The organism is Paraburkholderia ultramafica, from assembly GCF_902859915.1.
GTDB classification, from domain to species: Bacteria; Pseudomonadota; Gammaproteobacteria; order Burkholderiales; family Burkholderiaceae; genus Paraburkholderia; species Paraburkholderia ultramafica.
Genome location: NZ_CADIKK010000034.1, coordinates 1 through 57,355 on the forward strand (window position 1 = coordinate 1; position 57,355 = coordinate 57,355).

General features: G+C 59.7%; 54 protein-coding genes, 1 tRNA gene and 6 pseudogenes (1 of these 61 cut by a window edge). 26 read left to right on the top strand and 35 right to left on the bottom strand.

The annotated features are described in order from the left end of the window. Positions 1–316: ATP-binding protein (locus tag HV744_RS28455; protein WP_175152701.1), on the top strand; the 316-nt coding region annotated here is incomplete at its 5' end. Between the two features lie 246 nt (positions 317–562). On the opposite strand, the pseudogene HV744_RS28460 reads toward HV744_RS28455, so the two are convergent. The 3 genes and pseudogenes from HV744_RS28460 to HV744_RS28470 all read right to left on the bottom strand — a co-directional run. Next, positions 563–727, bottom strand: a pseudogene (locus HV744_RS28460) (IS5/IS1182 family transposase); the annotation flags it as partial. A 69-nt stretch (positions 728–796) separates the two neighbouring features. Further along, positions 797–1,279 (bottom strand): DUF3331 domain-containing protein, encoded by a 483-nt coding sequence (locus tag HV744_RS38560; protein WP_175152702.1) that lies wholly within the window; start codon positions 1,277–1,279, stop codon positions 797–799. Between the two features lie 1,508 nt (positions 1,280–2,787). Continuing rightward, the gene (locus HV744_RS28470) at positions 2,788–3,078 is read right to left on the bottom strand and encodes a XapX domain-containing protein (RefSeq protein WP_175152703.1); all 291 of its coding nucleotides are present in this window, start codon (positions 3,076–3,078) and stop codon (positions 2,788–2,790) included. A gap of 668 nt (positions 3,079–3,746) precedes the next feature. On the opposite strand from HV744_RS28470, the gene HV744_RS28475 reads away from it, so the two are divergent. The 8 genes and pseudogenes from HV744_RS28475 to HV744_RS28510 all read left to right on the top strand — a co-directional run. Then, the gene (locus tag HV744_RS28475) at positions 3,747–5,624 is read left to right on the top strand and encodes an amidohydrolase (RefSeq protein ID WP_175152768.1); all 1,878 of its coding nucleotides are present in this window, start codon (positions 3,747–3,749) and stop codon (positions 5,622–5,624) included. Positions 5,625–5,934: 310 nt separating this feature from the next. Next, positions 5,935–6,588, top strand: coding sequence for a hydrolase (locus HV744_RS28480; protein WP_175152704.1), 654 nt, complete (start codon positions 5,935–5,937; stop codon positions 6,586–6,588). A gap of 414 nt (positions 6,589–7,002) precedes the next feature. Then, a complete protein-coding gene (locus HV744_RS28485; RefSeq protein ID WP_175152705.1) occupies positions 7,003–7,527 on the top strand; it encodes a hypothetical protein in 525 nt (174 codons plus the stop codon). A gap of 1 nt (position 7,528) precedes the next feature. After that, positions 7,529–7,984 carry a DoxX family protein gene (locus tag HV744_RS28490; protein WP_246279231.1) on the top strand — a complete coding sequence of 152 codons (456 nt, stop codon included), beginning with the start codon at positions 7,529–7,531 and terminating at the stop codon, positions 7,982–7,984. Between the two features lie 25 nt (positions 7,985–8,009). Further along, positions 8,010–8,909 (top strand): glyoxalase, encoded by a 900-nt coding sequence (locus tag HV744_RS28495; RefSeq protein ID WP_175152707.1) that lies wholly within the window; start codon positions 8,010–8,012, stop codon positions 8,907–8,909. A gap of 75 nt (positions 8,910–8,984) precedes the next feature. Next, positions 8,985–9,698, top strand: a complete 714-nt coding sequence (locus tag HV744_RS28500) for a YoaK family protein (RefSeq protein ID WP_175152708.1) — start codon at positions 8,985–8,987, stop codon at positions 9,696–9,698. 195 nt (positions 9,699–9,893) lie between these two features. Continuing rightward, positions 9,894–11,345 (top strand): alginate export family protein, encoded by a 1,452-nt coding sequence (locus HV744_RS28505; RefSeq protein ID WP_175152769.1) that lies wholly within the window; start codon positions 9,894–9,896, stop codon positions 11,343–11,345. A gap of 136 nt (positions 11,346–11,481) precedes the next feature. Further along, positions 11,482–11,778: pseudogene (locus HV744_RS28510) on the top strand (DUF4158 domain-containing protein); the annotation flags it as partial. 97 nt (positions 11,779–11,875) lie between these two features. On the opposite strand, the gene HV744_RS36860 reads toward HV744_RS28510, so the two are convergent. Further along, positions 11,876–13,975 (bottom strand): porin, encoded by a 2,100-nt coding sequence (locus tag HV744_RS36860; RefSeq protein ID WP_217469166.1) that lies wholly within the window; start codon positions 13,973–13,975, stop codon positions 11,876–11,878. Between the two features lie 625 nt (positions 13,976–14,600). Here HV744_RS36860 and HV744_RS28525 point away from each other — a divergent pair. From HV744_RS28525 to HV744_RS28550, 6 genes are all read left to right on the top strand, one after another. After that, positions 14,601–15,227, top strand: a complete 627-nt coding sequence (locus HV744_RS28525) for an isochorismatase family protein (protein ID WP_175152709.1) — start codon at positions 14,601–14,603, stop codon at positions 15,225–15,227. Positions 15,228–15,390: 163 nt separating this feature from the next. After that, positions 15,391–16,071, top strand: a complete 681-nt coding sequence (locus HV744_RS28530; protein ID WP_175152710.1) for an isochorismatase family protein — start codon at positions 15,391–15,393, stop codon at positions 16,069–16,071. A gap of 97 nt (positions 16,072–16,168) precedes the next feature. After that, a complete protein-coding gene (locus tag HV744_RS28535) occupies positions 16,169–18,364 on the top strand; it encodes an FUSC family protein (protein ID WP_175152711.1) in 2,196 nt (731 codons plus the stop codon). Between the two features lie 15 nt (positions 18,365–18,379). After that, positions 18,380–19,855, top strand: coding sequence for an efflux transporter outer membrane subunit (locus HV744_RS28540; protein ID WP_217469167.1), 1,476 nt, complete (start codon positions 18,380–18,382; stop codon positions 19,853–19,855). Then, positions 19,845–20,045, top strand: coding sequence for a DUF1656 domain-containing protein (locus HV744_RS28545; protein ID WP_175152712.1), 201 nt, complete (start codon positions 19,845–19,847; stop codon positions 20,043–20,045). Before HV744_RS28540 ends, HV744_RS28545 begins: the two co-directional genes overlap by 11 nt. A 30-nt stretch (positions 20,046–20,075) precedes the next feature. Beyond that, positions 20,076–21,017 carry an efflux RND transporter periplasmic adaptor subunit gene (locus HV744_RS28550; RefSeq protein WP_175152713.1) on the top strand — a complete coding sequence of 314 codons (942 nt, stop codon included), beginning with the start codon at positions 20,076–20,078 and terminating at the stop codon, positions 21,015–21,017. 178 nt (positions 21,018–21,195) lie between these two features. On the opposite strand, the gene HV744_RS28555 is transcribed toward HV744_RS28550, so the two are convergent. The 6 genes from HV744_RS28555 to HV744_RS38085 all read right to left on the bottom strand — a co-directional run bounded on the left by HV744_RS28555 (position 21,196) and on the right by HV744_RS38085 (position 24,053). Further along, positions 21,196–21,570 (bottom strand): hypothetical protein, encoded by a 375-nt coding sequence (locus HV744_RS28555; protein WP_175152714.1) that lies wholly within the window; start codon positions 21,568–21,570, stop codon positions 21,196–21,198. Positions 21,571–21,575: 5 nt separating this feature from the next. Beyond that, entirely contained in the window at positions 21,576–22,001 is a 426-nt protein-coding gene (locus HV744_RS28560; protein WP_175152715.1) for a hypothetical protein, read from the bottom strand. A gap of 427 nt (positions 22,002–22,428) precedes the next feature. Then, positions 22,429–22,551, bottom strand: a complete 123-nt coding sequence (locus HV744_RS38080) for a hypothetical protein (RefSeq protein WP_281363677.1) — start codon at positions 22,549–22,551, stop codon at positions 22,429–22,431. A gap of 679 nt (positions 22,552–23,230) precedes the next feature. Further along, a complete protein-coding gene (locus tag HV744_RS28565; RefSeq protein WP_175152716.1) occupies positions 23,231–23,584 on the bottom strand; it encodes a hypothetical protein in 354 nt (117 codons plus the stop codon). 135 nt (positions 23,585–23,719) lie between these two features. Further along, positions 23,720–23,929, bottom strand: a complete 210-nt coding sequence (locus HV744_RS28570; RefSeq protein WP_175152717.1) for a hypothetical protein — start codon at positions 23,927–23,929, stop codon at positions 23,720–23,722. Between the two features lies 1 nt (position 23,930). Further along, positions 23,931–24,053, bottom strand: a complete 123-nt coding sequence (locus HV744_RS38085; protein WP_281363678.1) for a hypothetical protein — start codon at positions 24,051–24,053, stop codon at positions 23,931–23,933. Positions 24,054–24,427: 374 nt separating this feature from the next. Between HV744_RS38085 and HV744_RS28575 the strand changes: the two genes are divergently transcribed. The 3 genes and pseudogenes from HV744_RS28575 (at position 24,428) to HV744_RS38565 (ending at position 26,040) form a co-directional block, all read left to right on the top strand. Beyond that, a complete protein-coding gene (locus tag HV744_RS28575; RefSeq protein ID WP_175152718.1) occupies positions 24,428–24,772 on the top strand; it encodes a hypothetical protein in 345 nt (114 codons plus the stop codon). A gap of 146 nt (positions 24,773–24,918) precedes the next feature. Then, positions 24,919–25,242, top strand: a pseudogene (gene hpf / locus HV744_RS28580) (ribosome hibernation-promoting factor, HPF/YfiA family); the annotation flags it as partial. A gap of 387 nt (positions 25,243–25,629) precedes the next feature. After that, a complete protein-coding gene (locus HV744_RS38565; protein ID WP_425497869.1) occupies positions 25,630–26,040 on the top strand; it encodes a DUF3331 domain-containing protein in 411 nt (136 codons plus the stop codon). Positions 26,041–26,394: 354 nt separating this feature from the next. Here the strand turns inward: HV744_RS38565 and HV744_RS28595 are convergent, their stop codons facing one another. The 5 genes from HV744_RS28595 to HV744_RS28615 all read right to left on the bottom strand — a co-directional run bounded on the left by HV744_RS28595 (position 26,395) and on the right by HV744_RS28615 (position 29,618). Beyond that, the gene (locus HV744_RS28595) at positions 26,395–26,991 is read right to left on the bottom strand and encodes an FMN-dependent NADH-azoreductase (protein ID WP_175152721.1); all 597 of its coding nucleotides are present in this window, start codon (positions 26,989–26,991) and stop codon (positions 26,395–26,397) included. Between the two features lie 165 nt (positions 26,992–27,156). Then, the gene (locus HV744_RS28600; RefSeq protein WP_175152722.1) at positions 27,157–27,312 is read right to left on the bottom strand and encodes a hypothetical protein; all 156 of its coding nucleotides are present in this window, start codon (positions 27,310–27,312) and stop codon (positions 27,157–27,159) included. Positions 27,313–27,439: 127 nt separating this feature from the next. After that, on the bottom strand, positions 27,440–27,778 hold the full coding sequence (locus tag HV744_RS28605) for a hypothetical protein (RefSeq protein WP_175152723.1): 339 nt from the start codon (positions 27,776–27,778) through the stop codon (positions 27,440–27,442). Positions 27,779–28,109: 331 nt separating this feature from the next. Next, positions 28,110–28,436 (bottom strand): LysR family transcriptional regulator, encoded by a 327-nt coding sequence (locus HV744_RS28610; protein WP_175152724.1) that lies wholly within the window; start codon positions 28,434–28,436, stop codon positions 28,110–28,112. Between the two features lie 87 nt (positions 28,437–28,523). Then, entirely contained in the window at positions 28,524–29,618 is a 1,095-nt protein-coding gene (locus HV744_RS28615; RefSeq protein WP_175152725.1) for an alkene reductase, read from the bottom strand. Positions 29,619–30,004: 386 nt separating this feature from the next. On the opposite strand from HV744_RS28615, the gene HV744_RS28620 reads away from it, so the two are divergent. The 3 genes from HV744_RS28620 to HV744_RS28630 all read left to right on the top strand — a co-directional run bounded on the left by HV744_RS28620 (position 30,005) and on the right by HV744_RS28630 (position 32,301). Continuing rightward, entirely contained in the window at positions 30,005–30,631 is a 627-nt protein-coding gene (locus tag HV744_RS28620; protein ID WP_175152726.1) for an isochorismatase family protein, read from the top strand. 109 nt (positions 30,632–30,740) lie between these two features. Continuing rightward, positions 30,741–31,571, top strand: coding sequence for a pirin family protein (locus HV744_RS28625; protein WP_246279235.1), 831 nt, complete (start codon positions 30,741–30,743; stop codon positions 31,569–31,571). A 151-nt stretch (positions 31,572–31,722) separates the two neighbouring features. Then, positions 31,723–32,301: a TetR/AcrR family transcriptional regulator gene (locus HV744_RS28630; protein ID WP_175152728.1), complete on the top strand. Its 579-nt coding sequence runs from the start codon at positions 31,723–31,725 to the stop codon at positions 32,299–32,301. A gap of 265 nt (positions 32,302–32,566) precedes the next feature. Here HV744_RS28630 and HV744_RS28635 read toward each other — a convergent pair whose 3' ends face one another. The 8 genes and pseudogenes from HV744_RS28635 to HV744_RS28670 all read right to left on the bottom strand — a co-directional run. Next, positions 32,567–32,806 carry a hypothetical protein gene (locus HV744_RS28635; RefSeq protein ID WP_175152729.1) on the bottom strand — a complete coding sequence of 80 codons (240 nt, stop codon included), beginning with the start codon at positions 32,804–32,806 and terminating at the stop codon, positions 32,567–32,569. Positions 32,807–32,870: 64 nt separating this feature from the next. Next, positions 32,871–33,305: a DoxX family protein gene (locus HV744_RS28640; protein WP_175152730.1), complete on the bottom strand. Its 435-nt coding sequence runs from the start codon at positions 33,303–33,305 to the stop codon at positions 32,871–32,873. Positions 33,306–33,625: 320 nt separating this feature from the next. Further along, a complete protein-coding gene (locus HV744_RS28645; protein WP_217469168.1) occupies positions 33,626–34,990 on the bottom strand; it encodes an amidohydrolase family protein in 1,365 nt (454 codons plus the stop codon). 706 nt (positions 34,991–35,696) lie between these two features. Next, positions 35,697–37,253 carry a DHA2 family efflux MFS transporter permease subunit gene (locus tag HV744_RS28650; protein ID WP_175152732.1) on the bottom strand — a complete coding sequence of 519 codons (1,557 nt, stop codon included), beginning with the start codon at positions 37,251–37,253 and terminating at the stop codon, positions 35,697–35,699. Positions 37,254–37,397: 144 nt separating this feature from the next. Continuing rightward, a complete protein-coding gene (locus HV744_RS28655) occupies positions 37,398–38,690 on the bottom strand; it encodes an HlyD/EmrA/EmrK family protein (protein WP_175152733.1) in 1,293 nt (430 codons plus the stop codon). Between the two features lie 33 nt (positions 38,691–38,723). Beyond that, positions 38,724–40,247, bottom strand: coding sequence for an efflux transporter outer membrane subunit (locus HV744_RS28660; RefSeq protein ID WP_175152734.1), 1,524 nt, complete (start codon positions 40,245–40,247; stop codon positions 38,724–38,726). Positions 40,248–40,274: 27 nt separating this feature from the next. Then, positions 40,275–40,555, bottom strand: a pseudogene (locus HV744_RS28665) (MarR family winged helix-turn-helix transcriptional regulator); the annotation flags it as partial. Positions 40,556–40,822: 267 nt separating this feature from the next. Further along, positions 40,823–41,246 (bottom strand): annotated as a pseudogene (locus tag HV744_RS28670) (MarR family transcriptional regulator); the annotation flags it as partial. A 567-nt stretch (positions 41,247–41,813) separates the two neighbouring features. Here HV744_RS28670 and HV744_RS28675 point away from each other — a divergent pair. Then, positions 41,814–42,536, top strand: coding sequence for a TetR/AcrR family transcriptional regulator (locus HV744_RS28675; RefSeq protein ID WP_175152735.1), 723 nt, complete (start codon positions 41,814–41,816; stop codon positions 42,534–42,536). Here HV744_RS28675 and HV744_RS38570 read toward each other — a convergent pair. Beyond that, the gene (locus HV744_RS38570) at positions 42,515–42,898 is read right to left on the bottom strand and encodes a hypothetical protein (RefSeq protein WP_175152736.1); all 384 of its coding nucleotides are present in this window, start codon (positions 42,896–42,898) and stop codon (positions 42,515–42,517) included. The two genes, HV744_RS28675 and HV744_RS38570, sit on opposite strands and share 22 nt — an antisense overlap. A gap of 417 nt (positions 42,899–43,315) precedes the next feature. Between HV744_RS38570 and HV744_RS28685 the strand changes: the two genes are divergently transcribed. Further along, positions 43,316–43,618 carry a DUF4148 domain-containing protein gene (locus HV744_RS28685; RefSeq protein ID WP_175152737.1) on the top strand — a complete coding sequence of 101 codons (303 nt, stop codon included), beginning with the start codon at positions 43,316–43,318 and terminating at the stop codon, positions 43,616–43,618. A gap of 198 nt (positions 43,619–43,816) precedes the next feature. Here the strand turns inward: HV744_RS28685 and HV744_RS28690 are convergent, their stop codons facing one another. Then, positions 43,817–44,977: a C1 family peptidase gene (locus HV744_RS28690; RefSeq protein ID WP_175152738.1), complete on the bottom strand. Its 1,161-nt coding sequence runs from the start codon at positions 44,975–44,977 to the stop codon at positions 43,817–43,819. Positions 44,978–45,921: 944 nt separating this feature from the next. Here HV744_RS28690 and HV744_RS28695 point away from each other — a divergent pair. Continuing rightward, on the top strand, positions 45,922–46,224 hold the full coding sequence (locus HV744_RS28695) for a DUF4148 domain-containing protein (RefSeq protein ID WP_175152737.1): 303 nt from the start codon (positions 45,922–45,924) through the stop codon (positions 46,222–46,224). Positions 46,225–46,834: 610 nt separating this feature from the next. Further along, entirely contained in the window at positions 46,835–47,080 is a 246-nt protein-coding gene (locus HV744_RS36865) for a TIGR02391 family protein (protein WP_217469169.1), read from the top strand. Here the strand turns inward: HV744_RS36865 and HV744_RS28700 are convergent. Then, positions 47,053–48,030, bottom strand: coding sequence for a LysR family transcriptional regulator (locus HV744_RS28700; protein ID WP_343056472.1), 978 nt, complete (start codon positions 48,028–48,030; stop codon positions 47,053–47,055). The genes HV744_RS36865 and HV744_RS28700 overlap by 28 nt on opposite strands. A gap of 73 nt (positions 48,031–48,103) precedes the next feature. Between HV744_RS28700 and HV744_RS28705 the strand changes: the two genes are divergently transcribed. Next, positions 48,104–49,558 carry an amidase gene (locus HV744_RS28705; protein ID WP_175152739.1) on the top strand — a complete coding sequence of 485 codons (1,455 nt, stop codon included), beginning with the start codon at positions 48,104–48,106 and terminating at the stop codon, positions 49,556–49,558. A 277-nt stretch (positions 49,559–49,835) separates the two neighbouring features. Here the strand turns inward: HV744_RS28705 and HV744_RS28710 are convergent. From HV744_RS28710 to HV744_RS28750, 9 genes and pseudogenes are all read right to left on the bottom strand, one after another. Next, positions 49,836–50,174 (bottom strand): annotated as a pseudogene (locus HV744_RS28710) (hemagglutinin repeat-containing protein); the annotation flags it as partial. 1 nt (position 50,175) lies between these two features. After that, positions 50,176–50,418 (bottom strand): hypothetical protein, encoded by a 243-nt coding sequence (locus HV744_RS28715; RefSeq protein WP_175152741.1) that lies wholly within the window; start codon positions 50,416–50,418, stop codon positions 50,176–50,178. Beyond that, entirely contained in the window at positions 50,405–50,716 is a 312-nt protein-coding gene (locus HV744_RS28720; protein WP_246279234.1) for a helix-turn-helix transcriptional regulator, read from the bottom strand. Before HV744_RS28720 ends, HV744_RS28715 begins: the two co-directional genes overlap by 14 nt. A 60-nt stretch (positions 50,717–50,776) precedes the next feature. Continuing rightward, a complete protein-coding gene (locus HV744_RS28725; protein ID WP_175152742.1) occupies positions 50,777–51,586 on the bottom strand; it encodes a hypothetical protein in 810 nt (269 codons plus the stop codon). 190 nt (positions 51,587–51,776) lie between these two features. Next, positions 51,777–51,870: transfer RNA gene (locus HV744_RS28730), tRNA-Ser, on the bottom strand. 181 nt (positions 51,871–52,051) lie between these two features. Then, on the bottom strand, positions 52,052–53,302 hold the full coding sequence (locus HV744_RS28735; RefSeq protein WP_175152743.1) for an aspartate kinase: 1,251 nt from the start codon (positions 53,300–53,302) through the stop codon (positions 52,052–52,054). 372 nt (positions 53,303–53,674) lie between these two features. Continuing rightward, on the bottom strand, positions 53,675–55,159 hold the full coding sequence (gene tilS, locus HV744_RS28740; protein ID WP_175152744.1) for a tRNA lysidine(34) synthetase TilS: 1,485 nt from the start codon (positions 55,157–55,159) through the stop codon (positions 53,675–53,677). Between the two features lie 48 nt (positions 55,160–55,207). After that, on the bottom strand, positions 55,208–56,179 hold the full coding sequence (locus tag HV744_RS28745; protein WP_007181378.1) for an acetyl-CoA carboxylase carboxyltransferase subunit alpha: 972 nt from the start codon (positions 56,177–56,179) through the stop codon (positions 55,208–55,210). A 124-nt stretch (positions 56,180–56,303) separates the two neighbouring features. After that, a protein-coding gene (locus HV744_RS28750) for a DNA-3-methyladenine glycosylase family protein (RefSeq protein ID WP_175152745.1) crosses the window boundary here: on the bottom strand, positions 56,304–57,355 show its 3' portion. The gene runs 1 nt beyond the window's last position; only the last 1,052 of its 1,053 coding nucleotides appear in the window; the start codon is cut by the window's right edge — 2 of its three bases fall inside, at positions 57,354–57,355; the stop codon is at positions 56,304–56,306.

Below are 57,355 nucleotides of genomic sequence, written 5' to 3' on the forward strand. Positions count from 1 at the left end.
TCTGGTCATCAACGCGATCGAGGCCATGAGCGGCGTCAGCGATGGCACGCGAGAACTGTTAGTCACCACCGGGAGAGCCGACGCTGGTTGCGTGCTCGTGGCGGTACGCGATTCGGGGCCCGGCTTTGCCCCGAAGGACGTCGAGCACATCTTTGCCCCCTTTTACACAACGAAACCTGCTGGTCTGGGGATGGGGCTGTCAATCTGCCGTTCGATCATCGAGGCCCATGGCGGACGACTTTGGGCGAGCGCAAACTTGCCCCGGGGCGCGGCGTTTCAATTCATAGTCCCAGCCCATCGAGACGTTTCGTCGTGATTGTGCGCGTCTCTCATCCAGATTGACGCGCGGCAGCATAACCGTTCCTCATTTTATCGCTAGCCTTGGCGGCGTGATCGGTCAGGACAAGCATCAAAACCGCGCCAGCAGGCTGTTGAAAATCCATTCGTGGGTGCATGCCATCCCGTTGAGAATGGCCGTCGCAGCGAATTGCTCATGCCGATTTGATGCCGAACTTCCTTGATTCAGGTGCAGCCAATGTCGTCTTCTCGCCTGCTTGCACTATCACACCGCTCGCGTGGCAAGCGTTCGCATGCGCGTCAGGTTGTGGACCGCCTGAGTCAGCAGGAAGAGTTGGTCGACTCGCTGGAGACCTCGATAAATCGCCTGCCGAATCCTGCCGACAGTCTTGCTCCAGCCAAAGACCTGCTGGAAGCATTTGCGCTTGCGAGCTGGCCACTTCGCATAGTCGCCGCTTGGAGCGAATGCCGACGCACTAGTCCGCAATCAGCGCGCGAATCATGCCCTTTCGATTGACGGCCGCGGGGGTATGAGGTGAGCGCAATCGATGTAGACAGCCAAAATCATTGCCGATGCATTCGTCGGCCGCGTGCCTCGCAGAGCCGGCCGAAAGATCGCATCACCGCGGCGTACCGACCCGCCGCTCAATGCACAGACGCCCTCGTGCCTAGCGACCGTCCTCCGCCACGCCTGATATCCGTAATTGCAACACGTGGGATCTCGCCACGAGAGAACCGCCGACATGGAAGTTGAGCGATCAACGATCTCGATTGTGACATGGCCCGCATTGCCTCTACGGTCCCACGACGACAGCGCCCAACTGTCAACGCATTTGCTCTCATCGCCGTGCGCGCCTGGCGAACTGGCAATGCGGTACCACCGCGACACGAGCTCGTTGTCCAGGGTGACATCACAAGGCGCGTCCTGAAAACCTGAATCAAGGGGACCTGCCACCGATTTAGGTCGACCATCGGAGCTCACGGTGTATCCGAGTGCGTGGTCATTGCGTCCTCAGTTGGGCTGAAAACCTAAAAAAGCTCGCCCCCCGTCGCTTGCTTCGCTGTCGCGCGGGGTCACTCAAGTTGCATTGCGCTACGGTCCTTCTCCATGGAAGCTATTCGCCGGATTGTTGCCGGTCGATTATCGACAGATTCATCCTGCACCGTCTTGCAGCGAGTGACGCTTCACTCGTTGCCCAAGCGACAACATCCGCCTCTGATCACAGCCAGCTTGTCTATCGATGGAACCAAGATAGGCGGAACATCCACACAAAACCATTGTATAAACGGTTGATCAAATTCTCCGTCAGCGTCGTGGCCATATACCCAAGCATGTCTCAACAGGCGGTAGGCGCGTGTTTTAATCCTGAGGACCTCCCGAAACTCCGTTACCGATCAACTTGTTATACGAAGGTATGACGAAGATCGGAGAGCGGGCGTTTCGCTGCAGTTAAAATCATCGTTGAGCATGACCCCCATGAACTGGTGCCTGGCGCGCGATAGAACAACATGGCGCGGCACTCCACGTGCTGACACAAAGCCGGGCAGCGCAGGGACTTCGCCAGGCGCCTCGCGCAGCACGCTACTTAAAACGCATGCGCGCCGTGTGCGCCTACCAACAAATGCAAGAGTAGCACCTCAGCGAACACGGACACGCGATGCCCCCCAACATCCCCTGCAACCTGTCTCGAATGGGCCTAGACGGAGGGCTCGACAAGGCCGCCTGATACGAAGGTATGAGCCAGCCAATCGTAAGCCGCCGATCGGACGATAGACCAGTTTCTCTTGCTCGCCTAGCCTTCGTTGTGACCGGTGGATTCGCATGATATGCCTGTCGGCCTCTATCAGTCAGAACAGTAGCATCACGAATGCACAGGCCACGGAAACTTTGGCGGCAAGGTTCATCCTTGTCATATCCAGTTTTCTGAGTTTGGTTACCCTCTCTTTAATCAGATCGTCCTTGACGTTTCGAGGAAAAATTTCCCGGGTTGCAGTTGATATCGGGGAATGCGTAGTAGGCTCGCCTGATCGCGCAGTCGAATGACCGGTCCTGAACGGCACAAGCCCCATCAATCTCGATCATCCAGCCACGGATTGTCTTCGTACATCTAAGGCGATTGTCCTCCATCAGATCTGCATACCATCGCCAAACGCCCGCATCGGCGGAGTTCGCGGTTACCGCAGCTCGCAGCCGCATGAGTTCCAGGTCCAGACAGTCCATCAAAGTCATCCTCCCAGCGAACGCACCTCACCTGCTCGTTCGATTTCACAATGGGGTAAAGGAGAGACCCGGCTGTGTGCTTCCCCTTCAACTGACCTCTGCTATCCGTCCGTCGAGCACCGGACGACGGCGCTTAACCAGACACCCTGAGACGCGCCCGCAACGCGCACCGGGATTGAGCGCGTTCCCGACATGCCGATTTGAAACGACTCTCGCGCGCCTGGCGGTGACCTGAGAATCGATAACACGTGATGCCCTTTACGCGACGCTCATGTGCGTTCGTCGTGCTGATTTTCTGAGGCGACACGAACTGTATCGGCAGTGTTGCCCCCCGGTAGTCGTCCAAACATATGCTGGTTGCACTTTGACTGCTGCCATGCCACATGAAAGGCCGTTCCCGCAACCATCTGCTTTGCGACCGGGACAACCTGCTCGCCGGCAAGGATGCCGAGGAGTCCGACAAGCGCGATGAGCGGCGGCGCCGGCGAGCGCACCTGGATCAGACTGTAGATCACCCCAACCAGAACACCCGCAAGCAAGGAGTAGATGTAGAGTTTCATTGACTTAATCTCCTGAAGTTTACTCAGAAAGTTACACAACAACATCACGCGATCGATCTGAATGAAAAGCAGTTTTCGAGCCTCCGCAATCAGTGACCTGTAGATGGAGTTGCCGCGTGACAAGACGCAAGGTCCGTGTTGGCACAACAGAAGAGGCCATCAGAAATAAATCCGCAACCCCTAAGTATGGTTGCGCGGTCTGTCAACGGTAACCGCGTCCGGAACGCTGTTTTCGGCGGTTCGTTGCCTCCCTTCGATTACGGCTCGTCTCAGCAAGCATGCCTCCAGAGTAGAAGGAGGAGTCTGAAAATGTCCTTAAAGAGTCGTGAAATGCTCACCCACGGGAGCCGCGGCCAATAGACGTCGTGAAGTGGAGGCAATGACGGAGTCGGACGCATCTTCCGGACTTGGCGCCCGCTCCTGCCAGCACATCACCACCCAGCGATCCCTGGTCCCCTTTTGAAGCAAGGATCGCCGCGCGCACGACTGCAACCCTCTCAGCAAAGCTGCGATTGCCCGCGAATGTTTGAGAAAGTTTTAGAGCAGTTTCATAACTTTCAGCGCTCGATTTGCGTAGCATCATTTCCAACCTGGACACACAGCGCGAATCATTGACCCTCATTGCACGCATACGAACGAGCCAGCACGATTCAATAGGAGTCTTGATGATGAATACTTTATCGAAGAGCGTCGCGATTGCGGACACCATCTTCTTTAATGGAAAGATTGCGACGCAAGACGATAAACGGTCTTTCGTCACGGCTCTGGCTGTCGCCAACGGCCGGATCCTCGCCACGGGCAGCGATGCCGACGTGATGGCCCGCGCCGGCTCGTCTACGCAACGCATCGATCTGCAGGGCCGGACCGTCATCCCGGGTTTGAACGACTCGCATCTGCACGTGATTCGCGGGGGCCTGAACTTCAATATGGAGTTGCGCTGGGACGGCGTCCCATCGCTTGCCGACGCACTCGATATGCTGCGCCGACAGGTGGCGCGCACGCCAGCACCGCAGTGGGTACGGGTAGTGGGTGGGTGGAACGAGCATCAGTTCGCAGAGCGGCGCGGACCCACGATCGAAGAAATCAACGCGATCGCCCCGGACACCCCCGTCTTTCTGCTTCATCTGTATGACAGCGCGTTGCTAAACGCCGCCGCCCTGCGTGCGGTAGGTTACAGCAAAGACACGCCCAACCCTCCAGGGGGTGAAATCCAGCGGGACCGGCACGGCAACCCAACCGGCATGCTGATCGCACGGCCTAACGCCGGCCTGCTCTATGCGACCCTTGCCAAAGGCCCCAAGCTTGGCTACGAAGACCAGATCAACTCGACCCGTCACTTCATGCGTGAACTGAATCGTCTCGGCGTGACGAGCGCCATCGACGCAGGCGGCGGCTTTCAGGCTTATCCCGATGACTATGCGGTCATCATGGACCTGGCGAAACGCGGCGAGTTGACCATGCGTATTTCTTATAACCTGTTCACTCAGAACGCCAGAAAGGAAATCGACGACTTTGCCAAGTGGGTCAAGATGACGAAGCCCGGCGACGGCGACGAGTTCTTCCATATGAACGGCGCCGGCGAGATGCTCGTCTTCTCGGCAGCCGATTTCGAGGACTTTCTTGAGCCACGTCCCGACCTGCCGGAGACGATGGAGGCGGACCTGACCGCCGTCGTGCGGCTACTCGTACAGAACCGCTGGCCGTTCCGCTTGCATGCGACCTACGACGAGTCGATCAGCCGCTTCCTCAATGTTTTCGAACAGGTGAACCGCGAGATCCCTTTCGATGGTCTGCGCTGGTTTTTCGACCACTGCGAAACCATATCCGAAGCGAATATTGCCCGCATCGCCGCGCTCGGCGGCGGCATCGCCGTGCAACATCGGATGGCCTATCAGGGCGAATACTTCATGCAACGCTACGGCGCCGAAGCCGTCGCACGCACCCCGCCGATCCGGGCGATGTTGGCCGCTGGGCTGCCGGTCGGCGCAGGGACCGACGCGACGCGGGTCGCCAGCTTCAACCCGTTTGTCTCGCTGTACTGGATGGTCTCAGGACGCACGGTGGGCGGCACAGCGATGTATCCCGAGCAAAACCGGCTGGACCGCATGGAAGCACTTCGCCGCTACACCGTCGGTAGCAGCTGGTTCTCGGGAGAGGAGGACTGCAAAGGGGCCTTGACGCCGGGAAAGTTCGCGGACTTCGTCGCGCTCACCGACGACTACTTCTCGATCAACGAACCGCTGATCAAATACCTCTCGTCCGTACTGACGGTCGTAAACGGCAAGGTCGTCTACGCCGACGACGAGTTCAGCCCGCTCGCCCCGCCGCCGTTGCCCGTCAGCCCGTCGTGGTCGCCGGTTGCCGAGTTTGGTGGATACAGCCGCTACCGGCCGGCGGCAGGTTCGCTGAACGCCTGCGTCGACAGTTGTGCGAATCTGTGCGGCGTACACGGTCACGGGCATATGTGGGCGTGGCGCAGCAATGTTCCGACGAACGATGCCAATGGTTTCTGGGGCGCACTCGGGTGTAGCTGTTTCGCGTTTTGACACAGATCGTGAGGCGGCCGACCGGGGAGTAACTTTGGGCAAACTCAGGATGGTTCATATGATGCAGCAGCAGGACTTTTTCAGCATGCCACGAGAAACGGAACCACTGGTACATCGCGCGTCGGCAGAAGCGCATCTGCAAAGGGGCCACTACGTCAAGCAGGTTTGCTTTGGTTTGCCGTGCTGGAGTGCCCAACTCGCCGATTCGCCGAAAGGACACGACTCATCACACAAAGAGTCTGGGCAAAAAGCCCGACATTAGCCCGGTTTCGGGAAACCTGATTATTCACAGCCCCCTAAGGAGGCCACTATGCCTGTCGCAAAAGCACAGCCCGGAAAGACCCTGGTTGATCCAGTCAATCATACGTTGATCATGATCGACCACCAGTCGCAGATGGCCTTCGCGACCAAGTCTATCGACGCAGTCACACTGAGAAACAATGCGGCCATGGTCGCCAAGGCCGCGAAGGAATTCAAGGTTTCGACAATCCTCACTACAGTCGCAGAAAAGTCATTTTCTGGTCCCATCTTCAATGAGATCCGGTCGGTCTTTCCCGAAGAGCAAGTCATTGACCGTACGACCATGAACACATGGGAAGATCCCCGTATCGCCGAGCGCGTCAATGCAATCGGCAAGGACAAGATCGCGCTCGCTGGTCTGTGGACCTCTGTTTGCATCGTGGGTCCGGCGTTGTCGGCGCTCGACCAGGGGTTCGAAGTCTATGTGATCGCGGACGCTTGCGGTGACGTGTCCGACGAAGCACACGAGCGCGCGATGGAGCGAATGATCCAACTAGGCGCACGCCCCATGACCTCGCTGCAGTATCTGCTCGAACTGCAACGCGACTGGGCGCGCGGTGAAACCTACAACCAGACCGTCGCCACGTCCATAGCTCATGGCGGAGGCTATGGCCTCGGCCTGATTTACGCCAAGACAATGTTTGGTGCCAGCGAAGGTCACTAGTAGCTTTCGATGTCGATATGGCCGGCGATCGGGCCGGCCTGTTCGGCGCCACTGCCCCCCAGTGGTCTCCACTGGGCCTGCGTGGCAGCGTCGAAGACTGCTCCGCAGCGAAGGACCGCAAGCGAACCGGTACGCTTGGGGAAACATGCCGAGAACCGACAAGCGCGATTCTTACGCTGCAGGGCTTTTTGCTTATAGCTCCATAAATATGAGCTCATCAATCTCGTCGCTTATCACCCTCATTGGTCTGCTTGTGAGCGCGGTGAGCTGGCTTCCCGCTAACCAGAAAGCTTTTGTCACCTGTCGCCGGTTGCTCACGCGGTGCCTGTCGCACTGGTACGGGACACGTGGTCATGGGTCTGCCGGGAAAGCCTCCTGTGAAGCATGACACTGTGAAAACCAAGAACCCCGCTCATGAATGATTCAGCAACCCTACAGCACCTCGTCATGTGCAACGCTTGTTCTACGACGCTTGCAGGGGCAAAGCCAACGGCGATCCCCTTTAAAATCAGCGACGGTATCGCAATGGATCTGGACTCAGACATAGGGCCGCTGGTTAGATCGACGACCCGACTCGTTGGCCTCGATTCCTTCACCTGCGCCGAGGGCGAGGTCGCGCATACCGTGTCGCGACTGACCAATGAACGCGGACGCGTTGTAGATGGGGCGGGCGCATTAGCGTCTCTCGGCGGCAACGATCCAGTACCCGCATTGCCTGATTGGTCGCCAGCGCGCCGATGCGTGCCCTTCGTGGCCTGGAAAGACGCGAAGGGCCACGGCCAATCGCCGCTGCAGCAGCTTTCTGTAGCTTCAGGTGAATGCTCCACGGCGCGCGTCGTTCATCGACATGATCATGGAAAAGCCTGGTCAAACAACTCTCCTGCCTTCGATCTTCGTTCGTCCTGGGCAGCACTCGAACGTTTCTCCTGGGCGGTGTGACGTGGATGCGAACGTCCGTGAGGATCCGACTTGGGTGACCGCGATTCTCGCCAGGCCCTGGCTTCTGCCACTGCTTCGTACGGCGCTGGTTTCGTCCTACGTGATTGGCGGTGTGACCAAACTGTTGCACTTTGACGCAGCCATCCACGAGCAGGAGCATTTCGGACTGCATCCCGGATGGGTATGGGCGGCGCTCGCTATTGTCGTCGAAATTGGCGGATCGGCATGTGTGCTTGCGAACCGGCTGGTCTGGCTGGGCGCCGGTGGGCTTGGGTGTCTGACGGCAATTGCGATGCTCCTGGCCAACGATTTCTGGAACCTCGCTGGGGTGGCGCGTCTTTCTGCGCTGAACGGTTTTTTCGAGCACCTCGGGTTAATCGCTGCCCTTATCGCGGTGACATGGATCGCCAAAGTCAAAAATGCTTTAGGACGTTCTCAGTACTTTTGGTCAGCATAAAAGACTTAAAGGAGCTTCCTCCATCATGCGTAGCCTGCGTTTCGCGGTCGCGACGACATTGTTTGCCGTCGGACTTGTTGCATCGCCCCTTTCATCGGCAAAGCCGGCAGCAAGTCCGACTCTTGCTGTCGGCCCCCAGTACGATACAACCCATGTCTATGTAGCCCCGGAGGACTTCGACCGATTCACAGACAGCTTCGTTGCGACCTTCGGCGGTCATAAGTCACAGCAGGGCGTGTTCCAGGTCACACCCACGCCAAGTCAGACCATGTCGCAGCTTGTATTGACACCGGTCGGCACGATTTCCGTGTTCGGCTTCAAGACGCCGATTCCTTATCCGTTTGGCGAAGAGCGCACGGGTTACCTCGTAGCCGACATGGATGCAGCAGTGAAGTCAGCCAAGGCTCACGGCGCAGATGTGACGGTTGCAACATTCCCCGATCCGATCGGCCGCGATGCGATTATTTCGTGGCCGGGCGGTGTCCACATGCAACTCTACTGGCACACTCAGGCGCGGAAGTACGACGCTCTGCAGACTGTGCCGGAGGATCGGATTTACGTCTCGCCGGAGCGCGCCGATGCACTGATCCGCAATTTCGTGGCGTTTTCGCACGGCAAGGTTGTCTCTGACGATCGTAAGGCCCCTGGTATCGAAATCGGCCGCCCGGAAGAAGAGTACCGTCGTGTGCGCATCGAGTCGGGATTTGGAAAGATGACGGTATTGGTGACGGACGGCCATCTACCGTATCCATTTGGTCGCGAAATGACCGGCTATGAGGTGGCGGATCTTACCGACACGCTGAAAAATGCGCAGGCGGCGGGGGTCACTGTGCTGGTCCAGCCGTTCAAATCCGGCGAGCGCGAAGCGGCCCTTGTGCAGTTCCCCGGCGGCTATATTGCCGAGATTCACGCAACTGCCCAGTAGAGCCTGGAGGTAAAACAGGTTGGCATGGCGAGTCACGTATCCACGCGAGGAATGCCGACCGGCTGGGAGGAAGCAATGAAATCCGAGGACAGCGCACTAGCTGCAATCGCAGGCTACGTGGACACACTTAGTTTCGTCGCATTGTTCGGGTTATTCACCGCACATGTGACCGGGAACTTCGTGCTGATTGGCGCGGATGTGGCGGGTTATGGGCAGGGAGTGTTCCTGAAGTTGATGGCCTTCCCCGCGTTTATTGCAGGCGTCGTACTGAGCAGTGTGCTGGTCGGAATCACGCGGCCGGAAACCCCCAACCAAGGTGCATGCCTCCTCTATTCGGTCCAGGCAGGGTTGCTGCTCGCCTTTTGTCTTGTCGGTGTATGTGTCACTCCCGTCGTGAACACTAACAGCGCGCTGGTCATCGTATGCGGCATGCTCGGGGCGGCTGCGATGGGCGTACAGAATGCCCACAGCCGGCTTGTGTCTCGCCCCGGTGTGCCGAACACGGTGATGACCGGCAACGTTACACAAGTCGTCCTCGACGCGCTCGATATCGTGGGGCCTTACGCCCCAGCCGAGGTAAAGACGGTCGCGGGTATGCGGTTGGGCAAGATGCTGCCGGCGATCATTTCTTTCGCTGCCGGTGCAATAGCCGGTGCCGTTGCGTACCGGCATGTTGCATTCTGGGCACTGCTTCTGCCGTTTGTTGGGCTGGTCTGGCTGGCATTCGCGTCACGCGGTAGAGCAACGGACATAAACGCGAGCACATCGGCGACAGGAGCCGGTAGATAGTCCCACTGGCGGGGCAGTATCAGTGACCTCGTCGGCAGGTGGCGCCGGCTGACGATTCAGCCAAATTTTGGTAGCGGCTTCAAGCCATGACGAAAGGTTCAGCACGGCCCGGATGGACCCGCTACGGACTCCTCATCGTGTCAGTGCACACTTCGTGTCGCGTCAAACTTGCGACAGAACGAAGACAGGACGTTTATGCGGACAAAATTATTCTCGGCTGCGGATGTTGGCGAATTCCTTCACGTCATCATAGCCGGACTCGTGTTTGGCCTCAGTGGCGGCGCGCATGCTGACACCGATGAGCTCATTGCGTCCAGACCTGCGACTCCTGTCTGTTCTGCCAAGCGACCAAAGGTGCTCTTCAACCGCTGGCAGGAAGACTGGTCGGTACTGGCCAATCCGTGCGTGCCCCGGCGGCCGCTTGATGGTCTCAAGTACATCCCTCTTGGTGGCGACCCGGATTCGTATCTGTCGCTCGGGGCGAACCTGCGTGAACGACTCGAGGTGAACGATGCGCCACTGTTCGGTATCGGGACAGGGCATTCGGATACCTATCTTATCCAGCGCGCGCAGGTGAGTGCCGATGCGCGTATTGGGCATCTACAGTTCTTCGTTCAGTTGGAAGATGCCAGGGCGTTCGGCAAGAATTCCGTGTCGCCGGTTGACAAAAACCCGCTTGATCTTGAGCAGGCATTTGTCGCGTGGGTAAGCCCGCTAGGACCTGGTACCGTGAAATTCAGAGTCGGTCGTCAGGAGATGGCATTCGACTTGCAGCGTTTCATTTCCGTTCGCGATGGCCCGAACGTACGGCAAGCGTATGACGGTATCTGGGTCAATTACGAGTACCAGAAGTGGCGCTTCATCGGCTATGCGACACAGCCAGTACAGAATCGCGCCATCTCGGCGTTCGATGATGTGTCCAACCGCCATCTCACGTTCAGCGGGGTGCGTTTCGAACGTCAGAATGTTGGGCCTGGCGATATCTCCGGATACTATTCCCGGTACAACCGGACCAATGCCCGATTTCTGGATGCAACGGGAGACGAACATCGGGATGTGTTTGACCTTCGGTACACGGGGAAGGCTGGCCATGCTGACTGGGATGTTGAGTCGATGCTGCAGACTGGGCATGTCGGCAATAAGACGATTGCCGCCTGGGCGGTCGGCTCACTTGCCGGCTACACGCTGGATTTGCCGTGGACTCCCCGCCTGGGTGTGCAGATCGATGCGGCTTCCGGTGACAGGCATCCTGGCGATGGTCGGGTGGAGACTTTCAACCCGCTTTTTCCCAATGGATACTACTTTACCATCGCGGGTTACACCGGCTATGCCAACCTGATCCATATCAAGCCGTCGATCACATTGAAACCGTCGGGTAATCTGACGCTGCTTGGCGCATTAGGATTCCAGTGGCGGGAGACAACGGCAGACGCGGTGTATCAGCAGGCCAATGCGGTTGTGCCGGGTACAGCGGGACATGGTACGCGATGGACTGGCATGTACGTGCAGTTGCGCGCAGACTGGACGATTGCTGCGAACTTGATCGGTTCAGTTGAAGCCGTGCATTTCCAGGTGGGCAAGTCGGTCCGCGATGCAGGCGGCCGTAATGCCGACTACGTGGGCATCGAAATCAAGTACGGTTGGTAACAAGTACCGCCGAAATCCAGCCCCGACGCGGAGCCAGTATGGGCGCGGGAGGCAGGTAGTACGCCATTGATTCTGTTGACGTTGCTGTTCGCTTTTTTGAGGCGTATCGTGAACGTCCCACCGACGGAGGCGCGCGATGCAAGGCTGGCAGACCACGTACCTGGGCATGCGCGAGCTGCCGCGCGAGATCAGCACCTTCGAGTTGCAGGCCTTCTTTACGTTCAGCCCTGCCGAGCGCGAACTGATCGCGGTGCGACGCGGCAATCGACTGAAGCTTGGCCTGGCGCTGCACATCGGCTTCCTGCGCATGAGCGGGCGTCTGCTCGATGCCTTTCGAGTCATCCCGTCGGTGCTTTGGCGCCATCTAAGCGCAGAGCTCAGCATCGACGCCCCAGAACTGGCATCGCTGCGCGCAATGTATGGCCCCGGCCGACCCTCTTTGACCCTCTCGTTCTCATTGGGAGGTGCGCCATCCTGAATACTTTCCCAAATTCGATTTCCTGCGGACCCTCGTGCGCCGTGAAGATCGATCAGAAAAAGGTATGGATACCTACCCGAACGGCGGCTTGCTCCCGGGACAGCGACGGCGCAAAAGTTGCTGCACCGAGAACCGGATCTACCCCGGCAGACGCCTTGATGTAGTCGGACGCGAGGTAGAGATTCGTGCGCTTCGAGAGGAAATACAGCACGCCCGCCGACACCTGGTTCCACGCGTGATCCTCGAAGGTCGTGTGCTGATAGCCACCGAACACCATCACGTCCAGGGTCATCTGGTAGGTGACCCCGCCTTCATAGACACGCATGAACGACTTCTTACCCGGATTCTTGAGGGCCGTGTTGGTGAAGTTGCCGTAGAGCGTTAGGTTGCCGATGGCGTAAGAAGCGCCGACCCCCAACGTTCCCAAAGAGTCGATCTGAAGCGACGGTTCCAGAACGGTCGCGGTGTTGTCCACTACCGTCGCGACGGGCACCCCCAAGAAGGTATGGGTACCGGTCTGAGCGTAAGGATCGAGTACGGGATTGGCGACAAACGTATAAGCGACAGCCATCGCCAGCGGGCCGTTTACATATTGGGCGCCGGCGCTCCAGCCGCTTCCGTCGTGGATGCCTTGCCCCGGGCTACGAAAGCCGTACATGGCGCCGAATGAAAATCCGCCCCACAGCGTCGGGCTCACGTATTTGACCGAGTTGGTCAGCCGGTCGTTATTGGTGCGATCGAGGTCGCCCAGATGTATCCCGTACCCGGTGCCCAGGACGCTCACGTTAAACTGATTGAAAAATTCCCCCGTGAAGTCCCACTGTTTGCCGAGAGACACCGTACCGTAGGACGTCTGCAGGCCGACCCACGCCCGTCGTCCGAATATCGTATTGGGCGCGCGCGTTTGGCCGTTGTTCAGATCGAAGTTGCTTGACAGTTCGAAGAGAGCCACGTTTCCTCCGCCCAGATCCTCCTTGCCCGACAACGTCCAGAAATTGGGAAGCGAGGCGCCGCTATCGATTTTCACGTGGTGGTGTCCACCATCGTTATTGATGTAGGTCAACCCGTTATCCAGCGAGCCGGACAGCGTCACGCTGCTTTGCGCCGTAGCCTCGCCATTGAGCGCTGCTGCCACAAAGACTGCAACCAGGCTCCGTACCATGTCACACCTGTTTCTCCGAGGTTTCGCCGATGTCCAGGGGAAGGTTATCGCCAGACGCAGCTTTCGCCGCTGTGCGGCGGCCGTGAAGCCCAGCAGGAGGGCATAGCGCCACCAGTACTGGTCTTTGTTGCATGGCGAGGTGGGCTTGCCGCCCACCACGCGTGGAGCGCTTCCGGCTTGTGCGTCAGGTGTGCGCATCTGGACCTGCGCGAATGGAATCCCGGAAATCGTCTCGCGGGGGGCGAAGATCCAGCGCAGGCTGTCTAAGGGCACTTCGCGGTTGACCTGCTCGAACACATGCAGCAAGTGGCTGATCGATTCGTCGGAGACGGCATGCAGGCGGAACGGCCAGCGGTTCTGCACGAACTGCTTGACCACGGCGGCGCGTTCGCTCTCGAGCGTTGCCGGCAGAGCCGGACTCGGCTCGAGAAAATCTTCGATATCGGCAGCGGAAAAAACGGGCCTCTCGCCAGCGCCGCTCATCCTGAGGAACTCGTCGCCGACACCGGGCTTCGTCATCTTCTCCCACTTTGCAAAGTCCTCGATCTCCTTCCCGGATTCGAGGCTTCCTTCGTGTAGCCAACCGCGCGCCGCGCTGTCATAGCGGTGAAGGGATGAACACGGGGGTGTCCAGCGCAATCGCATTGAACTCTTCCAGTGTCGGACCGCGCCGTGCACACCACCACGCCGGCGCAACATGTCCAGCGCATCGGCAAGCGACGGTACGCCGCCCCACCGCAACTCCATGTTGAAGTTCAGACCGCCTCGAATCACGTGCAGGTGCGAATCGTTCACGCCGGGAAAGACGATGCGGCCCTGCAGGTCGATGCACCGCGTGCTCGAGTGGGTGTATCGCATCATCTCGCGGTCGTTGCCCTGCGAGGTTCTTGCCGTAGCGGTGGCGAACGATCGCTTATCGTGCTGCGTCGCGATCTTGCCATTAAAGAATATGGCGTCCGCGTCAACCGCGTCGGTCGTTTGGACGGTCATCGTCTTTTCCCTGTCGGTGGATGGGCACTGCTGCCCGTGGAGCGGCGCGAAGGACCGTCGATCAGCACGGACTTCTCAGGTTCACATACTTTACGATGTGCGACCGCGTAAAGTCCTGAGCCGCACTGAAACGTTTCTGAAATCGGCACGTCTGGGTTGCCGGGCGCGAACCGAGGCGGAATCATTGATCTGCATGCTCCCTGTACGGTCAACAGGCGCTATGCCCGTTTTCGCAGTGTCTGTTCGAGCGCACCCCGACCAGCCTTGCTCCCGATCGAGTTGATGGCATCGATGCCGGCCGCGCGAAAAGGCGACCTGGCGTCCGGCACCCAAGTCCTTCCGGACAGTCCCCGCTCTGTCTTTCGCGCTGATCGTTTCGATCGTACCGGCTCCTCGGGCACAACTGACGCGAACCAGCTGACGTTCCGCGCTCGGTGAAGGGGCTTCGATTTCAGAAACGTTTTATGCGTAGTTAAGGACATTGCGTGATCGCGCTCTGTAACCTATCCGGGGAATCATCGCAAGTGATCCTCGAGCCAAATCCTTGTGCGCGAGGATTCAGTGCGCAGCGTTACGCGCTCCCGATCGGCTGCTATGCCGCCCCTATCAATGCAGGAGAGTGAAAATGAGCTATGACCGTCTTACCGCCGAAAACGCAGCGCTGCTGCTGATCGATCACCAGACCGGCCTTTCGAACGGTATTCAGGACCAAAGCGTCCCTGAGTACATGACTGCGGTCACTGGACTGGTCAAACTGGCAAAGATCTTGAATTTGCCGACTGTAGCCTCGACCAGCGCATCAAGTGGCCCGAACGGACCGCTGCTGCCGATCATTCCCAGCCTCCTGCCGGACGCGCCGGTGATCCACCGTCCTGGTCAAGTCAACGCCTGGGATAACCAGGAGTTTGTCGAGGCGGTCCGCAAGACAGGCCGCAAGAAGCTGATCGTTGCCGGTGTATCGACCGAAGTTTGTGTTGCATTCGTGTCCCTGTCGGCGGTCAAGGCGGGCTATGACGTTTACGCCGTCATCGACGCATCGGGAACCTGGAACAAGCTGGTGCAGGAAGTGGCCATCGCTCGCCTGGCACAAGCAGGCGTGGTTCCGATGACGTGGGTTGCTGTTCTCGGAGAGTTGCTGGGTGACTGGAGTCAACCTCTCGGGCAAGAAATTGGAGTCGTCATGATGGAACACCTTCCGTTTTACGGCAATCTGTACGGAAGTTTCCTCGCGGCAAAGGGTAGCGCGCAGTAGTCAACCTTGTCTGCCGGTGGGTTCGTGGCGCGTCTGCGTCGAGACCTCGCATGGAAAGTTCTGCGAAAAGTGCAACCCACCGGCGCGTAAGCGTAATCATCATGACGGCATTCCGGCGTTCGAACCGCGCCCAGGCCGCCTACATCCGAGCCAGGAGAAGTTCATGACCCCGCCTGCTAACTCCAACGGTCAACGTCCCGCCATTGATCCGAACAACGCAGCAATGCTGATCATCGACCACCAAAGTGGCCTGTTTCAGCACGTCGAGGATCTGAACGTCTCCGAGGCGCGAACAAACGTCACAGCACTCGCGCAGGTCGCGACGTTAGCAAAGATACCGGTCATCACGACCGCGTCCGTTCCCCAGCGGCCCAACGGTCCGCTGATCCCGGAGTTGCGCCAGTATGCGCCTCACGCAAAGTACGTCGCGCGCAAAGGCGAGATCAACGCGTGGGATAACCCCGACCTCGTCGCCGCCATCGACGCTACGGGCCGAAAAACGCTGATCATCGCCGGTTTGATCACCAGCATTTGCGTGGCTTTTCCGAGCATCAGCGCGGTCCATGCCGGCTTTACGGTATTCGCGGTCGTCGACGCATCCGGCACCTACTCGAAGATCTCCGAGGAATTCGCGCTGGCGCGTATGGTGCAGGCCGGCGTAGTGCCTATGGACACGGCAGCGGTATGTGCGGAGATTCAACGAACGTGGCACCGCGAAGTTGCGCTACAGTTCGCCGAAATCTACAGCGCGGTATGGCCTGTCTATCATTTGCTGATTGAGAGCTACCAAAAGGCTCAGGACGCTCTGCGGAACCACGAACAATTGGATTCCGAACGCGCGTAATGTCGTCATGCCATTCAGCGCGCGGCAATCAGGTTGACATCGATCGTCGCTCGTAAGCGGGAGTGATCGAGCGACAAGAGCCAACCGAAATACCCGTATGCAAGCCGACCGATCCCCGCCCCCCTCTCCACCCGCGAGTCCTGACCTCCGGCACGACATACTCGCGGCGGCGCGTCTTTACGGACAAACCGACGGCGCCCGGCTGCTCCACGTCTTCAAGACGGCAATCGCCGTCATACTAGCGACCGGCATCTCGATGCGGCTCGAGCTGGCCGCTCCGAGAACCGCGATGATGACGGTGGTCATCCTGATGATGCATCAGCACAGCGGCATGGTCATAGCTCGCGGGTTCTATCGCGGTGTCGGCATGCTGGTCGGCAATCTCGCGGCGGTGGTGCTCGTCGGCTTCTTCCCTCAGGAACGCGTGTTATTCCTCACGGCCTTGGTGCTCTGGATCGGCGTATGCACCTGGGGAGCTGCTTATTTCCGGAACTATCAATCCTACGGATTCGTCCTTGCCGGTTATTCGACGTGCATCGCCGCGCTACCGTCGATCGATCACCCCTATGACATCGTCACCAACGTCGTCACGAGCCTCAGCGAAGTGTCTGTCGGTATCGTATGCGCCGGACTGGCGAGCGCACTGCTGCTGCCCAGGCGTGTCCGCGACATGCTGCTGAAAAGTGGTGAGGATCACTACGTTGATTTCATGAGCTTCGTCCGCTCCACGTTGACGAAGAACCTCTCGCCGGACGAACTGAGCGCGCTGCACATCCGGCTGATCGCCGAGCGCGCCCAACTTGAAAATCTGCGTAGCGCGGCGGTGTTCGAAGATCCCGACCTGCGCGAACGCAACGACATCATGACCCGCCTCGCCAGTGAGTTCCTTGACGCTGGCGCCCGGTTTCACGCCCTCCATCAGTTCCGTCGCCGCGTCGAAGCCTCCAGAGACCAGACCGCATCCGCCTTCGTGCGAGAAGTGTGCCTCCACGCGGCGCGGATTGTGAAGGGAGAGAAAGCCGCGGGAGCACCTTTGCTAAGCGATGTCAGACGCTTTATCGCCGACCTGGATCACTTCGTCGCGCATTCCCTGCCGACTCACGAAGCTCGCCTTCGTTCGTTCGAGTCGACATCCGCATCCGCGCGTCGCGATATGGAAACCGGCATCGCCCTGCTCCGCCAGGCGTGCGTCAGCCTGCGGCGCTATCTCGACGACTTCGTCGGCTTGCGCAGCCCCCCGCGGGAACGTCGACGTCGAATCGGTCCAACACCGGTTCGGGTCGCCACAACCGCCAATCGCGTGGTCTCCGCCGCCGCCGGATTTCGTGCAATCCTCGCCGTCGGCACCGTTTCGTTATTCTGGATCGGTTCCGGATGGACGGGCGCGGCCAGCGCCGTCACCACGGCGACGATCTCCAGTGCGCTCTATTCGATCATGCCCGCTCCGGCAACAGCGGCCCGTCAGACGGTCATCGGCTGCTTCGCCGCCTGGATCGCAAGCCTCTTCTTCAATTTCGCGCTCCTCCCCCGCCTTGACGGATTCGCCGAGCTCGCAGCAACTCTCGCCCTGTTCATCATGGTCGGATCCTACCTGAACAGCTTCCCGAAAACCGCCACGATTGGACTCGGCTTTAACATCTACTTCTGCTTCCTCGGCAACCTCACCAATCCGAGCGTCTACGCCCCGGTCAGCGCCCTGGACACCGGTTTCGCCGCCATGCTCGGCATCTCGGCGGCATCGCTGGCGTATTCCATTGTGGCTCCTTACGCAGGCAACTGGGTAACCGGTCTGTATCTCCGCCAGCTAAGGCGACTCGTATCGACCGATGCATGCTACGGAAATATCCCCGGATTGATGGCGAGGTTCGACGCCGGCGTACGCGATTTCGTCCAGCAGATCGCAGCGCGCCCCACTAAAAGCCGATACAGTCAACAAGAGCTTTTTGCGTGGTGCTTTGCGTCAATCGAAATTGGACGAAGCATTATCGAAATTCGCGAGGCCGCACACAACGTCGACGTCGATTCCGCGTGGCAAGCGGCTGGACATAATATTCGCAAACCCATTGCCGATCTGTTCGAGTCCCCCTCCGTCCGAACGCTGAGGGCTGCCGAACAAGCGGTCGTCACCGCGCTTCGCTCGGTTGACAACGTAACGAATCAGCCGGCGAACGAAAACGACGCACACCGATCGCTCCGCAATTGTCTCAACTACATACGATTGTCGCTGCAGGACAACCTGATTCCGATCACGGTCGAATCGGACGCCGGTCGCGCGGCCTCGCAACGCGCATAGCATTCGTCAAGACCGATGATCACCCTGCGCGCCCTTCCGCCTCTTGCCATTCTCAGCGTCATGCTCATGGCCTCATGTGCGAACACCGATGGCATCTCGCCTCGATCGGCGATGATCGACGATCACGCCGTCGATCTCGGCCACGTAATTGAAGCCGCACTCACCGACGCGAACTGGCCGACAGACGGATGGTGGTCCCACTGGAACGATGCTCAGCTCGACGAGCTGGTCGCGAAAGCCGTTTTCAACAACCCGTCGCTCAAGATCGCTCTAGCACGGGTCGACCAGGCCGACGAGCTTGCGCGAATGGCCGGTGCGTCGCGCTACCCCAACGTATCCGTCAGCGGGGATTTCACACGGACCCGCTTTGCTCGCTATGCCAGTCCCAGCCCACCTGGCGGCAACACTGTGTGGAGCAACGCGATCGGCGTCAACCTCGGATACGAACTGGATCTGTGGGGGAAGCATCGCAGCGAACTGGAAGGCGCGCTGGACAACGCGCAGGCCGCCTCCGCCGACGCCCGTGTGGTGAAACTGACGCTTCAGACTGCGGTCGCTCGCACCTACGTCGCGTTTTCGCGTTCATTCGACGAGCGGGATGTCGCTGAAGCCACGCTTGCCCGCCAGCAAAATACCGTAGACATTATCGAACGGCGTGTGAAGGCCGGGCTGGCCAGCCCGCTCGAAGTCGTGCAGGCACGCACGCCGGTTAGCGCGACCCGGGCCAGCATCGAGGAATTCAACCGTCAAATCACGCTAACCCGCAATGCGCTCGCCGTGTTGATCGGAGAAGGGCCAGGTGCCGGTGCGAGCTTGGTTCGCCCCGCGCTGCGCCTCGATGTGCCCGTTGCGTTGCCGGCGACGCTTCCGGCAAACCTGGTCGCCCGTAGGCCCGATATCGCGGCCATGCGCTGGCGGGTCGAGACCAGCGCAAAGGTCATCGATGTGGCAAGAGCCGACTTCTATCCGAACATCGATCTGATTGCGACTGCCGGGTTGGTGTCGGCAGCGTTCGGGGGATTTTTCACGTTGATCAACAACGACGCACTCGTACACTCATTCGGCGCTGCGATCTCGTTGCCGATTTTCGACGGCGGCCTCCGCAAGGGACGATACGGGGTCGCCGTCGCCAGTTACGACCAGGCCGTCGAGACCTACAATCAGACCGTCCTCGCGGCATTCCGGGACGTTGCCGATCAAGTGACTTCCCTGCAGTCGCTCGGCAGACAGCAGATCGAGATCGAAGCTACGGTAGAGTCAGCCCAGAGTGCGTACGACTACGCGATCAAGGGGTATCGAGCCGGCATCGCCGATTATCTGAGCGTCCTGTCTACGCAAACCGAGCTGCTTCAGGCGCAGGAACGCCTCACCATTGTTCGTGCGGCGCGCCTGGACAGCTGGGCACAGTTGATGATGGCGCTCGGCGGCGGCGTGGAAGCGGGCGCTGCCGAATCAGCACACAAAACGACGAGGGCGACCGATGTTCACTGAACTGTCCTTCATCTCGCTTCTCGTGCCGAGCCTCCTGCCGATCTTCGTCGGCTGCTGCATCGCCTACTGGATCGCCGACAGGCTACTCGGCCGCACCGGCCTTTACCGACACGTCTGGCACCCCGCGTTATTCCGCGTCTCGTTGTTCGTGTCCCTATTCAGTGGTATCGGCCTTCTTCTCGGCCGGTAATCGTCAACCGATCACGCTCAGAACGACGCCATGCGCCTCCAAACCTTGATCCGCATAGCAGTGACGCTGCTATTGTTCGCGCTGGCGGTCTCGCTCGCCTACGCGCTCTGGGAACGCTATATGTATGCGCCATGGACGCGCGACGGTCGCATTCGGGCAAAGGTCATCAACATCGCCTCGGATGTGTCCGGGATCGTCACGGACGTGCTCATCAACGACAACCAGGTCGTACATCGGGGAGACGTTCTATTCCGCATCGACAAGGACCGGTTCCGGTATGCACTCGCGCAAGCCGACGCGCAAGTCGCACTGCGCAAGTCGGAACTCGACATGCGCGCGCAACAGGCGTCCAGACGGGCACAACTGGAAAGCTCAGTCATTTCCGCGGAAGCGCGAGAAGACGCCGGCGCACAGGCACGTCAGGCGATGGCCAACTATCAGGCCGCGCTCGCGGCTCGAGACGTAGCCCGTCTGAATCTCACCCGCAGCGACATCAAGGCACCGGTCGACGGATACATTACCAACCTCAATCTCTATCCCGGCGATTACGCCAGCGCCGGCGTCGCGCGGCTGGCACTGATCGACGCGAACTCCTACTGGGCTTACGGATATTTTGAGGAAACGAAGCTACCTCAGGTGAAGATCGGCGATCGTGCGGAGGTTAGACTGCTGTCCGGCGGAGCGCCAGTGGCGGGCCACGTCGAAAGCATCGCTCGCGGCATTACCGATCGCGACAACCAGTCAAACTCGACGTTACTCGCCGACGTGAATCCGATCTTCACCTGGGTGAGATTGGCTCAGCGAGTTCCCGTCCGGATTCACCTCGACGATATACCTCGCGACCTCGTGATTGCGGCAGGCACGACCTGCACAGTAACCATTCGATCAAGTGAGACCGGCCCCGTACGCGGCACGTTGGCCGATGCGCATCCCGCGAGCGCACATCCCGATTCCGCGCTGACGGCACGCTAACCCGGAGGTGTTCCGATAAGCGGAAACGTGCGGTTTCACCATTCGCGACTTCCGCAAATGGCCCTCAAACCCATACTAAACATCCGGTCCCTGCCCTCGAAGTTCATGTCCACTTTTGTTGCAGGGACTGTGGCGTTTCAGCACGCCCGTAGAGCGAGATAGTCAGGCTGTAGCCAATTTACCCGGCCGTGTCATCGACAAAACCGAGCTCGCGTCCCAACCACTCGAGGCGGCAAGACCAGTCACTCACTGCGGTACCGTCGTGAATGTCTTCGAGTTCGATCAACAAGCCGATCATTGCCTTCGACCGGACATCGACCCCAGACGCCGCGAGCGCCTGAAGCAGAGGGCTGTCGGGATAGCTTCGTAAGTACGAGATGCCGAGCTGTTCCAGAGCGGGATCATAGTATTCCTCCCGAATCAGGCAGCCAATCGCGCATTTGCGCCCTTGGTAGCCGCGCAAGCGGCACGATCCGGTTTCATCTTCGGACACCGCCTGCTGCGCAAGCAAATGGTGCCGTACACGTTCGTATACCGCATGGCTGTCCAGCACGGCACCTACTCCTGAATCAAGACGTCTCGCGTTGCAATCCCGAACTCACGTGCAATTGAGCGGAGTCGATCGTTCCACTCCCAAACGCCGAACGCGTCATGTACGTTTTGCAGGCAACTCAGCAGGCGCACCGTGCGGGAGTCGTCAATATCGATTCTTGCCCGGCGAAGCGCCTTTCTCAGCGCCGCAACGCCTGTCTCCATCCACGCGGGAATCTCATCGGGCTGCTTGCCGATATACCGTACCGGCACTCCTTCCATCGCAGTGGTGTAGTCACGGGGTGCAATGAGGCCGCCAATCGGGCAACCGCCGCATGGACCGCGATAAGCCCCCCCTCCACCGGGGAGTAACGCCGAACGGTGTTGCGATTTCAGGTGAGCGACCGCGAAGTCGAAGATTTCCTGGTCCGATCGAAACACGACGCGTTTCATTTTGAGCCTCCTTCACAGCGGCAAATCAGCGATTGCATCACGCGTAAGGCATTGAATGCCGTGTGCGGTTCGCATGCCTCTTGATATGTAAACAGTCGAACAACGGCACGTATTCCCGATCGTCTTCGTCAAAAATGCAGTCGGTACGACGGATCGCGCTGCCCGGCAAACGCGATCGCCAATTTCCGAAATGTTTCCGATTTCGCGGGACAGACGGTGTGCGGTCATCGTTGGCTTCTAGTAGCCTGAAAATCCGTTCCATTCACCGGTCATTTCGGTGAAGCACTTCACACAGCAGAGGGCGGTGCTATTCGACCAACAAATAACACGCTTCTGGACGTCTTCCTTCAACTGACCACATTCATCACAGCGATCCAGGACGCGGACCTGCATCGTTCGGGAGCGCCACTGTTCGAGTGCGTTCATGTCATTTGCCCTCGCGTTGATGGGCTATGCCGACCGCAACGTTGATCACGGCCATCTTCCGCAGTTCTGCCGACGTCGGATCAGCTCGGCGCAGTTCGAGAAACTCTCTTACGTTCGTGCTCATCGTGGCCCTCACCGGGTAGAGATGCGGCTAAAGTCAATAGTCCGGCGACACACATTTTTATTCAGCCCGGGGAACGAACGTGTACTCGTCATACGCGTTGCTACTGATATAAATTCAGTTACGCAGGCCGTTTAACGTTGCTGACACTCAAATGAAAGCGCGAAGTCCTTTGAATCAAGATAGACGGAGGCGCCGAAGAAACCCATTCTACGAACGGTCGCTGCAATCCTCCGTGGGTGTAGCCCAAAAGTCGCAATCTTCATGATGGATGCTCCTTTCCCGTGAGATGGGAGTAACGACGTCTTCACTTTGGCATAGGCCCGACGGCCTTGCAGAGGGAGTCGTCTATCACATCAGAGCCGGCGGGTGCACTCATACCTGTAGTCCGGCTGCGATGACAACGGAGATGGCGACGACCCACAACTCAATGGCGGTGAAGCGGGGGTATCTAATCTTCTTCATCATCTTCCTTCTCATGTCCCACGACAGGAACTTGATCAGGCATTTCTGCCTCTACCGTTACCCGGATACCTGCGGCTTTGGGCCTGCTCGAGGTTGTCAGCCGTGCGCATCCACGTTATCGATACGCCCCGCCGAATACTGCTTCAGCAGTTCTCTGGTTTTCGCGAGATAGACCTCGGGATATTTTGCAAAGACGGTCTTGAACGCGTCGCTCGTCTTAGCTATCAGGGCACTTCCCGGAAATTCCTTCCTCGTGAGGATGAGAGACTCGGTTGCCGCAATCGGGCCACCCCTGGCCATCGACGAGGTGAGATATGCGCCAGTCGCCCGAAAAAAAATCCCCCCAGATCCGCACCGCCCCTTCGACGATTACCGCCGCAGCCGGCGTGAGCGGCGGCGACTCGCATATCAGGCGCAGCACCGACGTAATCGGCCCCGCAGCAACCTCGAAGCGTTCGACTTCGGCTACGTCGCCGGACAAGCCGCTTACGGGGAGGTCGGCCGTGGAGACGAACAGTTTCATCGGTTCAGCCAGTTCGTGTGCGATATCGTCATCGAGCAAGTCGTCCAAAAAACCCGCGGTGTCGAGCGCAGACCGCCCTTCCCTACATTTCAGCGTCCAAACGCTGTGGTGATGCGAACTATCACTAAAGGAGTGACCCGCATGATCCTGCGAATGCCCCATGCGGACAGCCTGCAGTCACATTCATTCGGTCATCGTTGGCTTTTGGCAGGCTTCAAATCCGCTACATTCGCCGATCATTTCGGCGAAGCACCTCGCACAGCAGACGGCGGTAAGATTCGGCCAAGAGTTCACGCGCTTCCGGATGTCTTCCTTCAACTCGCCGCATTCATCGCGGCGATCCAGAACGCGGACCTGCATCGGTCGGGAGTGCCACCGTTCGAGTGCGTTCATGTCAGCAGCCCTCGCGTTGATCTGCGACGCCGACGGCGATGATGTTCGCGGCCATCTTTCGCAGTTCTGCCGACGTCGGATCATCTCGGCGCAGCTCGAGCAGATCTCTTGCGTTCGTGCTCATCGTGCCCTTCACTGGATACAGATGCGGACAAAATCAATAGTCCGACGATATACGGTCCCGTTCAGCCATGGGTCGAACGTGTACTCGTCGTACGGGTTGCGACCGATACCAATCCAGTTATGCAGAACGTTTAGCATGGCTTTGCCACTCAGATGAAATCAAAAAATCCCTGAAATCAGCATAGACGGACGACTCAAAGAAAACCATTCTACGAACGGTCACTTCAGTCCTCTGTCTGCATAGCGCGCCCATACGTTTGGGTACCTTGAGGCATCCCATGAAGTGAGTGTTCGAGTCCTGGCGACGATGTAACGGTATCCGATACCGTAAGCCATCATACGTAGGTACGAGACAGCCATTCCCAAACGGGAGCAATGCCTGCCGTTCGTGGAATGGTTTTCTTTGGGTCGTCCGTCTATCCTGATTTCATGGTCGGTGCATTCGCGCGACACGTCCGCAACGGCAGCGTCTTCTTTGGTCACCAGTTTGTTCGGTCGGAAACCGTTATGTTTGAACAGGCCTCCAAAGGCAATCCGACGAAGGTCAATCGCTTCAGCAGGTCGGTTTCGTCAAAGCTGCGCCCATTGGCGCTCGCTCAAAGTGTGGCCGAGCAAACGCAGATCTATTCGCGAGCGCAGAAGACGGAGCTTGTACTGGAACCCGCGCAGGTTTTGCGGACCATCTCGTTGGAGTTAGCCGGAAGGCTGGCGCGTGCGTGACGGCGCCACGTCTTCGGATCTTCGTCTGGGGATCTCGCGGTGGCGGCCCGATACGATCCGGCGTGCGCAGAGGGACCAGCTCGAGAACCGATTCAAATCGCGGATCGTGTTTGGGTGGAATTGTTAGTTACCGTTGCGGGGCATTCATGAACCTCAAAATCAGCGGACACCATCTCGAAGTAACTACGGCAATGCGTGAATACGTGGTCACCAAGCTTGAGCGGGTCTTGCGACATTTCGAACATGTGATCGATGTGACGGTCCTGCTGTCGGTCGACAACCATAAGCAGAAAGGGCAGCGGGCCGAGGTCAACGTCCATGTGAAGGGGCGAGATATCTTTGTTGAGAGTTCCAATGGGAACCTATACGCTGCGATCGACTTGCTGGTCGACAAGCTCGACAGGCAGGTTGTACGGTACAAGAACCGCTTGCAAGATCATCATCACGACGGCATCAAATATCGTTCCGCGAACATGACGCCGGCAGGATGCTCGTACGAAGAGTTGTCAGGAATTTCGTGTGGTGAAGTCGGTATAAAAAGGTCTCATCGCATGGGGCAGGTGAATCGCTTTCCGGATGGAATCGCTAACTGATTGACGGCTACCGTGGGCACCAGAGCGATGGTGAGCCCGGTGCCAAAACGATCCGGATCGGCATGCGGTCAACCATGGATGCCGCGTTCATGCTTCAGGCGTGGCGCATTCGGCAACCGTTGGTAGGTTTCTACCTGGTTGACCGTTGCTACAGCCTTTGAGAAGTCGCGGGGAAAAATGCATAACACGACGCGTCGACGTCTGATTCCGATGTCTGCATTGCGAGTTGATCGCAAGCGGATATTCTCCTTGAGGAGCTGGAAAATGCCTTCACGTTCTAACAGAAGCGATCCGTGGGTCCAGACAGTCGGCCTGCTGGCTTTGCTGTCAGGCGCTGCTAACGCGCCCCCACTCCTGTCGGCTGCGGCCCGAGAGGCCGGCCGAGGAGAGCTTCGCACACCGAGTCGATCTAACCCGCGAAAAGCGGCAGCAAGCGTGATCGACCGGCCTAGTTCGAGCAGTGCGACGATCAGCTGGTGCGATCCCACGTCGTGCCGCTATGTCGAACAGGTATGGCGCGCATCCATCGCGAGAATATCCGGTATCTGCGCGCTCAGTGGCGCGCGCATCAACCCAGGCGATGCCATATACAAGCCGGGAAGAGCCCGCTCGACGCCGGCCAATGCTGACGAGATGATACTTTCCTCGGTGGTGAACGATGTCGCGCAGAATTAAACGATTGCGAGACTGCCATCGCCTCGATGGACGGAGGTCATGGCCGACTCCAAAGCTGGGGCGACACCGGTCCTGGTCTGTCGGCGCGCCTAAGGTTGTTGCTGTTGAAGTTCGCTAATTCGGCTAGCGGTCTCATCATATCGCTATCGTTTAACCAAATCACGTTGCTGCGGCGCAAACCGCTTGTCGAGTTGGCCAACGAATACCTCGACAAGCACGGCCGCCAGCCAATCGACCGGCGTCTGCCGGAAGAAGCGCAGACGCTGGCATAAGCCTCGCCTCCGGCGGACACCATGCACGCCATGGCGCACCGGCGGCAAGAAACCATCGAAGCGTCCCGCGCGAGCGCGAACCTTACACAGCAGCGATGGCTTCGCGTGCCTCAGCCAATCCTGCGCTGGCTGCTTCCGGGCCCATGGCCAGGCCTTCAGCGTAGACGAAGGTCACGTCGGTCATGCCGAGGAAGCCGAGAAAGGTTTTCAGAAACGGCGTCTGGCTGTCGGTCGGGGTGTCAAGATACTTGCCGCCGCGCGCCGCGACCACGTACACCTGCTTGCCCTTCACGAGGCCTTCCGAACCGTTTGCCGTGTACTGGAACGTGCTGCCGGCGCGTGCGATGAAATCAAAATAGGTCTTCAGTTGTGACGACACGCCGAAGTTGTACAGCGGTGCGCCGATCACGACGATGTCGGCAGCTTGCAGTTCGGCGATCAGCGCGTCGCTGCGTGCGGCGATCGCGGCTTGCTCGGCCGTGCGCTTGTCGGCCGGCGTGAAGAACGCGCCGAGGATCGAATCGTCGAGGTGCGGCAACGGTTCAGCCTGCAGGTTGCGGGCGACGACTTGCGCGCCCGGATTCGATTGTTGCAGCTTCGCGGTCAGTTCGTTGACGAGCAGCGTCGAGGTCGCGCCTTGCGAGCGGGCTGCCGAGTTGATTTGCAGTATCGTGGTCATGATTGACTCCAGTTTAGGGCTCGCGCTGTAACGCGAGTGGCGCTATTGTGTTTTCTTACCGGGCCGCGAAAAAGCCATCCTGCAGCGACGCAACGTTGCAGGGGCAGAACAATCTGCCGCTGGAATTGCAGGTCGAAACGCAACCCGGCGCACCTCGCCTTGGCGTCAACCCGCCAGCCAGCGCTCGCGGCAGTTGCGCGCCAGCGTGCGCGTGTCGATTACGCTAAGGATATAGCGCGACAGTGCGCACAGCGGTCGCAGTACCGAGGTTGGCGCGATTTCGAAGAAGCAGTCGCGCATGCTCAGGAATGAGCCACGCATCCGCCGCCCCGCCAGCGCAAGACAGAAATACGCGTGACCAAACAATCTGTTTCACCCGTCAGCGTGACAACCGCGCGACGACGGGTCTGTCAACCAAATCGATTTCCTCGAGCCGCCTCAGTGTGGATTAGTGCGGTACGAACGCCCTTCCCGTGACATTCGGCGCTCGGGGGTCCGGATTCATATACAGACTCGTGCCATTCGCTCTCATGTTGTTCGCGGGCGCGCCCAATCCGCTGTTCATTCCACCGCCAATCGTCGCCGCGCCTCGCGCGATACCCGTGCCTGGGCTCGAGCCGACGCCGGGCGCCAAGCCCATACTTGCGCCAGTGTCCGCGCCGTTGATGCCGCCCGGTTGCACACCGCCGATGACATCGGGCGTCGAGCTAGCGGACTGAGCATGAGTCGCCCCCGATAGCCCGATCATCAATGCCGACACCAGCACACATTTTCCTGCGATATTCATAGTCCACTCCGTTGATCCATTGAGTCCTTCGCCCCAACCGACTCACCGCATAGTAGTGATTTCGGAAGAGTGACGCTTGCAAGTGCGACCGGTCCTTCAGTAAAACGCCCGCAGTGCTGCTTTGTTCACGTCTGAAACCGCGGCGCATTGCCGCGTTTCCCGTCATTTCGCTTCGCTCCCGCGGGTGTCGCCGATGGAAACCGGCAACTGGGCCGCTTGGTGTAGCGGCTCGTGCATAATGGACGACTCCAGAACCGGGTGTTAGCAACCGACAGACAAGCGGACCGCGAGGTTAAATGAGGCGCCGTGGAGATGCTGCGCCGACGTTGTTCTACAGGATGGAATCGGACGAACGGCCGGCAGCCTCCGTTTCAAGGGCCTCGATGGTTTCGTGCGCCGCTACCAATGCCGAATACACTTCCTGGCAGCGTTGATACAACAGGTATCCAGCATCTGTCGCCGTCACGCGCCGGGTCGTCCTCTCGAGAAGGCGGACGCGCATTTGACTCTCCAGATTGGATATCACGCGGCTCAGCTTCGATTTACTCACACCCGTCTCCTTTGAGGCGGCGGTGAAGCTCTCATGCCTGACGACGCACGCAAAGTACACCAGGTGATTGGGCTCGATGCCTGATTTGCCAGGGGGCGGGAATGTCATCGTGGTAAATCCTTCTCGAGCGCCGCTCGCCTTTGCCTCATGGGTACCCGGTTGAAACCGGTCGACGAACGGGCGAGCGGCCACCGATTACTGGGAGACCACCTCGTCAAGGGTGGGATAGTCGATATATCCCCGCTCCTCGCCCTGATAGAAGGTTGAGGCATCAGGTGAATTGAACGGGCCGCCGGACTGGAATCGCTGGACGAGATCCGGATTCGCAAGGAACAGCGTGCCAAATGAAACGAGATCCGCGTCGCCTGCTCGAATTGCCGCTTCGGCGGTCTCTGCCGTGTATCCGCCGTTGGCGATATAGGTACCACCGAACCGGGTTTTCAGGCTGCGGAAATCGAAGGGTTGGTCGCCGAGTTGGACAACGTGTAAGTACGCCAGCCCGTACTGACTGAGCATGTCGGCGACGTACCCGAAAGTAGCCGCCGGATCACTGTCACTCATCGAAAAGACATTGAAGCGTGGTGACACCCGCACTCCGACCCGCTCGGCACCAAACACGGGAATCACCGCTTCAACAACTTCGCGCAGAAAGCGCGCCCGGTTTTGCGCCGATCCGCCATACTCATCGGTCCGCACGTTCGTGCCGCTTTGAAGGAATTGGTCGATCAGGTAACCGTTGGCACCATGAACCTCTACGCCATCGAAGCCGGCAGCCTTCGCGTTTTCCGCGGCGCGCCGGAAGTCTTCGACAATTTCGCGGATTTCGAGTGTGTTCAGTGCGCGCGGAGTTTCGTAAGGCTTCATCCCCTCCATTGTGTAGATTTCGCCGGCCGCCGCGATGGCAGAGGGGGCGACGGGCAGCTCGCCGCCGGGCTGCACGACGCTATGCGACAGGCGGCCAACGTGCCAAAGCTGCAGAAAGATACGGCCGCCCTCCTGGTGCACAGCGTCGGTCACTGCTCGCCAGCCGGCAACCTGTGCCGGCGTGAAGATACCTGGCGTCCTCGGATAACCTTTTCCTTGCGCTGAGATCTGCGATCCTTCCGTGACGATCAAGCCGGCAGTCGCGCGCTGACGGTAGTAGTCAACTACAAGAGACCCAGGTATGTCGCCGCTGTCGGCACGGCTTCGGGTGAGAGGCGGCATCACGGCTCGATTGGAAAGGGAAAGACTGCCTAGCCGGACCGGCGACAAAAGATGGCTGAGAGAATGCGTTTGGTTCGATTGCATGGAATGCTCCTGTGGTAATCCGACCGCGTTCTGGACTTACCGGTCCAATATAATCTAATGCGACTCGTCGCATGCGGAATCCGTCCGAGAAACACCGTTGCAGCGATGACTGGAATCCATGTGCGGACGGCGCTTGACGGATTCGAGTGCTGATTGATATCGTTCGCATTAATCTGGACCATATGGTCCGCAATTATCATGACAAGGGTAGTTTCGACAGTACGGCCAACCAGACACGTGCTTGTACACCGAATCTGGACGAATTGGTCCAGAAAATTATCGCGAGTAATGCTTAAGTCCCAACTTTGGTTCGCAAGGATTGAGGGATAAGCCGTTGCGCGCCCATCCGGGAAGCCATTTCGCCGGATTCAACGAAGGAGTTGAAAATGAGCTATGACCGTCTTACCGCTGACAACGCAGCGTTGCTGCTGATCGATCATCAGACCGGTCTTTCGAACGGCATTCAGGACCAAAGCGTCCCCGAGTACATGACGGCGGTCGCGGCACTGGTAAAACTGGGAAAGACGTTTAGTCTGCCGACCATTGCCACGACCAGCGCCGGGGACGGTCCGAACGGCCCGCTGCTGCCGATCATTTCCAACACTCTGCCGGATGCACCGGTGATCCATCGTCCGGGCGAAATCAACGCTTGGGATAACAGCGAATTCGTCGAGGCGGTCCGGAAGACAGGCCGCAAGAAGCTGATTGTTGCCGGCGTGTCGACCGAAGTATGTGTTGCATTCGTGGCCCTCTCGGCGATCAGGGCGGGCTATGAGGTTTACGCCGTTATTGATGCATCGGGAACCTGGAACAAGCTGGTACAGGAAGTAGCCGTCACTCGCATGGCGCAGGCAGGCGTGGTGCCCATGACGTGGGTTGCTGTTGGTGCAGAGTTGCAGGGTGACTGGCGCAATCCTCACGGGCAGGAACTTGGCGCCGTCATGGGCGAGCACCTTCCGTTTTACGGCAATCTGATCGGAAGTTTCCGGGCGACAAAGGCCGGCGCACAGTAGTTTCCATCGTCTGTCCGCGGGGGGCCTGGCGCATCTGCGCCGGAACCTCGCATAGAAATAACAGGTACTCAAAATGGCTATACATGTTTCCAGAGCGGTCGTGAACCAGATGTCCAAGCGAGGTGCCAGTTTCGCGGCAGCGCGGATCGATCTGGCCGCGCTCCATGACTTCGTCAACCCGGTGGTAGGGCTTGATCACTTCCGGATGAGCGGCCCCACTTTCGCTCCTCATCCGCACGCTGGTTTCTCTGCCATCTCCTATATGTTCGATGATTCCGCGGGCGCGATGCACAATCGAGACTCCCTCGGGAACGACTTCATCGCCGGACCGGGCGATGTCATCTGGACTCAGGCGGGCAGCGGCATGATTCATGACGAGCTTCCCGCGCAGAACGGTCGCGAGGTCCACGGGATCCAGCTTTTTGTCAATCAGACTTCTGCTAACAAGCGACTTGATCCTGAAGTCTTTTGGCTCAAACGGAACGATGTGCCCGTAATTGATGACGGTACCGGCAACCGGATCCGGGTTGTCGTTGGCGAACATGAGGGGAAGCGTTCGCCGTTAGTCCCCGCCGAACCGTTTCTGCTACTGGATGGCGAGTGGTGTGTGCCAACCGATCTTCCGCTCAACGCCAACTGGAATACGATCGTCTATGTGCTTGAAGGAGAGCTTCGGCTGGATGCGGACGGCAAGGCAATCCAGTTGCGACCAGGACATACCTTGGGCATCCGCAGCGACGATGCCGGGTCGGTTCGCCTTGAACCATCGGCACCAACGCATATGCTGGTGTTGGCAGGCCCGGCAATCGACGAACCGATGGTCACGAATGGTCCCTTCATCATGAATTCCGCAGCGCAGATTGAAGAGGCTGTGGCTCGTTTCAAGGCTGGAAAAATGGGGCGATTGCAGGCGATAGGCACTGGCCAGCGCGAGGATTGACGCCCTGAGGGCCCGCTTACGGCGCTGATATCGGATAACCGCTGCCGGCGTTCGTTCCGAAGCAACCTTGAATTCTCCCGGGGAACGTTGCTAAATTGAGGTAAGCGGACCGGTCGGTCCGGAAATGACAAACTACTAGCTGGAAACGTGAATGGGAAGGGTACAGGAGTTCGACTCGGGCGAAGCGCTTGATAAGGCGATGGGCGTGTTCTGGCACAAAGGATACGAGGCAACTTCGCTAAATGACCTGCTGGCAGCCACCGGGCTGAGCAAGAGCAGCCTTTACGCCACGTTCGGTGGAAAGCGGGAGTTATTCCTGACGGCATACGATGCCTATCGGGAGGAACGGGCGCGGGAAATGCATGATATCCTGGCGCGCGGAAGCGCACGTGATGCAGTCGAAGCGTTCTTTCGATTGATTATCGGCAACGCGGATCGATTGGAGTTCTCGAACGGCTGCATGAGCGTCAATCACGCGGTGGAAATGGCGCCACACGACCCGGATGTTCAGGCCCGGGTTGAGGCAGATTTCCAGCTCATAGAAGATGCGCTTGCAAAAACGATCACACGTGGGCAGGCCGATGGTTCGGTCGGTACGAAGGAGAACGCGCGCCGGCTCGCAAGGCTTTTCACCGTGGCGTTCCCCGGTTTTCAGGTGATGGTGCGAGCCGGCGCGAAGGGCGTTCGCATGAGAGATGCGTTGGCGACGTTGCTTGCCAACCTGGACTAGCCATTGATGTCCCCGGGATCATGCCACCTGAAATGGGTTAGCCGATTCAGAATTTGAGGTGACGGCTGTGGGTCGAGCGGGCATCTTCCTTCGGGGCGTACGCCGGTTTCGCGACCGCAAACGCACACATGCGTTTCTATCGAGCTCTTATCCGATCCGGCAACGCTTAGCGCTCAATCACCTTTATCGGCTCCTTATGTCGAAGGGAATCCTGACATGAAGGAGCGTCCGATCCGATTCAGCGAAATGGGTGAGAAAAGCACGTCTAAGCCTGGCCTCTGTCGTGCCAGTCGTCAATCGCGGTCCGGGCTCTATGCTCAAGCGCACTGATCGCCATCAGAGGGTCAATTTTAGCTCTGGGAACGATCAGTTCGACGTCGACCGGAGCACCCTTCTCCTTATGCCCGTCGGTACGTTCAATCACCGCATGGCAGACCCACTGAACCCCAAGCTCATCTGCCGCAGCATCGGCAGTTACCCGAAAACCACGATGTTCGAAAGACACAAGACCTCCAGATACACTACAAATTGCAGAGTCCCCGACGGTCGTGCCGAGAACCCTTAAAGCGTCATTCCCCACCAAAGTCAGGACGCTTGATACCCTCGCCGATACTCAGCCGACCCGGTCCGAACGTGGCAAGATACAAGAGGCCACCGAGTATCGCGAGATTGTCGAGGAAGTGATTCAACTCATCCTGAAAAGCGGCCGGCGCTGCAGTCCAGGGAGCGTGGATCGTTACCGTCACTGCAATGACCGCAATGAACAAGGCGATCGAGGCCTCCCGAAGTTTATATCCCGAGATGATTCCGGCTGCGCCGACGAGCCATAGAGCAATCGTCGCAATGAGAAGCGGCGTCGTGAATGGAATTCCCTTTTGCCGCATGAGATCGGCCACGCTCCCGAATGCACCCATCATGCCAAGTGCACTAGCCAAAAACATTCCGCCGATAAGAATTCTTGCCGCTAACGTGGCGTATTTTTCCATTAATGGCGACTGTTTCACTACGTGATTCCCATTTGAGATGACAAATAAAAGTAGTCCGAATTCATGGTGCGACCGCGTGACTTGTGGCCATTCAATCAGTTGGTCTGCTTAGTGCGGCGGTCGAGTTACCCAAAAAAAATGGGGCGCGGTGATCGAAGGGTTCGAACTGCCGAGAATTCGGCTCAGGCACGCCCTCTTCCGAGCTGGACATGCGGTTCTTGAATCACCATGTATGGTCGCATCCGGTCGCATGGGACCATAGGGTATGTGGACGGTCGACTTGAGACGCCCGGATGACGCCCCACGCGACCGGACCAGTACCGCTTGTTACGCGAAACTCAATCGAACAATCCATGAACAAGCCCAGCACGCTCCAATAGAGAGTCTCGCGAAGAGACCAATGCTGCATTCAGGCGTTGATAATCCACATCGATAAGCTTGCCCATCCATTTCCGGATTCTGCCATTCACCAATACCGTCTCAACGTTCGAACGCTCCATCAGGGTTACCACGGCCCCAGGAACATTATTGAGTGGGCTGACATTGATGGCACCGCCGTCCAGAAGAATGAGGTCAGCCGCCTTGCCGGGTGAAATGGTGCCTATCTTTCCGTCAAGCCCCAGTGCTTTCGCGCCACCGAGGGTCGCGTCTCGAAGGACCTCGCGGGAAGTCATAAGCCGCGGCAGGTCGTCTGATCCGGACAAGGCGAGCTCGTTCACGAGCGCGCGCTGCAGCGTCACCGTGGAACGCATCTGCGTAAAGAAGTCTGCTGTCATTGTGCATTCGACGTCCGAACTCAACGACACCGGCACCCCCAGTTCGCGCGCCTTAAGAATGGGCGGCATACCGTGACGCATGCTCATTTCTATCGGGGTGGACAGGGAGATGCTTGCACCCGCCTCGGCCACGGCGCTCCACGTTACGTCGCTCATTCCCGTCATGTGGATAAGAAGGTGGCTCGACGTAATGCGTCCCGCGCGAGCAAGGGCTTCCATTTGGGGACCCATACCCATGGCGCCCACTACATGGAGCGCGATGCGCATTGAGAGATCCTGAGCCAGAGCCCATGATCGTTCATAATTCGGGAGGTAGATCTCTCCCCCCATAATCATGGTCACCAACTGTTCGTCCGAACTGAAGTACTGGCGACGCAATCGCGTCACGTCCTCAGGGTATTGCGTCTGGGGCCCTGCGCCCTCAAAGAAACCAAATACAGACCGGCGGCCAGCGTCGAACAGGCCGCTGATCGCAGCATCGCTATGCTCGGGCGAGTGGTGGATTTGCGATACGTCAAGGACTGTCGTGACTCCGGCATCCAACTGGCTCAGTGAACCGAACAACTCGCTGATGTACACATCCTCCGGCCTATAGACGGGCGCCAATTTGCCGAGAACATGCTCCAGATAGTTGGGCTGACCTTCCTCACCGCCATTGCCGGATAGCAGACCGTTGGGCAGCATGCTTCGCAAAGCTGTCTCAAACTGGTGATGATGCGTGTCGACGAAGCCCGGCATGACGATCCTGCCCCGCGCGTTGATCACCTCGGCATCGCTGACGTCGATCCGCGGAGCAACGGCAGTGATGGCGTGTCCTTCAATCAAAACGTCGCCAACCGCGAAATCGCCCAGTTCCGGATCCATCGTCATGACATGGCCGCCGCGAATCAATACCCTTTTCCCAGCCTCACCGCTTCCCGTGGGCATTGCGTAATTTTCCACGGGCGAGTTGACATGACCATCCGCAAGACGGCTAAGAAACCGCTCCCCGGGCGTCTCGCTTTGGAGCCTCTGACCATCGCCTTCAAGGCTTCTCATACTGTCGCAAACGCGGCACATAAACACTCCTTACCTAAATATCAGATGGAATCCAGTCGGCCGAGACGGGCTTAATTGCCACCGGACAAGTTCCCCCGGTTCCGCACTCGAAAGCCCCGGTCCGTTTTCTTGAGTAGCCCCATTCATGTCGGGACCCTTTGCCAGAGCAATTCGATCCAAGACGATCACAACGATTCAGTCGCCAAATAATAACAGCGTTATAAATAAAATAACACCGTTATTTAACGTCGTCATCCACGTGGATCAGTCGAGTGCACAAATAGATGTGGCCTTGCTCTGCCCAGCAGCTTGAGGCGCTCCGCCGAGGAAGGCAGCAGACTCAAGTGCGGAGCGAAACATCCTTGCATCATCGTCACTTAGTGCACTGAAAACGAGTGGCCCCGCAGCAGACCACCAATGACTTCAGTTCAAACGCCTGCAGACCGAACACGCAGTACGGAAACCGAGGGTCCACCAGTCCCCGCCTGTCGGTCCGATTCGCAAGGTCTTGGCGCAGCGCGGCTAACAGCGTGTTCTCGATACGCCACGGACCCGGTTCACACGAACCGGGGGCCGTTCCTTCGAGCGGTCAGCGTTAGTGCGCGCCAGCTGCCGCCGCGCCGCCACCGCCCTTGCCCGGTTTCGTCAGCCAGATCAACGGAATGATCATGATGAAGATGATCGACGACAGCCAGAAGATGTCATTCAAGCCCAGCATCGCAGCCTGCGCATTTAACGACCGTTCGAAGAATGCTTCCGCCTGGTCCATGCCGCCGCCGAGTGTCGCATGAATGCTCGCGATCGCGTTGTTGTAGGCCGGGTTGTCGACGCCCGTTTGTTCGGTCAGTTGCGCGTGATGCAGAATCGTCCGGTTGTTCCAGCCTGTCGTGACCAGAGACGTGCCCACGCCGCTCGCAAACACGCGCACGAAGTTCGACAAACCGGCGGCGGCGGGAATCTTGGCCGGCGCAAGGCCCGACAGGATGATCGACGTCAGTGGCACGAAGAAGAGCGCGGTCGGAATGCCTTGTAGCAGGGTCGGCAGCACGAGCGTCCACGAATCGACATCCGTCGTGTAGTGCGAGCGCATGAAGAACACGCCCGCATAGCCGAGGAAAGAGAGCGTCGCCAGCACACGCGCATCGGACTTCGGCATGATCTTCGCCATCACCGGCGTAAGCAGTACGGCGAAGAAGCCGAGCGGCGCCGTCACGAGACCGGCATCCACCGACCGATAGCCGAGATAGCCCTGAATCCACTGCGGCAAGATGACGAGGTTCGAGAAGAAGACTGCGTAGGCGACCGAAATCGCAATCGTGCCGCCCCGGAAGTTGCGCTGGGCAAAGAGTCGAATATCGACGATCGGGTTCTTTTCGGTGAATTCCCAGATCAGGAAGAACACGAAGCTGATCACGGCGACTATGGCAAGAATGCAGATCACCGGCGAACTGAACCAGTCGAGATCCTTGCCCTTGTCGAGCATGATCTGCAACGACGCGACCCACACAATCAGAGACATCAGGCCCACCTTGTCGATCGGCAGCTTACGCGAGGGCGTTTCGCGGTCGCGATAGATCAGCCACGTGACACCGGCTGCAAAGATGCCGACGGGGATGTTGATGTAGAAGATCCACGACCAGCTATAGCTATCGGTGATCCAGCCGCCAAGCGCGGGGCCGGCAATCGGGCCGACGGTCGCCGTCATTGCCCACAGCGCAAGCGCTGTCGAACTCTTTTCCTTCGGATATGACCCGAGCAGAATGGCCTGCGACAGCGGTATCAGCGGGCCAGCCACCGCGCCTTGCACCACACGCGCGGCGAGCAGCACGATCAGGTTCGGTGCGATGCCGCACAGCCACGACGAAACCACGAACAGCAGGATGGCGGCAACAAATAGCTTGATCTGTCCGACGCGCTGCGTGAGCCAGCCTGTCAACGGAATGGCAACCGCGTTCGCCGCGGAGAACAGCGTGATTACCCACGTGCCCTCGTCCACCGATACGCCGAGGTTGCCAGAGATGGTCGGAATCGCGACGTTGGCAATCGATGAGTCGAGCACATTCATGAACGTCGCCAGCGCGACGGCAAGTGTCGCGAGAACCAGTTTTCCGCCGGTGAGAGGTGGCGGAGCAAGTTGCGTCGAGGGATTCATGTCACTTCCAGTTTTTACTTCCCAACAGGTCCGAATCGATTGCGCGGCGATCCTATCCGGTGCTGCAATTCGCGTTTAAATCTGACCTGTGAGCTATTTGAACGAAAAGAAGGATGCGGATACGAACTGCGTCCTGACTGGCAATTAGCCCGCGCGCATCGCAACTGCCTTCGCAGCGACGGTCTTTGCGGCGGGTTGATTGGCCACCGCGCCCGCCCGTCCGCCGACCGTGTTCTGCGCGATGATTTTCGCGATCTCAGCGTCAGCCTGCGCACCGTATTCGCTGAACACGTCGGTGCGATACGTCGTGTTCGCCGCCGCGCCGAGTTGATGACCGGAGTGGTCGCGCGTATCGACGTCCACCTGCATCGACAGCCCGATGCGCAGCGGATGCGCATCAAGTTCCTTCTGATCGAGCTGGATGCGCGCCGGCAGACGTTGCACGACCTTGATCCAGTTGCCTGTTGCGTTCTGCGCGGGCAGTACGGAGAATGCGCTGCCGGTGCCGGCGGAGAAGCCAACCACGCGGCCGTGATACGTGACACCGCCGCCATACACGTCGGCCGTCAGCGTGACCGGCTGGCCGATGCGCATGTTCTTCAGCTGGCTTTCCTTGTAGTTCGCATCGACCCACACGCCGTCGAGCGGCACAATCGCCATCAGCGGCGTGCCTGGCGCGACGCGCTGGCCGACCTGCACGGAACGGCGCGCGACGTAACCCGTCACCGGTGCGGGCAATGTGTTGCGCGCGTACGCGAGGTACGCGTCGCGCACTCTCGATGCGGCGGCCAACACGTTCGGATGCTGTTCGATCGTCGTGCGGTCGGTCAGCGCGCGGTTTGCCTCGGCCTGCTGGCGTGCGGCGTCGAGCGCGGCTTGCGCGGCGGCGACGGCGTCGTGCGCATGCGCGACTTCTTCGCCGGATACCGCGCCTGTGTTCGCGACGGCCTGGCGGCGGCGCAGATCGTCAGTGGCGCGCGCGAGGTCGGACTGCTTCTGCGCGACGTTCGCGCTGTAGAAGTCGTTGTTCACGTACAGGCTGCTGACCTGGCGGACCGTCTGGCCGAGCGTCGCTTCGGCGTTGCCGAGCGCGACTTTCGCGTCGGCGGCATCGAGCGTCACGACGGGGTCGCCGGCTTTCACGATCTGCGTGTCGTCGGCGTTCACGCCGATCACCGTTCCTGTCACTTGCGGGGTCAGTTGCACGAGATTGCCACTGACGTATGCGTCGTCAGTCGACTCGTGATAGCGGGAATAGGTCATGTAGTAAGCGCCGTATGCCGCCGTCGACGCGACGATCGCCGCGCCGAGCAGCGCGAGCATCGTCTTGCGCTTGCGAGTGTTGGGTTCGTTGGCGACAGCGGCAGCGGCTGGTTGTGCTGCGGATTTTTGCTTGGTGGTGGCCATTTCGCGGTCCGCGGTGTCGACTTCGCTCATTTCAGTTCTCCAGGCAGATTCGTTGCGTGCCGCTTAGCGCGCGGCGACGTCATCGGCACGCGACACTGCCGCGGAGGCCGGGTTCGGGTTCGAGCTCGACCTATCGCTGTACCCGCCGCCGAGTGCGGACGCGAGCGCGATCTGCTGATCGCGGCGGTTCATGCGCAGATTCGCGACGGTCTGATCGGCGGACAACGCATTCATGTCGGCGTTGAGCACGGTCAGCTGATTCGTCAGGCCGGCCCGGTACTGGATGACGGCCAGCTGGTCGGCCTTGCGGCCGGCGTCCTGCGCAGTTTGCGCATCGACGAGTTGCGAATCGGTAGAGCGCACGTCCGCGAGTTGCGTCGCGACTTCGCTCAGCGCGGTCAAGAGCGTCTGGTTGTATGTCGCGACGGCGTAATCGAAATCGGCGTAGCGGCCCTTCAGTTGAGCGCGCAACGCGCCCGCATCGAAGATCGGTAGATGGATCGCCGGTCCCACCGAAGCGGTGCGGCTAGCGGCCGTCAGGAAGCGGCCGAAGCCAAACGCGTCGAGACCGATGGCTGCGCTCAGGTTGATGTCGGGATAGAACTCGGCCTTCGCTTCCTTCACATCGTGCGTCATCGCGTCGACGCGCCACCGCGCAGCAACGATGTCAGGACGGCGACTGACGAGATCGGCAGGCAGGTTGTCCGGCAGACGCACTTCGTCGCCAATGCCGAGCGCCGGGCGAGCGATCTGCAAGCCACGGTCGGGGCCGGCGCCGAGCAGCGCGGCGATCTCATAGCGCGTGGAGAGGATCTGGCCGTCGAGCGCCTTCAGCGCGGCGCGGCTTGTCGCGAGATTGGCCTGCGCGGTCTTGCGTTCCACTTCGGTATCAAGACCCGTCGCGATACGGCCCGCTGTAATGCTGTCGATCTGTTCGCGCTGAGCGATTTCCTGTTGCGCGATGTCGCGCAGCACGTAAAGGCGCGCAAGCTGGTTGTAGGTGCGTGCGATCGACGTGGTCAGCGTCAGCTTGACGACTTCCGCATCGGCCTCGCTCGCCTGCAGTTGCGAGATCGCGGCCTTCAGCGCTTCGCGGTTCTTGCCCCACAGGTCGAGATCGTACGACGCGCTCAGCAAGCCCTTGTTCTCGGTTTGCCACGAACCGCCGTACGGAGGCGGCACGACCGCCGTGCCGGAATACAGCTGGCGCGTCAGCGAATAGCTCGCATCGACGCGCGGCATCGTGCTCGCCTTCGCCGTTTCGCTATACGCCGATGCCGCCGCAACGCGCGAGCGCGCCTCGTCGATCGTTGGGCTGGCTTTCAATGCTTCGTCGATCAGCGCCTTCAGTTGCGCATCGCCGAACTGGTCGGCCCAATCTGCTGCGGGCCAATGGCCCTGCTCGGCTGGAATGCTTTGCTGTATCGCGTACTGCTGCGGATCGGCTGTCTTCTGGTCGCTATAAATGCCGGCGTAGTTCGCGCACGCCGACAACACTGCGGCGAACATAAGCGACACGCCCACTTTCAACACGCGCGACGTCAGCTGACGCGCTGCCCGCCGACTCATGTTTAACTGATTCCTCATTTTCTGACCTATCAGTAAAAAAATTGCTCAATCGTTCAGAAACTTGCGTAACAGACGGCATAGCTCTTCGAGTTCGGCCTTGGTAAAACGCTCGAGGCGCGCGTTCAGCAAATCCGGCGCGATCTCACTGATATGCAGCGCCACTGTGTGGCCCGCCTCCGTGAGTTCGAGGTTCACACGCGGTGGTCGTCGCTGCTGCGCGAGCGCTTCACCCTGCCGAGCACTTCGAGCTTGTCGAGCGCGCGCGTCATTAACCCCGTGTCGATGCCCAAATGCGGCGACTGGATCGCCGGCGTCGTATTTTCTCCGGCCCGTTTCCTGGAATGGCGTCAAATCATATTGAGACCCTAAGACAGAGCTTCGCCGGACACTTCAGTCCCAATTGACCAAGGCGATCAAACGGTCCAGCGTCAAATCATAACAGCGTTATAGAGAAAATAACATTGTTATTTTCCGTCAACGAAGCGAATGTGGAACGCTTTGTTCCTTTAGTGAGACAAGGGCTACGTGCTTGATCAGACGATACGCACATCACCTTATACAGGCGGTGTGGTTCTGCGGCGGGGAATGGCGCGTCAGTCGTTGACGAACTTGCGCAGCGGACGGCGCAATTCGGTGAGTTCGGCCTTCGTGACGTTCTTCAGCCGGGCGTTCAGTCCGTCCGAGGCGATTTCGGGAGTCTGTTCGGCGACCGCCATACCGGCTTTGGTGACCGACAGGTTCACGACGCGCCGGTCCCGCTCGTCGCGCGCGAGTGAACAACCGTGTCGTTTCGAGTTTGTCGAGCATCCGAGTCATCAGGCCCGTATCGATGCCGGGCATCTTCTGCAGTGCGAACGGTATCGACGCCAGATTCTGCTAGCGCATCAATAGGATGCCCATTTGCTGGCCGGAGATGTCGAAATCCTTCAGCTCGGCGTCCAGCTCCATCACGATCAGGTTACGCGCCTTGGCGAGCGCGAAGCAGACGGTATCCGTGAGGTTGAAATTGTCTTTAGTTTAGTGACGCAGGCGGAACCTCCAGAACGAAATCGATCTGACTGACAAATCAGATACCACGAGATCATAACAGTGTTATAGTTCTATCATTCTGCGTCGTCATGAGGGTAGACGCCTAAGCAAACCCGATCCCGCCGTTAAGAGGCGAGCGCATGGCCCCCGTACGCCGAGAGCCGCCCATTTCCTGGCAGAGCGGTAGAATTTCAGCAGGCAGCATCGAGGCTTGCGTTGTCCGTGAACGTTGACGTAAATGCAAGAACGTTGTCACCGCGGAACCTGGGACGGACGCGCTTCGAGTGCTCGCCTTGCAACCCGCCATTGATTGCCGTGAAATGACTGTACTGTCCGCCGCTGCGCCACAACGACGAGTTGTACCGTTCGTGCTTGCAGGCGTCGTCATAACGCCCCGCTGGCACGATGGTTGATGCACGCCCAGCAGACAACAAGTTCGGATATCGGGAATATCACTCTGCCAGCGCCCGAAGTCACCACACTAAGCATCTGTGGCACACGCGACGCCGGTCCGCGGCAGGCACAGATCTATCTCACCTATAGTCAGGAGCTTGATTGACAAACAACCAAGACGACAGTATCGAAGCTCGACGCGCACGACTGCTCGACGCGGCAAGCGTGCTGCTTGTTCTCCAAGGTCCTGATGGCTTGTCCTTGAGAAAAATTTCGGCGATGGCTGAGGTATCTACCATGGCGATCTATTCTCTGTTTGGGGGAAAGGAGGGGCTTGTTAGCGCACTTTTTGATGAGGCTTTTCAACGACTCCTCCGCTACCAGGAAAACGCTAGTCAAATCACAGATCCATTGGAACGACTGTATGTGATGGGTTCCGCTATTCGCCGATTCGCCGTTGCCGACCCGGCCTACTACGCGCTGATCATGAGCGAAATCATGCCCATTCCAGAGGCCTCGCAGGAACGAGCAGCTGCGGAAAATCGGGCGGCGCCCGTGGCACGGAGTGTAGTACACCGCGCCGCCTATCACCGTCTGCTGGATGCAGTAATGCAGTGCTGCGACCAAAAGATCATGAACCCTGAGGACAACGCTGCGGTACTCGCGGACGCGATATTGGCTACGGTCCATGGTCTTTGCAGCCTTGAGGTGGCCGGATATCACGATTCAGCCAGCGCAGCAAGAGATCGCTTCTTCTTTACTTTCGAAGCACTGCTACGTGGCGTACTCACTGAAAAGGGGCGCAGAAAGATGTCTACCTTGCGTGTGCGCGCGAATACGCATCAACAGGACCCCGTTGCTAGTTATTCCTCGGCCCAATCCTGAAATGTGGAACGAAAACCATGGACCGTGATCTCGGTATAGCCCATGCCATCAAGCAATTCCAGCATCGCCATATTCGATAGCGGAGCGCCCTTTTTGTCGCCCGGAAAGAGATAGCCATACATGGCCGTCTGCATAGCCTTCTTCACGAGTTCGCAGGCGGTATCGCTCAATGGCACCCGGTGAGGAGAGGCGGCCTGGATAAACGCTGCCAGGTGCAACTGCAGATACCCAATGCAAATCCGGTCGTCGTGACGTCCATCGCGAAGGACTGGCGCGGCGCACTCGATCTGGCACTGGCCCGCGCGGCTTCTTCGATCGCTCGCAGGCGGCAGGTCCGCGTCGCAAGGCGTCGCGCGAGTCAATGCGAGTTGACCGGTGCCTTCCAGCCCGAAGCCGCCTAACCAACCATGCCTGCACGGCGACGGCCAGCTTTCACTACTGGTCCGGGGCGTTCGCTGTCTGCCAGAAAACCTCGGCTACCGTCCTCGAATGCGTACCCAGACCGATGAAGCCGCACGCGGGGCAACGCACGAAAAACTGGTCGGCAACGCGTTCGTAATAAATGATTGCGTTTTGTCGTTTGTCATTGCTTCGCGCCAACGGGACCCCTGTGACGTTGCAGACGCGGAAAGTATCTGTTGGGCGAAAGGTGATTGTAATGATCCGTTAAACAGATAGACTGCCTTCAACGACTCAGCAAAAGGCTTCCGCCACCGGCGGTCGTTGTTTCGCTAACCCGATGTTTTCTGTTTCTGACTTTTTAAATTGGAGAATTAATCATGGCTAAAACGTTTATCCCCATTCTCGTGCTCGTGTCGGTCCTCGCGCTGCCCACGATGGCGTCCGCTAACAGCAACGGTCCCCTGACGCGTGAGCAGGTGCGCGCGGAACTCATCCAGCTGCATCAAGCCGGCTACGACCGCAACCACGGTGACGCGCACTACCCCACGCATCTCCAGGGCGCGCTGAAAAGCGTGGCCGCTCAGCAGGTACTCAGTGGCTACGGTGGCGTCGTGAATTCGGGCGCTTCCGGCGCACCGACCCAGGTCGCCTCCGATCATTCGATCTACAAAGGAAGCTGATGGACTATCAGCCGGGTGGCCGGGCGCTTTCAACCGTCCGGCCAGATGATCCTCGGCGAGCGGCATCATCGCGGCTTGCCGGTTCACAAAAGAGATTCTTATGTTTTTGCACGCAATCGATCAACTGCGACGCCTTCGCGAAACGGGGGCAACGTCAAGCTGACCAATAGTGTCAGTTGACGTTACCGTTTCGCGCTATTAATCCGCGCTGTCGATTCGAACCAGCGCTTGTGCGTCCAGCAAGCTGTGTTGCAGCCATTCGTAAGTGACATAGGCCAGCCCGCCGTCGCCCCAGCCCGATGACCAGGAGTTCTTAATGATGAAATATCCGCCGCCCGCGACCTGATCACTGTCCTTGTAGCCGACGACTAGAATTTCGTGACCGCACAGGCTGGTCCCGCAGCTGTCCGCCTTGATGACCCACGACACGACGCCGCCCTTGTACGTCGCAACCTGGAAATCGAAGTTCGCGTTGATGGCCATGACCACGGGGTAGCCGCGATACAGCGCTTGCTTGATCCGGCCAATGGACGCATAGAGCTTGTGCGCCGTGGTCGTCCGAAATCCTGAGGAACTCGCTGCGGTAGAATCCTGCTGCCGGGTATCGCTGCCGCCACCCTGCGCCTCGGTTGCCGAGCAGGTGGCATTAGGGTACTTGTGGTTGTAGTTGGCGCAATACTTGTCATCGCCATTGTATGGCCAGGATTTCTCCGCAACGAACTTGGTCTTGTTGTCGACAAATGCAGCAATAGTGTCGTACGGGTCGAGTCCGGCGTTGTTCCAGGTATTGGTCAGTAGCTTTCCCTGGAAGTACGTGTTCTGTTCCGACAGCTGAGTACTGTTCTGCTGCCTCGAGAGCAGCAATTCCGTTGCGGCGTTCAGGGCGAACGCTACGCACGTGCCCCGTTCGCCCTGATCTTTGATACCACTCTTCAGGGACTCGAGATTCGTGATAAGAGCGCTGTGGCCCACCCCCAAGGAATCCGAATCGACCGTGTCACAACCTTCCAGACCGCTCGGGCAACTGTTCCTGCTGGCCTCAGTCAAACGCACCTTATAGTCGCCGAAGAGTTGGACCATCGAGTCGGAGACCTCGATGTTGGAGGCAAGGTCCTTTCCCACGCTTTGGTAGCTGATCACCTGACGGGTGACGCTGGACAGGTCGGCCTCGTAGCGGGTGTCGCTTCTCCCGTCACCGTAGCTCGGCGCATAGAAGCCGGTATCTGAGGAGCTGTTGCTGCTACTGTTTCCACTGCTGCTACTGTTTCCACTGCTGCTACTGTTTCCACTGCTGCCACCGCCCCCACAAGCATGAAGCGAAAGGAGAATGGCGAGCACAGCTACACGGACAAGTTTCATAAGATTTTCTCTTCAGCGGCGATCAGAACCTTCTTCACGTGGGTTCAATCCAGATAGATGAGACGCCAACGCGGCGTCGGGAAAGTACGGCCAACCATCGGCTTGGGCTATACGCGAAACCTCTCAGCTATCGCCATCTGCCCCTGACCAGCCAGCTACGTCGTCGAGCTCAAGACGGAAGCCTGGGCGGCAGTTGTGACCGGGACTGCGGCGCCTGCTTGACAAGGTATTGCTGGATCTGCGCGGCAGTGAAGTAGTCCTGAATGAGTCGTATCGATTTCTTCGAAATGCGCAGCAAGCGGCGACATGGCTTACAGCTGCCCCTTCGTCAACCTAGCGTTTGGATCGAGAACAAAGGTGTTTGCTTCATCTGGTTGTCCTAAATTCGTTGCCGGCCAGTCACTCGTCCGCGACGGATGGTGATATTACACGCAAAAGTGATTTTATAGTCACCTATGATGTTGTTTTTTGTATTCAACGGCCGCTGGGTCGGTCTTGGCGCGAAAGAAGGCGCAGTTGCGGCGCCGCAGAAGACGGTAGATGCGGCTATCAAGGGGTGTGGTTGCAGCTGAACTCCCATAGCCCGTGTCGCGGCGATGAGGGGCGACCCCAGCAACCTGATACTCAGCAGGCTGCGCTGGCCCGGGCGACACCATCCGTTGACGCAAAAGGTGTTGGCTTGGCCGCATGCCTGTAGGGTTAGCGTGCAGGTCAGCCCGACTGAGAAGGTTCGGTTTTTTACGAACTTGATGCACCTCTTTCTCTGCTTTTTATGAGTGTCTCCTCCGGTTACGATTGATTCATGGCTGCCGAGGAGGTGTCTCATGCAAGTCCTCCTCAAGTCGCGCGACATCGAAGCTGTCCGCTTGCGTAGTGGCGCCCGGTGGTCGTTGTTTCGCTAACCCAGATTTTTGTTTCTGACTTTTTAAATTGGAGAATTAATCATGGCTAAAACGTTTATCCCCATTCTCGTGCTCGTGTCGGTCCTCGCGCTGCCCACGATGGCGTCCGCTAACAGCAACGGTCCCCTGACGCGTGAGCAGGTGCGCGCGGAACTCATCCAGCTGCATCAAGCCGGCTACGACCGCAACCACGGTGACGCGCACTACCCCACGCATCTCCAGGGCGCGCTGAAAAGCGTGGCCGCTCAGCAGGTACTCAGTGGCTACGGTGGCGTCGTGAATTCGGGCGCTTCCGGCGCACCGACCCAGGTCGCCTCCGATCATTCGATCTACAAAGGAAGCTGATGGACTATCAGCCGGGTGGCCGGGCGCTTTCAACCGTCCGGCCAGATGATCCTCGGCGAGCGGCATCATCGCGGCTTGTGGGTTCGCCCGTGTCGCCTGTTAGCGGCAGAACCAGCATGAGCGGGTCATCGGTAAGCGCCACGAAGCCCTATTTTGTGTAGAGGCCGGCGACTTCATCGTTGATGGCGTCGACCAACGCACTGAACGTGGCGGTTTAGGCGGTGCTAACGGCTTGCGCATGGCCAGTTCATATATATGTGATAAAGGAACTGGCGCTTCTGCCGCCGGCGCAACAGGAACAGCACCCGGGGCAGACTCCAGGTTCTGGCGCCTGCGCCCGAGACAGTCGGCTCGCGACTGGTCACGCCGGCTATCCACCGGAGCGTCGCGACGAAGTTGATCTTGCGGTAACCGAAGCGTCTGCATGGCTGGATGTGCAGGGACTGGTTGTCCCGGCCGAGGGCATGAGCGGCTCAACGGGCTGGCGACATCTGAGTCGGCCCAAACACGTTTCAAGAACGAAACCGCGTCCGCCGACTACCAGACCGCCCGTCGGTTACCAAGGGAATTGTTGCATCCAGCAATCGCTAGGACCGTCTGACTGTCGTTCATGCGGGGCGCCTACGAAACAGCGGCGTTCGAGGCGATGCGGGAAGTCGAGATCGCGGTGCGCGAAGCGGCCGGTTTTGGCGGCTCGACACACGGCGTGCCGATGATGAAAAAGGAGAGCCATCCAACATCCGCGCACCCAACGCCCCGATCCTTTCATATCTGCTCTAACGCCGGCGGGCTGAATCTGCGTCGAAAGACGGCGATACTTGTGTCCGCTCACTTCGCATGCGTAAAGCGCAATTGAGCCTTCAGGTAGTCCACGAACGCCCGCAGCTTCGGCGACGGCACGCGCTCCCTCGGAAAAAGAGCATTGAGATCCTGTTGTGGACCGATCCACTCGGGCAGCACCTTGCAAAGACGTCTCGCTGTGACTTCGGACGCCATGCTCGCGTCCATCGCCAACAACACCCCGTTCCCGGCACGCGCAGCGTCAAGAAGCAATACGGGATCGCTTGCGACGATCACCGGATCCAGCGCGTAGTGTCTGGACTTACGTCCCGCCTTGCGCAACGGCCATGTGTAGCCACTGTCGGTGCGCGCCTGATGCAACGCAAGCGCCGCATGACGATGCAAATCATCCGGATTCTCGGGCGCGCCATACTTGTCGATATACGCGGGGCTTGCGTAGACGGAAGTCGAAAAGCTGCCAAGCCGCTGCGCCACCAGGCTCGAATCGGGAAGCGCGCCAAGGCGCAGGGCAACATCCACGTTTTCGCCGATCAGATCGAGCGGCACATGTGTCGCGACGATATCGACGCGCACTTGAGGAAAGCGCGCACAAAACCCGGCGATCAATGGCGCTATCCACGTGGCGCCAAATGAATACGGGAGCGTCACGCGCAGCCAACCTCCAGGTGTGCCACGAATCTGTTGAACGGCGTTCTCCGCATCGTCGAGTCGTCTGGCGATTCCGTTGCACCACTCAAAATAAGCCGCGCCTGCCTCCGTTAGCCGTAGCTTTCGCGTCGTTCTATGTAACAGTGCCGCGCCGAGGTGCGCCTCGAGCGCCCGAACGCGCCTGCTCACAGTCGTCTTCGGAATCTGCAAGGCATTTGCCGCCGCTGTGAAGCTGCCCGTCTGCACGACGCGAACAAAGACGAGTGTGTCGTTGAGATCTCTGGTCATCGTAGTTCGGATACCCGCTAAAAAATAATTTGATGCATTGACTGCAACATTGTCCCATCGATGGCTCAATCCTTGCCACGATCGCGGACTAATCACCCGGTGCGGCCTGCCCTATCGTTTCCTTCACCAACACGGAGGAAATATGAAACTGAGCGAATATACGGAATACGATGCGATTGGACTTGCGGAGCTGGTCGCAAACGATGAGGTCACGTCAGCCGAGCTTGCCGAACTCGCGCGTGAGGCAATCGAAGTCGTTAACCCGGACATCAACGCGGTCATCGAAAGCTGGCCCGCATCCGAAAGCGGCAGCGCAGATTCTCGGGGCGGCCCGCTGGCTGGCGTGCCGTTTCTGATCAAGGATCTTGCGGTCAGCATGCAGGGTAAGAACCTGGAACTGGGTAGCCGGCTCGCGAAAGGCGTCGTCGCTACCGAGGATTCGTGGTTGATGTCGCGGTTTCGCGCTGCGGGACTGGTCACGATAGGACGCACTGCCACGCCGGAGATGGCTTTCAGCACGACGACCGAGTCCACGCTGCAAGGCGTGACCCGGAACCCGTGGCTACCGGAATTGAGTGCCGGCGGTTCCAGCGGCGGTGCGGCCGCGGCCGTCGCAGCGGGCGTGGTCCCGCTCGCCCATGCGACAGATGCGGCGGGTTCCATTCGCGTGCCCGCCGCCTACAACGGCCTGTTCGGGCTCAAACCAACGCGGGGCCGCAGCTCGAACGGGCCCTCGCTTGACGAAGTATTCGCAGGTTTCGGCGTGCAATTGGGCGTGAGCCGCAGCGTGCGGGACAGCGCAGCATTGCTCGACGCGATCCAGGGCCATGCGATCGGCGATCCCTACATCACGGCTGCACCCGGGCGGAGCTTCCTGTCCGAAGTCAGCCGTGAACCTGGCAAGTTAAAGATCGGCCTGATGCTCGACCCATGGAATGACGAACGTACCGACCCGGTTATTGCTGCCGCGACGTCATCGACCGCGCGTCTTCTCGAAGCGCTCGGCCATACGGTCATCGAACTCCGGCCGACGCTTGGCGTATCGTGGGACGCCTTCGTGCAGATGAACGCGACCATATGGACAGCCACGCTCGTCGGCTGGATCGAGAGCCTCGCGGCCGCGACAGGCCGTCCAATCGATACCACGACGCTCGAGCCCGCCACTTTGGCCTGTTTTCGATACGGCAAGGAGGAGAAAGCATCCGGGTTCGCCGCGGCGCTAGCGATGCGCAACACGGTCACGCGGTCGGTCGGGGCATGGTTTGGCGAGGTCGACTTGTTGCTCACGCCGACTCTGCCGCAGATGCCACTCGCTATCGGTGCCTATGGCGCCGGCGCCGACTCGATGACCGGTCTCGAATGGACGCAGCGGGTCTTTCGACATTCGCCGCTCACGCCACCCTTCAACGTGTCCGGCGTGCCAGCCATGTCCGTTCCGCTTGAAACGCATCCGGCAACCGGTTTGCCAATCGGCATGCAGTTCGCAGCAGGATTCGGGCGCGAAGACACGTTGCTGCGAGTCGCCGGGCAACTTGAGCGGGCCCGGCCGTGGGTCGATCGCCGACCGATGGTATGGGCGGGACGCCGGTCGGCGTGACAGCGACCCAGTGAGCGACGCGTGCTCATGTAGCTGACGGAGGGGCTGCGTATCACGCTAAGGTCGTCGCTGCGGCCACAGCGACGTTGCAGGCAGCCCCACCTTGTAGACACGGTTCGACGCTTCGCCGCTCGGTTAAAGATCCGCTTAGCGGACTTTAAAGTGAAGGGGCCGAAACATGTCCCGAAACTGACGTTCGATTCGCCCTCGTGAGCGGCTACCGTGGGTCGACCAGAGCCAGCCGCATCGGGCAGAGGTCGGTCCAGACTGTAGGGACACCCGACGCTGCCGCAATGCCAGCTACCAGACTGTTCACGAGATTCTCGCGCGCCTCGCGATCCGCCGCCGACATGTTCGTCGTTGGCCCGAGCAATGAGCCGATTACCGAACTCGCCGCCGCCCCCATCGCACCCGCGCCACACGCCTGACTACTAGCGGCCGCTCCCGCACAACCAACGATCGCATGCAGTGCCGCTCGCGCCGTATCGCTGTCCAGACTGTCCGCAATCTGCTTGACCTGATTCGTCGCAAGTTCCTGCACATACGCCACCGTCGCACTTTGCGCAAACTGACCCATTCCACCGGTCACGTTACCGCCAGCCGCCACGCTCAGACTTTCAAACCGGGCGAGCAACGACGCAGGCCTTGCCGGTGTGCCGCCCGCTCACAGGAGAAGCGGTCACGCGGTGCGGGGGCGCGGGCAGCGATACAGCGACCGCTAGCGCTGACGCAGGCTGACGGCGCGATGCGCCGTAGGAGGCCAGCTCACCGCGCCAGCGCATCCAGAATTCGGCGCGCGCGGTGGCGATTGCTTCGGCATCGTCGGGCGGCGCGCCGCCGTCCACTTCAGGCGCGTTCACGGCGGAAACCCCTGGCCGGTTGTTGCGCACGGCTCGCGTCGATCTGCTGCTGCACCCAGGCCACGACCTCGGCTTCGATCCAGCGCACCGCCGCGCTGCCAATCGTGATGGGCTTCGGAAATTGGCCGCGCGCGATGCGCTCATACAATGCGTTTCTTTCAAGCCCGCAAATCTGCGATACGCGGCGGCGCGGGATAAGAACAGGTATAGGGTTGTCAGCCATGTCGTCACCTTCGGAACGTAAAGGCGCGCGCCGGGATGGCGCGGCATGGCTCTTATTCAAGATTGCATCGCGCAAATATGCACCGCAGTTGCGGCACCGCGCACCACAACTGCGGTGGCGCTCGCGATGACCGCTTCAGGACGCGTCAATGCTCCGGTTGGCTGCGGCAAAGCGTTCTTGCAGTGTGCGTTGTGCAATACCGGGTCTGGCAGGGAAAGCAGCGAGCAAAGCCTGTATGACGGCAGCCTGACTGTCGTAGCGCGCGCCCGCAAGGTCCTGCACTTGCGAAGGTGTTAGCAGGCGCACCAAGCCCGCAATGACGTTGAGATAGGTCGTTTCCGAGCGTTCGCTAGGTGGCGCGCTTGCAAGTTGCGCGCTCATGCGGTCCACCATGCCTTTCAGGGAATTGCGTTCGGCTTCTACACGGGCCTTCTCTTCTTCGAGTTCGCGAATGCGTCCGTTGGCACGGATCACGTTCTGTTCCTTCGCATCGTGTGCGGCCTTGAGCGACTGATACGCTTCCTGTGTGATGCCGGTATGAATGCCGCGTTCGACTTCATCGAACAGGAATGCAGGCCGTTCGCTCGGGGTAATTGCTTTCGCCCACTCTTTTAGGTCCAGCCCATACACGTGCCGACGCTCATAAGCGACGTGCTCGCCCTTTGGTAGCCGCCGTCCATTCTCCCGGAACGCATCCAGTTGGCCTGCGTCAATCGCCAGGTGCATTGCCCGGATGCGGGGCTCAAGACATGGCAGATACGGATGACGCAATACTGCGCGCGACATCGCATCGGCCTCACCAACGGGCACCGCCGCTCGCAGTTCCTGTCTTAACTCTTCACGCGGAACGCCGCACCATAGCGCCGCTGCCTCGGGAACGGGATACACCGTATAGCAAGCCCGGACGGTCTCGCAAGAATCGTATTCCCCCCACCGCTTGCTCATTACGCCCTCCCTCGTCGCGCACCGGACATAGCCGGATTCTAGCGGAGTGTGGCGAACGTACGACGGGTCCCAAGCGGGCGGCAACTCACCGGGTCGTCGCAAAATTTTGCCCGATGATGGGCTAATTGATGGGCCAGAAAAAACAAAAACCCCGTAAGTCTTTGAACTTACGGGGTTCCGCCGCCATCACTGGCGGAGACGGAGGGATTCGAACCCTCGATCCAGGTTTTGGCCCAGATGCTCCCTTAGCAGGGGAGTGCCTTCGACCTCTCGGCCACGTCTCCCAAACTTTCTGTCGCACAGGGAGTCAGTGCGACGAAGCCAAGATAATAACGGGCCGAACCGCCAAGGTCAATGTCTGACGAACACTTTTTGTGCCAGCTTTGTCACTGCCGACGCAATTTGTTCACTTTGGCCGTGCAAAACAAACGGGGCGCAACGCTACGCCCCGGTTGTTCATGCAATTTACGCCTGATCCAGTTCGAACGCCTTATGCAGCGCGCGCACGGCGAGTTCCATGTACTTCTCGTCGATCAACACCGAAATCTTGATTTCGGACGTCGAGATCATCTGGATGTTGATGCCCTCTTCCGACAGCGTGCGGAACATCGTGCTCGCGATGCCGACGTGCGAACGCATGCCGACGCCGACCACCGACACCTTCGACACCTTCGGATCGCCCAGCACCTGCTCGGCCTGCACGTGACCCTTCACCTGGCCCGTGAGGATGTCCATTGCGCGCTGATAGTCGCCACGACCAACCGTGAACGTGAACGCCGTCTTGCCTTCGACGCTCTGGTTCTGGATGATCATGTCGACGTCGATATTCGCATCCGCCACCGGGCCGAGAATCTGATACGCGATGCCCGGCTTGTCGGGCACACCCATCACGGCGATACGAGCTTCGTCGCGCTGAAACGCGATGCCCGAGATGACTGCTTTTTCCATGGTCTCGTCTTCTTCAAAAGTAATCAGGGTGCCCGACTTCATTTCAGCGTCGAGCGGCATCAGCGGATCGGTCAGGCTCGACAGCACGCGCGTCTTCACCTGATATTTGCCGGCGAATTCCACCGAACGGATCTGCAGCACCTTCGAACCCAGGCTGGCCATTTCCAGCATCTCTTCGAACGTCACGCGGTCGAGCCGGCGCGCCTCTTCGACCACGCGCGGGTCGGTCGTGTACACGCCGTCGACGTCCGTGTAAATCAGGCACTCATCGGCCTTCAGCGCGGCCGCGACCGCGACCGCCGACGTATCCGAACCGCCGCGGCCGAGCGTGGTGATGTGGCCGTCAGGATCGATGCCCTGGAAGCCGGTGATCACCACCACTCTGCCCGCATCGAGATCGCGCAGCACGCGCTCGCCGTCGATGTCGCTGATACGCGCTTTCGTGAACGCGCTATCCGTTTTGACCGGCACTTGCCAGCCGGTATAGCTGACCGCGTCGACGCCGGCTTCCTGCAGCGCGATGGCGAGCAGCCCCGAGCTGACCTGCTCGCCGGTGGCGGCGATCATGTCGAGTTCGCGCGGGCTCGGTTGAGTCGTGATTTCTTTCGCGAGACCGAGCAAGCGGTTGGTTTCGCCGGACATCGCCGACGGCACGACGACCATCTTGTGGCCGGCCTTATGCCATTTCGCGACGCGCCTGGCGACGTTCTTGATGCGCTCGACCGAGCCCATCGAGGTGCCGCCGTATTTATGTACGATGAGTGCCATTGTCGTTCTGAACTGGAAGAGAAACCGCGCTGGCGCGCTGGAGACAACCGCACAAAAGCACAGGAGCGCAACGTCTTGTGAACGACGGCAAAGTGTGTGGCGGCGTAAATGCAGCGCGCGTGCAGCACGCGCGGGCTTGCCCGGGAATGATCGCTAGTGGCTTAACGGAAAACGACGGATCACGCTCGCAACCGGCGATAGCGACAAAAGCGACGGCGAAATCGGGTCGGGCAAACAAGTAAACGTACCCGATTGAGCGCAAAAAGACAAGCCGCGGCGGCCATCGAAAGGCGCGGAAGCGAGGCTGCAAAGGCTTGTTTCGTGCGGATTTGCGCCCTGTTCGGGGGCTCGCCACGCAGTCTGACCGGCCGGTCAGGCGATCAGCAGATCTTCGCGCCAGATGATCCGGATGCGCTGTGCGGTGGTGTCCGCCGGTTCGTGCAAGGCCGCGCGGTTCACGCCGAGCAGCGGCACGAACAGCAATTCGTCGCCGAGATAAAGCAGCGGCACATCGCGCTTCCATGCGGGAATGCCGCGCTCCTGGAACAGGTTCTTCAAGGTTCGCGTCGGCGCACCGGGCGCGTCGCCGGTGCGCATCCGTTCGCCGCCGCTGCGCGATCGCGCGCTCAACAAGGCGCGGTGCAGGACGCTGGCGGGAATGGCGTCGCGCCCGGATGCACTGGCGTCGGCGTTGACGTCAGAGGCGGCTTTGCCCGCATCGCCAGCACCCGGGGCCACCACCGCAAACACAAATGTGCCCCGCCACTGCGGCAAACGCCAGATCGATTCACCCTGCCACGCGAGTTCACTCATCTCGCGCGCGGCGAGCGCGGTTTCATCGGCGGGCTCGCTGCTGTCGCCCGCTTCCCAATAAACGAGGCCGCGATAGCTGCGCAACGCATGACCCGCATGATCGATACGCAGACGATGCCCGTCGCCCGCTGCGCCGACTTCGCGCAACTGCCGCAGCGCATCGGTCAGGCGCGCGCTCGATGCCGCCACGAGACCCAGCGTGCGCATCCAGTAGCGCATCAGGTTGAGTGCGCGATCGTCGTCGAGCGCGAGCAGCGCGTCATGCGAAAGCGCTCGCCCTTCGTCCTGCGACGCCGCGTCCATGTCGATGCGCGCGAGCGCGTCGAGCAAACGCTGCGCCGACGCCGCATGCGCGGCCGTGCGCGCGAGCGCGTCGCGAAAGCCAGGAAAGTGGACGACCAACGCCGGCGTCACCTCGTGACGCAACGCATTGCGCGCGTAGCGAATGTCCGCGTTCGACTCGTCGTCGATCCAGTGCAGCGCACGCGCGCTCGCGTATTGCTCGAGTTGCGCGCGCAGCAGATGTAGCAAGGGCCGCACGCGCGCCGCGCACGCACCCGCCGCCAGAAACTCGGGCGCCATCGCCGCAAGTCCCGCGAGACCCGCGCCACGCAGCAATTGCAGCAGCACGGTTTCCGCCTGATCGTCCGCGTGTTGCGCAAGCCATAGCGTGCGAACGCCGCGCGCCGCGCACATCGCGTCCAACGCGCGATAACGCGCATCGCGCGCCGCCGCCTCGACGCTCACGCCCGTGTCGCGCGACACCTCGACGCGTCGCGCGTCGAATTCGACGCCACGCTCCTGCGCAAACGCCTGACAATGCGTGAGCCACGCGTCCGCATGCGGGCTCAGCCCATGATGCACATGCAGCGCGACACAACGCGACGCACCCGCGACGCGCACCGCGGCATCGAGCAACACACTCGAATCGACACCGCCGCTGAACGCCACCGCAATGCGCGCGCCTGGCGCAAGCGCGGACAGCGCCAAGCCGACCGCCTCGATAACGAGGTGGTCGGCGGGCGTTTCGGCGGTGGTGGTCACGTCGCTAGCGCGCGAAGCGCCGAAGGACGAAAGAGAACGCGCGCGGGCTTACGCACCCGGCGTCGTTTCCTTGAACTTGCCGTACGACATCAACCGCTCGAAACGGCGTTGACGCAGGTCGTTGATGCTCATCCCCTGGAACTGGCGCAGCGAGTCGGCGAGCGCACGGCGCAGCATCGCGGCCATGCCCTTCGGATCGCGATGCGCGCCGCCGAGCGGCTCGTTGACGATCTTGTCGATCAGGCCCAGCGCCTTCAGACGATGCGCGGTCAGGCCGAGCGCTTCCGCGGCTTCCGGCGCTTTCGCGGCGCTCTTCCACAGAATCGAGGCGCAGCCTTCCGGCGAAATCACCGAGTAGGTCGAGAACTGCAGCATCAGCACGCTATCGCCGACAGCGATCGCGAGCGCGCCGCCCGAACCGCCCTCGCCGATGATCGTCGCGATCAGCGGCGTCTTCAGCTCGGCCATCACGTACAGATTGCGGCCGATCGCTTCCGACTGGCCGCGCTCTTCCGCGCCGATGCCCGGATAAGCGCCCGGCGTGTCGATGAACGTGAAGATCGGCAGGCCGAATTTTTCGGCGAGACGCATCAGACGCTCGGCCTTGCGATAGCCTTCCGGACGCGGCATGCCGAAGTTGCGCAGCGCGCGCTCCTTCGTGTCGCGGCCCTTCTGATGGCCGATCACCATGCAGGCCTGGCCGTTGAAACGCGCGAGGCCACCGACGATCGACAGGTCGTCCGCATAGTTGCGGTCGCCATGCAGTTCGTGGAAATCGGTGAACAGCTCGTTCACGTAGTCGAACGTGTACGGGCGCTGCGGATGACGGGCGATTTGCGAAACCTGCCACGGCGTGAGGTTCGCGTACAGATCTTTGGTGAGCTGTTGACTCTTCTTGGACAGCCGCTCGATCTCTTCCGAAATATCGACGGCCGAATCGTCCTGCACGAAGCGCAATTCTTCGATCTTCGCTTCGAGTTCAGCGATCGGCTGTTCGAAATCCAGAAAGGTGGTCTTCATTGGTTGTAATCCTTGGACTTACCGGCAGCGCGTATTCTAACCGCGCGCGCCGATGTCAAAACCATCTCGCAACTATCGAACTCCAATATTCGATAGTTTTTGAAACGGCCTCGCTTTTTCTTCTTCAGTAGTCGACCGGCAACGGATCGAGACTACGCCACATATACCAGGTGGCGACGGTACGCCACGGCTCCCAGTTCGCGGCGACCTCGCGCGCTTCGCTGCGCGTCACCGGTTCGCCGCTGAAATAATTGACGCTGATGGCGCGGATCAGGCCGAGGTCGTCGAGCGGCAGCACATCGGGACGCGACAGATTGAAGATCAGGAACATCTCCGCGGTCCAGCGGCCGATGCCGCGAATCTGCGTGAGTTCGGCGACCACCGCCTCGTCTTCCATCGACGTCCATTTGCCGACGTGCAACGCACCCGACACGAAATGCTGCGCGAGATCGAGCACATACTCGGCCTTGCGCCTGGACAACCCGCACGCGGTCAGCTTCTCCTGACCGAGCTTGATGAACTGCTGCGGCACCAGCTTCGGACACGCGGCTTCAACTTTCGTCCACGCCGCCTGGGCCGACGCGACCGAAATCTGCTGCCCCACCACCGAGCGCGCGAGCGTGACGAACGGATCGCCGCGGCTCAGCAGATGCACCGGGCCGAACTTCGGAATCAGCTTCTTCAGAATACGGTCGCGCTTGACGAGGTCCGCACACGCCTTGTCCCAATACGCCGGACGCGTGACCTCAGGCGTGAGGCCGCCGACCTGCACCGGCACCGCGACTTCGCTCGCGCTCGCCGCTTCGCCGCCGGCGCTCGCCGTCGCGCGCGTCTTGCGCACGACTTCGCCTGCATTCGTATCGCGCGCCAGCTCCTGCACGTCGCCTGCCAGCTCAGCCGGCAATGCGCCATTGCCTTTCACACGCGACGCTTTGGCGCGCTTCGCAGCCGGCGCGTGCGCCGACGTGCCGTTGAGCGCACGCTTGACCACGGCTCTTTTCACTGCCCCCGCCGCTGCGCCCGCTCCAGTCTTCGCCGCCACTCCGGTGGCTTTCGACGATGCTTTCTGTACCGCGCCGCTGCCCGCGCGAGCCGACGTGCGTGTCGACTTTGCCGCGGCTGCCGCGTTTGTTTGAGACGTGGCTCGTTTAGCCGGCGTCTTCGTGGCCGTTGCCA

Bases quoted from the DNA above. Each gene is read 5' to 3' on its own strand.
- HV744_RS28645 (WP_217469168.1), bottom strand. From the start codon at position 34,990: ATGCCCACGGGAAGCGGTGAGGCTGGGAAAAGGGTATTGATTCGCGGC.
- HV744_RS28500 (WP_175152708.1), top strand. From the start codon at position 8,985: ATGAAATCCGAGGACAGCGCACTAGCTGCAATCGCAGGCTACGTGGAC.
- HV744_RS28660 (WP_175152734.1), bottom strand. From the start codon at position 40,247: ATGAGGAATCAGTTAAACATGAGTCGGCGGGCAGCGCGTCAGCTGACG.
- HV744_RS28685 (WP_175152737.1), top strand. From the start codon at position 43,316: ATGGCTAAAACGTTTATCCCCATTCTCGTGCTCGTGTCGGTCCTCGCG.
- HV744_RS28655 (WP_175152733.1), bottom strand. From the start codon at position 38,690: ATGAGCGAAGTCGACACCGCGGACCGCGAAATGGCCACCACCAAGCAA.
- HV744_RS28480 (WP_175152704.1), top strand. From the start codon at position 5,935: ATGCCTGTCGCAAAAGCACAGCCCGGAAAGACCCTGGTTGATCCAGTC.
- HV744_RS28560 (WP_175152715.1), bottom strand. From the start codon at position 22,001: ATGAAACGCGTCGTGTTTCGATCGGACCAGGAAATCTTCGACTTCGCG.
- HV744_RS28495 (WP_175152707.1), top strand. From the start codon at position 8,010: ATGCGTAGCCTGCGTTTCGCGGTCGCGACGACATTGTTTGCCGTCGGA.
- HV744_RS28695 (WP_175152737.1), top strand. From the start codon at position 45,922: ATGGCTAAAACGTTTATCCCCATTCTCGTGCTCGTGTCGGTCCTCGCG.
- HV744_RS28505 (WP_175152769.1), top strand. From the start codon at position 9,894: ATGCGGACAAAATTATTCTCGGCTGCGGATGTTGGCGAATTCCTTCAC.
- HV744_RS28605 (WP_175152723.1), bottom strand. From the start codon at position 27,778: ATGAATATCGCAGGAAAATGTGTGCTGGTGTCGGCATTGATGATCGGG.
- HV744_RS28620 (WP_175152726.1), top strand. From the start codon at position 30,005: ATGAGCTATGACCGTCTTACCGCTGACAACGCAGCGTTGCTGCTGATC.
- HV744_RS28705 (WP_175152739.1), top strand. From the start codon at position 48,104: ATGAAACTGAGCGAATATACGGAATACGATGCGATTGGACTTGCGGAG.
- HV744_RS38080 (WP_281363677.1), bottom strand. From the start codon at position 22,551: ATGAGCACGAACGTAAGAGAGTTTCTCGAACTGCGCCGAGCTGATCCG.
- HV744_RS28575 (WP_175152718.1), top strand. From the start codon at position 24,428: ATGCCTGCCGTTCGTGGAATGGTTTTCTTTGGGTCGTCCGTCTATCCT.
- HV744_RS28530 (WP_175152710.1), top strand. From the start codon at position 15,391: ATGACCCCGCCTGCTAACTCCAACGGTCAACGTCCCGCCATTGATCCG.
- HV744_RS28745 (WP_007181378.1), bottom strand. From the start codon at position 56,179: ATGAAGACCACCTTTCTGGATTTCGAACAGCCGATCGCTGAACTCGAA.
- HV744_RS28735 (WP_175152743.1), bottom strand. From the start codon at position 53,302: ATGGCACTCATCGTACATAAATACGGCGGCACCTCGATGGGCTCGGTC.
- HV744_RS28725 (WP_175152742.1), bottom strand. From the start codon at position 51,586: ATGAGCAAGCGGTGGGGGGAATACGATTCTTGCGAGACCGTCCGGGCT.
- HV744_RS28625 (WP_246279235.1), top strand. From the start codon at position 30,741: ATGTCCAAGCGAGGTGCCAGTTTCGCGGCAGCGCGGATCGATCTGGCC.
- HV744_RS28650 (WP_175152732.1), bottom strand. From the start codon at position 37,253: ATGAATCCCTCGACGCAACTTGCTCCGCCACCTCTCACCGGCGGAAAA.
- HV744_RS28690 (WP_175152738.1), bottom strand. From the start codon at position 44,977: ATGAAACTTGTCCGTGTAGCTGTGCTCGCCATTCTCCTTTCGCTTCAT.
- HV744_RS28630 (WP_175152728.1), top strand. From the start codon at position 31,723: ATGGGAAGGGTACAGGAGTTCGACTCGGGCGAAGCGCTTGATAAGGCG.
- HV744_RS28535 (WP_175152711.1), top strand. From the start codon at position 16,169: ATGCAAGCCGACCGATCCCCGCCCCCCTCTCCACCCGCGAGTCCTGAC.
- HV744_RS28475 (WP_175152768.1), top strand. From the start codon at position 3,747: ATGAATACTTTATCGAAGAGCGTCGCGATTGCGGACACCATCTTCTTT.
- HV744_RS28545 (WP_175152712.1), top strand. From the start codon at position 19,845: ATGTTCACTGAACTGTCCTTCATCTCGCTTCTCGTGCCGAGCCTCCTG.
- HV744_RS28525 (WP_175152709.1), top strand. From the start codon at position 14,601: ATGAGCTATGACCGTCTTACCGCCGAAAACGCAGCGCTGCTGCTGATC.
- HV744_RS28610 (WP_175152724.1), bottom strand. From the start codon at position 28,436: ATGACATTCCCGCCCCCTGGCAAATCAGGCATCGAGCCCAATCACCTG.
- HV744_RS36860 (WP_217469166.1), bottom strand. From the start codon at position 13,975: ATGACCGTCCAAACGACCGACGCGGTTGACGCGGACGCCATATTCTTT.
- HV744_RS28615 (WP_175152725.1), bottom strand. From the start codon at position 29,618: ATGCAATCGAACCAAACGCATTCTCTCAGCCATCTTTTGTCGCCGGTC.
- HV744_RS28470 (WP_175152703.1), bottom strand. From the start codon at position 3,078: ATGAAACTCTACATCTACTCCTTGCTTGCGGGTGTTCTGGTTGGGGTG.
- HV744_RS36865 (WP_217469169.1), top strand. From the start codon at position 46,835: ATGCGGGGCGCCTACGAAACAGCGGCGTTCGAGGCGATGCGGGAAGTC.
- HV744_RS28600 (WP_175152722.1), bottom strand. From the start codon at position 27,312: ATGCGTGGCTCATTCCTGAGCATGCGCGACTGCTTCTTCGAAATCGCG.
- HV744_RS28550 (WP_175152713.1), top strand. From the start codon at position 20,076: ATGCGCCTCCAAACCTTGATCCGCATAGCAGTGACGCTGCTATTGTTC.
- HV744_RS28485 (WP_175152705.1), top strand. From the start codon at position 7,003: ATGAATGATTCAGCAACCCTACAGCACCTCGTCATGTGCAACGCTTGT.
- HV744_RS28540 (WP_217469167.1), top strand. From the start codon at position 18,380: ATGATCACCCTGCGCGCCCTTCCGCCTCTTGCCATTCTCAGCGTCATG.
- HV744_RS38085 (WP_281363678.1), bottom strand. From the start codon at position 24,053: ATGAGCACGAACGCAAGAGATCTGCTCGAGCTGCGCCGAGATGATCCG.
- HV744_RS28570 (WP_175152717.1), bottom strand. From the start codon at position 23,929: ATGAACGCACTCGAACGGTGGCACTCCCGACCGATGCAGGTCCGCGTT.
- HV744_RS38565 (WP_425497869.1), top strand. From the start codon at position 25,630: ATGCCTTCACGTTCTAACAGAAGCGATCCGTGGGTCCAGACAGTCGGC.
- HV744_RS28595 (WP_175152721.1), bottom strand. From the start codon at position 26,991: ATGACCACGATACTGCAAATCAACTCGGCAGCCCGCTCGCAAGGCGCG.